The following is a 56,384-nucleotide window of genomic DNA, read 5'->3' as shown; positions in this document are numbered from 1 at the left end:
AACGCGAGCTTCGGCATGACGGATAATGAGTTCAATATGGTGAAGCTGAAGGCGATGCAAACCGAGCTCGCCAACTTGATCAAGACGATCGACGGCGTCGAGGACGCCAAAGTGATGATCAACCTTCCGCAGCCGAGCGTATTCGTTTCCGATGAAAAAGGGGAAGCCTCGGCCTCGATCGTGCTGAAGACGAAGCCGGGCTACCAATTCAGCGACGAGCAAATCCGAGCGCTGTATCATCTCGTCGCCAAAAGTGTTCCGAACCTCTCTACAGATAATATCGTCATTATGAACCAGTTTTTTGAGTATTTCGATTTAAAAAATGACGGCGAAAATTCGACAGGAACGACATTCGCCTCGCAGCAGCAAATTAAAAAGCAGATCGAGCGCGACATTCAACGCCAAGTGCAACAAATGCTCGGCACGATGATGGGGCAAGACAAAGTCGTCGTTTCTGTGACGGCAGACATTGATTTTACGCAAGAAAAGCGGGAAGAAAACTTAGTTGCCCCAGTTGATGATAAAACAAAAGAAGGCATTGCCGTCAGCGTCCAGCGCATTAAAGAGACGTATTCAGGAAGCGGCGTGCCGCCCGGAGGCGCTGCAGGAACGGGCGCGAACGAGGTGCCGGGCTATCAAAGCGCAAACGGTGCAGCAAATGGCAACTATGAGCGGACCGAAGAGACGATCAACAATGAGGTAAACAAAATCAAAAAGCAAATCGTTGAAAGTCCGTATAAAATCCGCGATTTAGGCATTCAGGTGATGGTCGAGCCGCCTAATCCCAATGACCCGAACTCGCTGCCGCCCGAGACGGTCAATGATATTCAAAAAATATTAGGGACAATCATCCGGACGTCGATCGACAAGGGCGAGGCACAAACGCTTACTGATCAGGACATCAACAACCGCATCGTCGTTTCGGTGCAAAAATTCAACGGCAAGCCGGCATTCACCGAATCAACGCCGGATCGGCCGGCGTGGTGGTGGTATGCGGCCGGCGCAGGAGCGCTGTTGCTTGTTGCCTTGCTGTTGTTCCTCTGGCTGCGCCGCCGCCGCGAAGATGAGGAAGAGGAAGAAGAACACTTGTTTACTCCGCCGCTTTCGGCGGAGCCAGATTTGCCGGAGCCGCCGGAGACGGAAGCCGTGCAGCGCCGCCGACAGCTCGAGCGGCTGGCGAAAGAAAAACCGGACGAATTTGCCAAACTATTGCGAACGTGGTTATCGGAGGAGTAGGAGGAACAGCGTATGGCAAAACGCGAACGAAAAGGCGGGCTGTCGGGCAGGCAAAAAGCCGCGATCCTGCTCATCTCTCTCGGCCCCGATGTATCAGCCTCCGTCTACAAACATTTATCCGAGGAAGAAATTGAAAAGTTGACATTGGAAATTTCCAATGTCCGCCAAGTGACGGCTGAGCAAAAGGAAGAAGTGCTCGAGGAGTTTCGCCAGCTCGCTTTGGCGCAAGATTACATCTCCCAAGGCGGCATTGCTTACGCGAAACAAGTGCTTGAAAAAGCGCTCGGTCCTGAGAAGGCGATGAACATTATTAATCGTCTAACATCGGCATTGATGGTGCGGCCGTTTGATTTCGCGCGCAAAGCCGACCCGATGCAGCTATTGAACTTTATTCAAAACGAGCATCCACAGACGATCGCCCTCATTCTTTCGTACTTGGAGCCGGCGCAGGCGGGGCAAATTTTATCGGCGCTGCCGCAGGAAATGCAAGCGGATGTCGCCCGGCGCATTGCGCTCATGGACAGCACGTCGCCGGAGATTATCAACGAAGTTGAGCAAATTTTGGAGCGGCGGCTGTCTGCGACCGTCGTGCAAGATTACACGCAAGCCGGCGGCATTGAAGCAGTCGTTGAAGTGTTGAATCAAGTCGATCGGAGCACGGAGCGGACGATTTTGGATGCCTTGGAAATCCAAGATCCGGAACTGGCCGAGGAAATTAAAAAACGGATGTTTGTCTTTGAAGATATCGTGACGCTCGATCACCGCGCCATTCAGCGCGTCATCCGCGAGTTGGACAACAACGATCTCATGCTGGCGCTGAAAGTAGCGAGCGACGAAGTGAAAAACATTATTTTCCGCAACATGTCGACAAGAATGGCCGAGACGTTCAAAGAAGAAATGGAATATATGGGGCCAGTCCGGCTGCGCGATGTCGAGGAGGCCCAATCGCGCATCGTCGCGGTGATCCGCCGTCTCGAAGAGGCCGGAGAAATCGTCATCGCTCGCGGGGGAGGAGATGATATTATTGTCTAACGTCATTAAAGCGCCGAAATTGGCGGCACGTGCTGGGAAAAAGACGATCGTCGTGCAGCGCCATGTTTCCGATCTCCCATCGTCTGCCGACGATCGGCAGCGAGAGATGGAAACGATCGCCGCCGCCAAGGAAGAAGCAGCCAAGCTTCGCCGCCAGGCAGAGCAATATTACGAATCGGTGCGCGAGCGGCTGGCGCGCGAGCAAGAGGAATGGCAGCGCGAGAAAGAGCGTCTCATGCAGGAAGCGCGCGCCCGCGGGTATGAAGACGGCTATGCGGCTGGGCGCGAGGAGGCGCTTCGTGAGCATCGCCAATGGATCGAACAAGCTCGTCGTTTAGCGGAGCGGGTGAACGACGAATTTTACGCCCGTCTTGAATCGTCAGCCGAGACGATGCTTGATGTGGCGTTAAAAGCGGCGGAACGCATCATCGGCGCTGTGCTTGAGGGCGACCGAAACGCCTTTTTGCCGCTCGTGCACCAAGCATTGCAGGAAGTGCGCCGGCAAACGGAAGTGGCCGTTCACGTGCATCCGCATTGCTACGAAGCGGTGGCGGAGCAAAAAGAGTTGTTGAAATCTTTGTTTCCGCATCGCGTCGATCTATTTATCTATCCGGACGATGCGCTCCCCGAATACGGCTGTGTTGTGGAGACGCCGTTTGGGCGCATCGAGGCGAGCGTCGATGTGCAGCTTGAGCGGTTGCGCGAGGTGCTCTACCGGCGGCTGAAGGAGGGGGCGTTTTCTGAACTGGCAGGCGCTTCTTGATGAAATAGACGCCATCGACTTGTATAAACGGTTTGGCAAAGTGTCACGCGTCGTCGGCTTGATGATGGAATCGAAAGGGCCGGAAAGCTCGATCGGCGATCTTTGCTACATCCATGAACAGAGCGGCCGCCGGAAAATTCCCGCCGAAGTCGTCGGCTTTCATGAACAGCACGTTTTGCTTATGCCGTTGTCCGCCATGTCTCATATTGCTCCCGGTTGCCTCGTCGAAGCGACCAACAGGCCGCTTGAAGTGCACGTCGGCGATGCACTCATCGGCATGGTTCTTGATCCGCTCGGCCAACCGCTTGACGGGAGCCCGCTGCCGCTTGGATTGAAGCCGGTGTCGGTCGAACGCGATCCGCCCAATCCGCTCGTTCGGCCGCCGATTGCCGAACCGCTTGAAGTCGGCATCCGCGTCATCGACAGCCTGCTTGCCGTCGGCAAAGGGCAGCGCGTCGGCATTTTTGCCGGCTCGGGCGTCGGCAAAAGCACGCTCATGGGAATGATCGCCCGCCATACGTCGGCCGATGTGAACGTCATCGCCTTAATCGGCGAGCGCGGCCGCGAAGTGCGCGAATTTTTAGAGCGCGACCTTGGCCCGGAAGGCTTATCCCGTTCGGTCGTCGTCGTCGCTACATCCGACCAGCCGGCGCTGATGCGTGTCAAAGGCGCCTATACGGCGACGGCGATCGCCGAATATTTCCGCGACCAAGGGGCGGATGTCATGCTTATGATGGACTCGGTCACCCGCGTCGCTATGGCGCAGCGGGAGATTGGCCTTGCCGTCGGCGAGCCGCCGACGACGAAAGGCTATACGCCATCGGTTTTCGCCCTCCTGCCAAAGCTGCTTGAGCGGGCTGGAACGAACGCCTCCGGCACAATCACCGCGTTTTATACAGTGCTTGTTGACGGCGACGATATGAACGAGCCGATCGCCGACGCGGTGCGCGGCATTTTGGACGGCCACTTTGTTCTTGAGCGCCAGCTGGCGAACAAAGGGCATTACCCGGCGATCAACGTGCTCAAAAGCGTCAGCCGCGTCATGCCCCACATCGTCAGCGCAGAGCACCGTGAAGCGGCAAACCGATTCCGCCGCCTGCTGTCCACTTATATAGATTCGGAGGATTTGATTCAAATCGGGGCGTACAAACGGGGGTCGTCCCGAGAAATTGATGAGGCGATCGAATTTTATCCGCAAATGATGGCGTTTTGCCGCCAAAACATCGATGAAAAAACGACGCGCGCTGAAAGCATTGATGCGCTGTTTCGCTTGTTGTCGGTTAGGTGAGAAATCGCGCGCCATTTTCAGACGATGAAAGGGTGAATCAATGTGACGCCGACGTTTCGGCTGCAAAAAGTGTTGTCGATGAAAGAAAAAGAAAAAGAGAAGGCGCTTGGCGAATACGAGGAGGCGGTGCGCCGGTTTGAGCAGGCAGCTGAAGCGCTTTACCACCTGCTCAAGGAAAAGGAGGAATGCGTGGCGGCTCGGGATGAACAGCTGAAAGCCGGCCTGTCCGTTGGAGACATTCGCCTTAGGCTGCAATATATGGCGAATTTAGAGCGGACGATCGACCATTATCAGCTCGTCGTCATGCAGGCGCGCGAGCAGATGCAGCGCCGGCAACAGCGTTTGATGGAATTGAATATCGAAGTGAAAAAATACGAAAAAATGCGCGAGCGCATTAAGCGGTGGGCCGAGCAGCTTGAGAGGGAAGCGGAACGCCGCCTGCTTGATGAAATGGCGGTTCAACGCTTTGCAAGGCAAGGAGAGGTATAGATGGCAGATAGCAAAGTTGAACAGGAAATGCAGGCGAGCTGGTGGCAATGGCTGTTGTTCGTCATTGTCATTCCGAGTGCGTTTGCCGTCTCCTTTCTCTTGTTGATTTTAAACGTTGCTGGAGTTGATGTGGCCAAGGCGGCAAAGCAGTGGACAACAAAGGTGCCGTTTGTCTCCGAGTGGATCAACTGGAGCAAGAGGGAGAAAGCTTTGCAAAAAACGATTGAGGCCCAGCAACGGACGATCGAGCAGCAAAAACGAACGATTGCCGACCAACAAAAGCAAATCAAGCGGTTGAAAAACGACGTAGCGGCAAAGGAAAAGGAAATCGCCCAGCTGTCTGCGACGATCAAGGAAACGGACAAACAAGCTGAGTTTGTTGCGAAGCCAGCCTTGACGGAAGAAGATGTCGCCGGCATGTATGACGCCATGTCGGAAAAACAGGCAGCGGCTATTTTGGCGGAACTGCCCGAGAGCGAGGCGCTTCGTGTGCTGAGTCGGATCGACGGCGACAAAGCGGCAGCCATTTTGGAACAAATGCCGGCCCAACAAGCGGCGAAACTGTTGGCATCGTTAAGCAAATGGGCGATGGGGGAGGGGGCGACTGAATGAGAGTAATGATCGCGACCAATCTGCCGCAATCGGCAGGCGCCGCGGCGGCGAAAAAGGAAGCAGGCGCCGGCGGCGCGTTTGCCGTCCTGCTTGCGCACAAGCAACAAGAACGATCGCCGGTAGGGGTAGAGATTGGCTTGTTTAGAGAGAGGCCGAACGAAAACAAAGAGCCGGATTTGCAAAATGGCGGAATGGAAACGGGCGCAGCCGGACAACCGTCTTCAGCGGAAAAGAAGACGGCGCAAATGGAGTCAGTATGGCTTGCTCCTTCCATCTTGGCCGCTTTGGCGATCGCTCCGATTTCGGCGGTTGCCGGCGCGCCGCTTTTGGCGGCGGACGGACAGCGGAATGGCCAAGACGCTGATGGTCTGACATTTCCGTTCGCCGGCGCGATGAATGGAGAAGCGACAATTGCCGCTCAGCCGGCGGCTGGGTCAGGCTTCGGGCATGCGTTCATAAACGAAGGACGAAAAAGCGGCAATAGGGACAAAGAACCTTTTTCTCCTTCCATTGGAAAGACAGAGATGTTCCCACCGCTCCCAAGCGACGGAGACCGGCGCCCATTCAATGAGCAAGGAACCAAAATGCCGATTGCCGCGCCGTTCAATGGAGTTTCTTCCTTCCGTCTGGATGGCGAAAAAGACATTTCGCTGCAAGGAGGGAGTGGCAGGGGGCGTGACGGCGAGGACGCTCCTTCGTTCACACTCCCCTCTACGCTTTTCTCCCCCTCCACTTCGCCTGTTGGGCTGATCGGCGAGACGCAGGCGTCAGCTGGCGGAAGTCTCACTGATCAAGTCGTGCACGCACTAAGGTTGGCGCGGTGGATGAAGTTGCCAAACGGTGCCATGCAATTTGTCATCCGCCTCCATCCGGAACATCTCGGGACGGTGACGGTGAAAATGACAGAGGAAGGCGGGAAGCTCACCGCCAAGTTGCTTGTGGCCAACGACGCGGTGAAAGAGCTGCTCCACGCTCATTTGCCGCAGCTTGCTCAGCAGCTTGATGCGAGTCACATCACGGTCGAAAAATGGACCGTTTGGTCGGACTATGACAGTTCTGACATGCCGCCGTATTCCGGGAACCGCCAAGGAGGACAGCAACATGGCGAATCGCGGCAAAAACAAAAGCAGGAGCAATCGTCTTCCTTCCCGTTTGCGCTAGACGGGATCGAAGCTGATGCATAAGGGGGAAACGATGATGGCAACGAACGCGATCGAGGGCAGCTTATGGTTGGCCAATGCGGTCCAGCAGGAACGGAAAACGGGCAATCAAATTTTAGGAAAAGACGACTTTCTCAAAATTTTGCTCGCTCAGCTGCAAAACCAAGATCCGCTTAATCCAATGGAAGATAAAGACTTCATTGCACAGATGGCGAGCTTTTCCTCGCTTGAGCAAATGATGAATATCGCGAATCTGATGCAACAATGGATGCAAGCGTCAAGCCGCGATGCGCTGCTGCGCTACAGCGAGTGGATCGGCAAAACGGTGCATTGGCAAGATGGAGAGGCCATGATGAGCGCCGTCGTTCGATCGGTCATGCAAAAAGACGGCCAAGTGACTCTTGGGCTTGATAACGGGACAACGATTGCCGCGGATGCGGTCGTGAAAGTCGAACAAAAAGGATAAAAAGGGGAGAGGGAACCGATGCTTCGTTCGATGTATTCCGGAATCGGCGCCATGCGCAACTTCCAAACGAAGTTGGATGTCATCGGCAACAACATCGCCAACGTCAACACGTACGGATTTAAAAAAGGGCGAACGATGTTTAAAGATTTAATGAGCCAGACGATTTCTGGCGCAAGCGGGCCGAACGCCGGCCGCGGCGGTACGAATCCGAAGCAGGTGGGGCTTGGGGCGCAGCTTTCCGCAATCGACACCGTCCATACGCAAGGCAGCTTGCAAACGACCGGGCGAGTGCTGGACTTGGCGATTTCAGGGGATGGGTTTTTTGTCGTCGGCGACGTTTCTGGAAACAATCGCATGTATACGAGAGCCGGGAATTTTTATCTCGATTCTCAAGGCTATATCGTGAATGCCGATGGCCAATATTTGCTTGGCACAGGAAATGTCCGCCTGCAAGTTCCGACCGATGCGAGAAGTATAAGCATTGGAGCCGACGGTGTTGTCACCATTGTGAATGCCGCGGGCAATTTGCAGTCTATAGGAACGATTCAATTAGCTAAGTTTTCCAATAATGACGGATTAGAAAAAGCAGGCAACAACTTGTTCCGCGAAACGGTGAACTCCGGCACGCCGGCTCTGGGAGCGCCGGGAGCAAACGGAACAGGAACGATCGTCTCCGGCACGCTTGAAATGTCCAACGTCGACCTTGCCGAGGAATTCACGGAGATGATCGTCGCCCAGCGCGGCTTTCAGGCCAATACACGCATCATTACGACATCGGACGAAATTTTGCAAGAGCTTGTCAACTTGAAAAAATAGAATAGGAGGTAGGGCGTGAGCGGTTTTCCTCGCCCGCTGGCCGATGATTTCGTTAACGAAGCTCAACGGCAAACGGTTTATGCTCAATGCGCTTTACATCGAACAAATTGAATCGTTTCCCGATACGACCGTAACGCTGACGAACGGAAAAAAGTTTGTTGTCCGCGAAACCGTCGAGCAAGTGGCCGCATTGGCGAGCGAATTTTACCGGCAGCTTGGCGCATTTCGCTTACCGGAAGCAGGAGGATTGAACAGTGAAAGGGAATAAAGCAATTAAAACGATGATCATTGTGCTCGCGGTCATCGCCTTAGCCGGCACGGCGGCGCTTGTTGCGGTGCTGAAGATGGGGAATGCGGAGAAACAGGGGGCGCCAAGCGCCGATGAGCTCGCCGCGAGCTCACTCGACATCCCGGAAATGACAACGAACTTGGCGGACGGACGGTATATTAAAATCTCATTTAAAATCCAGACCGACAGCGACAAAGCGCGGGAAGAGGCGGAAAAACGCGACTTTCAAATTAAAGACGCGATCATCGAGCAACTTTCAGAGATGAAAGCGGCCGACTTTAAAGGAAAAGAAGGGCTGACGGCGCTGAAAGAGCGGCTGAAGCGCGAGATTAACGCGTTGATGCAGGAAGGGAGAGTGGAGAACGTCTACATTACTTCGTTTATCCTCCAGTAGCCCTGCCATCTGAAGGGGGGAAGATGAAATGACAGCCGGGGAAGTATTGTCGCAAAGCGAAATTGACGCGTTGCTCGCCGCGCTTTCTGCAGGAGAAATGAGCGCGGAAGAGCTGAAAAAGGAAGAGGAAGGCCGACGCGTCAAAACATATGATTTTCGGCGGGCGCTTCGGTTTTCCAAAGACCAAATCCGCAGCCTGACGCGCATTCATGAAAATTTCGCCCGCCTGCTGACAACGTTTTTTTCCGCCCAGCTGCGTACGTATGTGCAAATTTCGGTCGCATCGGCCGACCAAATTCCATACGAAGAGTTCGTCCGCTCCATTCCAAAAATGACGATCATCAACGTCTTTGAAGTGCCGCCGCTGGACGGGCATGTACTTTTGGAAGTCAACCCGAACATCGCCTACGCCATGCTCGATCGGGTGATGGGCGGGCGCGGCGTCGGCATGGATAAAGTGGATCATTTGACCGAGATTGAAACGCGCATCATGTCCAATTTGTTTGACAAGGCATTCGCCTATTGGCGCGATGCGTGGGAGTCGGTAGCTGAGTTTGATCCGCTGTTTGTCGATTTTGAAGTCAATCCGCAGTTTTTGCGCATGATTGCGCCAAACGACACTGTCGTCGTCATTTCGCTGAACACGCAAATCGGCGAAGCGCGGGGCATGATGAACGTTTGCATTCCGCATGTCGTCTTGGAGCCGATTATGCCGCGGCTGTCGGTGCATTACTGGATGCAGGCGCAAAAGAAAGAGCGTTCCCCCGAGGAAGCGAAACGGATCGAACAGCGCATCCGCGCGGCAAAATTGCCGATTATCGCCGAACTGGGCACGGCGGTCATCACGGTCAATGAATTTCTTCAGCTCGAAGCCGGCGATGTCATTCAGCTTGAACAGTCGATTCATGAGCCGCTCGTGGTCAAAATCGGCCATATTCCAAAGTTTATCGGCCAGCCGGGGAAGCGGAACAAAAAGCTGGCGGTGCAAATTTTAGCGATGATCGAGGGGGACGAAGACGACCATGATGAATGATGGAATGTTGTCGCAGGATGAAATCGATGCTTTGTTGCGCGGAATGGACAGCGGCGGCCATGTTCCGGCGCTCCATGATATTCTGACTCCGCTCGAGCAGGACGCCCTTGGGGAAATCGGCAATATCTCTTTCGGCAGTTCGGCTACCGCGTTGTCGATGTTATTGAACCAAAAAGTGGAAATTACGACGCCAAGCGTGTCCATTATCGAGCGAACAAGAGTCGCCGATGAATTTCCACAGCCATATGTCGCCATCCAAGTCAACTATACGGAAGGGCTGCTCGGAACAAACTTGCTCGTCATTAAGCAGCAAGACGCGGCGATCATCGCCGATTTGATGCTTGGCGGCGACGGAACGACGGCCGATGAGGCGCTCGGGGAAATTCAGCTGAGCGCGGTTCAAGAAGCGATGAATCAAATGATGGGCTCGGCGGCGACGTCGATGTCGACCGTCTTTGGCAAGCGGGTCGACATTTCCCCACCGACGCTCCATCTGCTTGATTTGGCGGAAGGAAAAGGGATGGAATATTTGCCGGACGAAGATTTTCTCATTAAAGTGTCGTTTCGGCTGAAAATCGGCGAGTTGATCGACTCAAGCATTATGCAACTGTTGCCGATCGATTTCGCGAAAGAATTGGTCGCCCAATTGCTCGGCTCGCCGCTTGAGGAGCCGGGGGCTGCGGAAGTCAACCTCAAGCCGTCGGCGGACGCGCAGCCGTTTAGCGAGCCGCAGCCTGTTCCGACTCACGCCCAGGCGAATGTCGGTGCGGCCGTTTCAGAAGCGGCGGGCCGCTCGACGGATGAGCCGCCGGCTGGGCGCGCGGACAAGGAGAGGGATGGTGCAACCGCGCGGCATATTCAAACCGCCGATTTCGTCGAGTTCGATGCCCAGCCGCTTGCGGCAACAGAGGCGCGCAATTTGGAGCTGCTGTTTGATGTGCCGTTGCAGGTGACGGTTGAACTCGGACGGACGAAGCGATCGGTGCAGGAAATTTTGCAGCTGTCGACTGGATCGATCATTGAGCTCGATAAGCTGGCCGGCGAACCGGTCGACGTGTTTGTCAACAACAAGCTGATCGCCAAAGGCGAGGTCGTCGTCATCGATGAAAATTTCGGCGTGCGCATTACCGATATTGTCAGCCAAAGCGATCGGCTAAAACGGCTAAAATAAACAGGCATTTGGGAGGTTGGGGACATGGCAAGAGTGCTTGTCGTTGATGATGCGGCATTTATGCGCATGATGATTAAAGACATTTTGACGAAAAACGGACATGAAGTCGTCGCCGAAGCGGCGGATGGGCGGCAGGCGATCGAGAAATACAAGGAAACGCGTCCTGACGTGGTGACAATGGACATTACGATGCCGGAGATGGATGGCATTACGGCGCTCAAGGAAATTAAAAAAATCGACAGCAACGCCAAAGTCATTATGTGCTCAGCGATGGGGCAGCAGGCGATGGTGATTGACGCCATTCAAGCTGGGGCAAAAGATTTTGTTGTCAAGCCGTTCCAAGCGGACCGCGTCATCGAAGCGATCAACAAAACGATCGGGTGAGCGATCAGAGGTGGAGATCATGGCAATCTGGCGCTGGGCGGCCGTTTTGCTGGCAGCAGCCATCGCTTTTGGGCCGGTGCCGGCATCGGCCGCCCAAAGCCCGACGGTCGCCGACTGCCTGCAGCATCCTGATTCATGCGGGCCGTCAGCGCCTTCCGGGCAGCAGACAAAACAGACAGCGAATCAAGCCGCCGATGCGGTTTCCGCTTCCGATGTGCTTCGGCTCATCGGCGCGACCGCCTTTGTCCTCATTCTTCTTTATGCAGTATTAAAATGGTTTTCCCGCCGTCAGCCATTCGTTTCCGGCCAAAAAGGCGCCATCGAGCACCTTGGGGGAACAAGCGTCGGGGCGAACCGCTCCGTGCAGCTGATTAAAGTCGGCCGCCGGTTGCTCGTCATCGGTGTCGGCGATTCGATTCAGCTGCTCAGGGAAATTGAGGATGAGGATGAAATCAATGAGCTGTTGGCGCAGCATCGCGAACGGTTGGAACGGATGGCCGAGTTTGGCCGGCTCGGTTCTCTCTTTCGCGGCCGTTGGGCAGCGAAACCAAAGCGGAAAAGCGGTTTGCCGCCATCGTTTTCCGCGCTGTTGGCCGAGGAGATGAAGCAAATGACGGAAAAGCGAAACGAATGGCTCAAGCGGTTGAAAAAGAAAGGAACGGCCGGCGATGAGTGAATTTGTCCATATGTTTGATTCGATGGCTCCCGAGCACGTGTCGACGGCGGTGAAGCTGCTGTTGCTGCTCACCGTTTTGTCGATCGCTCCTGGCATTTTGATTATGACCACGTGTTTTACGCGCATCGTCATCGTTTTGTCGTTTGTGCGCACAGCGCTCGGCACGCAGCAAATGCCGCCGAACCAAGTGCTCGTCGGGCTCGCGCTGTTTTTAACGTTTTTCATTATGGCGCCGACATGGAAAGAAATCAACGACCAGGCGCTGCAGCCGCTGTTTGCCGACAAAATTGACTTGGAGGAGGCGTATGAACGGGCGGCGGTTCCGCTGAAGCAGTTTATGAGCCAATACACGAGGCAGGAAGATTTGGCGCTGTTTTTATCGTACAGCGGCGCCAAACAGCCGAAAACGATCAACGACATCCCGATGACCGTGCTCGTGCCGGCGTTTGCCATCAGTGAGTTGAAAACGGCGTTTCAAATGGGCTTTATGATTTTTCTTCCATTTTTAGTCATAGACATGATCGTTGCCAGCGTCTTAATGTCGATGGGGATGATGATGCTGCCGCCGGTGATGGTTTCGTTGCCGTTTAAAATTTTGCTGTTTGTCCTTGTCGACGGATGGCATTTGGTCGTCCAATCATTGCTGCGAAGTTTTCAATAAAGATAGGTGGCGTTTATGAGTGCCGATTTCATCATCCGCCTTGCTGAACAAGGCGTGTATATCGTGCTTATCGTCTGCGGGCCGCTGCTGCTGTTGTCGCTTGCCGTCGGACTTGTCGTCAGCATTTTTCAGGCTGCGACGCAAATTCAAGAGCAGACGCTCGCTTTTGTGCCGAAAATCGTCGCCGTCTTGCTTGGGCTTGTGTTCTTTGGGCCGTGGATGCTCTCGAAAATGGTGTCGTACGCGCACGATATTTTCAACAATCTTGCTTCGTTTATAGGCTGATCGGCGATGGAACAAGTATGGACTTATTTTCCGGCGTTTTTGCTCGTCTTTGTCCGCACCGCTTCGTTTTTCGCGGCGATGCCGTTGTTTTCCTACCGGACCGTGCCGGCTTCGTATAAAGTCGGACTGGCGTTTTTGTTCAGCTGGCTGTTGTTTTTGGCGATGCCCAAACCGGTGTTGTCGCTTGACGGCGTGTACGTATTGCTTGTCGTAAAAGAGGCGCTTGTCGGGCTGGCGCTTGGGCTGCTGGCGGCGATCCTCATGGCGGCGGTGCAAATCGCCGGCGGCTTGATCGATTTTCAAATCGGGTTTGCCATCGCCAACGTCATCGACCCGCAAACCGGAGCGCAAAGCCCGTTGCTCGGAGAGTATCTTCATTTGTTGGCGCTTTTGCTTTTGCTTATGCTTGACGGGCACCATTTGCTGCTTGATGGCATGTTTTACAGCTATCATTGGCTGCCGCTTGACCGCTTGCCGCACATTGCCGATGGGCCGGCGGTGGAGTACGTCGTGCGGGTGTTCGCTGCCATGTTTGCCGCCGCTGTGCAAATGGCCGCCCCGCTTGTCGGATCGCTCTTTTTAGTCGACGTGGCGCTTGGCATCATCGCTCGCGCCGTGCCGCAAATGAACATTTTCGCGGTCGGTTTTTCCGCCAAAACGGCGGCGGCGTTTTTGCTCCTCTTGGCGGCGGTTGGGGGAATATTGCTCGCGGCGCGCGGCGTATTTCACTTAATGTTTGCATCGTTGCGCGAGTTTATGCGGCTGTTGGGGGGCGGATAAGATGGGCGAGTGGCGGCTCGATTTGCAATTTTTCGCTGGGGAAAAAACGGAAAAGGCGACGCCGCGCAAACGGCAGGAAGTGCGGGAAAAAGGGCAGGTGGCCAAAAGCGGCGATGTCGTCTCCGCTTCAGTGTTGCTTGCTTCGTTTCTTGCTTTGTCCTTGGCCGGGGCGTACGAGCGGGACGGCCTGCTGCGGCTGTTCGCCCGCGCCTTGTCCGATTACGCGTCCGCTTCGTTGACGGTTGACTCACTTCACCGGCTGTTTCTTGACTGGCTTTCCCATGCGGCCTTGCTTTTGGCGCCGCTGTTCGCCGCCGCAGTGCTGGCGGCTGGGTTGGCCAACTTTTTGCAAATCGGCGCCTTGTTTACCGTTGAACCGTTAAAAATGGATTGGAACCGCCTCAATCCAGTGCAAGGAATGAAACGGCTGTTTTCGTTGCGCGCCTTGGTCGAGCTGTTGAAATCAGTGTTGAAAGCTGGAATCATCGGTGCGGTCGTGTTTGCGGCGCTGTTTGCCGAACGAAGCGAGCTTGCGGCGCTCGTTTCCAAGACGCCGGGTGTGGCCTTGACTGTCATCGGCGGCTTGACGGTGAAAATGGGGCTGTACGCCGCGGCGGCGCTCTTGTTTTTAGCGCTGTTTGATTACTTGTATCAGCGGTTTGAATTTGAAAAAAGCATCCGCATGTCCAAGCAGGACATTAAAGATGAGTACAAAAAGACGGAAGGCGATCCGCTCATCAAATCGCGCATCAAGCAAAAACAGCGCGAGATGGCGATGAGGCGGATGATGCAGGAAGTGCCGAACGCGGACGTCGTCATTACGAACCCGACGCATTACGCCGTTGCCCTCAAGTATGAAGACGGCAAGATGGAAGCGCCGGTTGTCGTCGCGAAAGGGGCGGATTATATGGCGTTGAAAATCAAGGAAGTGGCGAAAGCCCACGGCGTCGTTACCGTTGAGAACCGTCCGTTGGCGCAGGCGCTCTACCGCCAGACGGAAGTCGGCGATATGATTCCAGAGGCGTTTTTTAAAGCAGTGGCGGAAATTTTGGCGTACGTCTATCGGCTCAAGCGAAAGGTGTAGCAGCAAGGAGAGAAAACAATGCAAGCGCAAATGAAAGATTTATCCGTACTGTTTCTTGTCGTGCTCATCGTCGCCATGCTCGTCATTCCACTGCCGACGTGGCTGCTGAGTATATTGATTATTATCAATATTTCACTTGCTTTGCTCGTGCTGTTGACGGCGATGAACACGAAAGAGCCGCTTGAATTTTCCATTTTTCCGTCATTGCTTTTAGTGCTGACGCTGTTCCGATTAGGGTTGAACGTGTCGACGACTCGCTCGATTTTGAGCAAAGGAGAGGCGGGCGGCGTCGTCGAGACGTTCGGGACGTTCGTCGTCGGCGGCGATGTGGTTGTCGGGTTTGTCGTGTTTTTGATTTTGGTCATTATCCAGTTTGTTGTCATCACAAAAGGGGCGGAGCGCGTCTCTGAAGTGGCGGCCCGCTTTACGCTCGATGCGATGCCGGGCAAACAGATGAGCATTGACGCCGATTTAAACGCCGGCATGATTTCGGAGCAAGAAGCCCGCAAGCGGCGGGAAAAAATCGCCCAAGAAGCGGACTTTTACGGCGCGATGGATGGGGCGAGCAAGTTCGTTAAAGGCGATGCCATCGCGGGCATCATTATTGTCGTTATCAACATGCTGTTTGGCATGGTGATCGGCGTCGTCGAGCAAGGGATGGATGCAGCCGAGGCGGCGAAGCGTTACACGCTTTTGACGGTCGGCGACGGAATCGTCAGCCAAATTCCGGCGCTGTTGATTTCCACGGCGACCGGCATCATCGTCACCCGAGCGGCGTCAGACAGCAACTTAAGCGGCGATATTATGCGCCAGCTGTTCGCTTTTCCGAAAATGTTGTACGTCACGGCAGGGACGATTTTCCTGCTCGGCTTGTTTACGCCGATCAACGATTTGTTGACAATGCCGATTGCGGGGCTGTTGGCGCTTGGCGGCTACCGATTTATCGAGCGGCAAAAGCAAGAAGAAGCGGCATTGGCCGGCCCGGAAGAGGAGATGGCAGCCGCCGACGAATTGAAAAGCCCGGAAAGCGTCATTCAGCTGTTGCACATCGATCCGATTGAATTTGAGTTCGGCTATGCGCTCATTCCGCTCGCTGACGCCAATCAAGGCGGCGATTTGCTTGACCGGATCGTCATGATCCGTCGTCAGCTCGCGCTCGAGCTCGGCATCGTCATCCCGGTCGTGCGCATCCGCGACAACATTCAGCTGCAGCCGAATGAATACCGGATCAAAGTGAAAGGCGAGGAAGTGGCGCGCGGCGAGTTGCTGCTTGACCATTATTTGGCGATGAGCCCCGGAGTTGACGACGATTCGATTGATGGCATTGACACCATCGAGCCGGCGTTTGGTCTGCCGGCGAAATGGATTTCCGAGGCGGCAAAAGACCGGGCGGAAATGCTCGGCTATACGGTCGTCGACCCGCCATCGGTCGTCTCAACACACTTGACGGAGGTGCTGAAAGCCCATGCCCACGAACTGCTGGGGCGCCAGGAAACGAAGCAGCTGATCGATCATTTAAAAGAATCGTATCCGGTGCTTGTCGACGATGTGACGCCGAATCCGCTGTCTGTCGGCGACGTGCAAAAAGTGCTCGCCAAGCTGTTGAAAGAGAAAGTGTCGATCCGCAATTTGCCGCTCATTTTTGAGGCGCTCGCCGATTTTGCCCGCCTGACCAGCGACACCGACTTGCTGACGGAATACGTCCGCCAAGCGTTGGCGCGGCAAATCACCTCGCAGTACGCCGTGCCGGGCGAGCCGCTTCGCGTCATTACGCTGTCGGGCAGGGCGGAAAAAACGATCGCCGACGCCGTGCAGCAAACAGAGCATGGCCGCTATTTGGCGCTCGATCCGGCGCGGGCGCAGGCGTTTGTGGAAGCGGTCGCCGCGGCGCTTGAACGCTATCCGTTCGCCGGCCAGACGCCGATTTTGCTCTGCTCCCCGGCGGTGCGCATGTACGTCCGCCAGCTGACCGAGCGCCATTTTCCGACTGTTCCGGTGCTTTCGTACAACGAGCTTGAAGCGGATGTCGAAGTTCAAAGCGTGGGGATGGTGGAAATCGAATGAAAGTGAAAAAATTTGTCGCTCCGTCCATGAACGAAGCGATGAAAATGGTTCGCGCCGAGCTCGGCCGCGACGCCGTCATTTTGCACTCGAAAGTCGTGCAGACCGGCGGATTTTTCGGTCTGTTTGCGAAAAAAAAGATCGAAGTGTTGGCCGGCGTCGATCCGGATCCACTGCCGCCGCGCCAGCCAGATGCCGCCGCGTCTTTGACGCGTCAGCCAGGTGCCGCCGCGTCCTTTGCCCCTTTGCCGGCGGCCGAGCGGGAGGAAGACGGCTCGCTTGCCAGTGAACTCGAGGAAGTCAAGGCGCTCATCCGTCAGTTCAACGCCCGCTCGTCTTCGCTGCTTTACCCTCCGCCGCTTGCGGAAGCGGAACGGCGCCTCGTTCGGCAAGGGATGGCGGATGTGTACGTCCGCCAAGTGATGGATCGCCTGCTTGAACGGTGGTATGCCGACAAAGACGGCCGGTCGCCCGCTATGGTCGCCGTCTGGGCGAAAGAAGCGGTGCGCGAACTGTTGTCGGCGCTTCCGTTTGTCAAAACGGCGGAGCAAAAAAAGTATATGATTTTGCTCGGTCCGACCGGAGTTGGAAAAACGACGACGCTCGCCAAAATGGCGGGGCGCGCCGTGCTTGAGAAAGGGAAAAAAGTTGGATTCATCACGACGGACACGTACCGGATTGCCGCCATCGACCAGTTGAAGACGTACGCCGACATTTTGTCCGCCCCGTTGGAAGTATGCTACAATGCCGACGATTTTCGGACGGCGAAGCGGAAGTTGGCCGGCTGCGATCTCGTGTTTGTCGACACGGCGGGCCGCAACTTCCGCAACCCGCAATACGTTGATGAACTGCAACAAACGCTCGAGTTCGACGGCGAGACGGAAACGTTTCTTGTGTTCGCTGCCACCGGAAAGTATGACGATATGAAAACGATTTACAACCACTTTTCCCGCCTGCCGATCGATCGGCTGATCGTGACGAAGCTTGATGAGACCGACTCGTTCGGAGCGATCGTCAATGTGTTGCTTGACAGCCGCCTTGCCGCCGCCTATTTCACGAACGGGCAAAACGTGCCGGACGACATGGTGGAAGCGTCCGTTGACCGGCTCGTTCATTTGCTGTTTGGGGTGGAGCAATGGTGAGCGATCAGGCGGAGCGGCTGCGCTATGAGCTGGGCCGCCGGCGCCAGCCGGCGGCGGGGCCGCGGACCATCGCGGTGACGAGCGGGAAAGGCGGAGTCGGCAAGTCAAACCTTTCACTCAATTTTTCGTTGTCGCTCTCAAAGCTTGGGTTTCGCGTCTTGCTGCTTGATATGGACATCGGCATGGGCAACATCGACATTTTGCTCGGCCAGTCGTCGCCATTGACGTTGGCGGATTGGTTTTCTGCGCGGCTGCCGCTCGCAGAGCTGGTAAAAAGCGGACCGGAGCATCTATCGTATATCGCTGGAGGGACGGGCGTGGCGCAATGGCTGACGGTCGACCGAGCTGCTGTCGACTATTTGTTGGCCGAGCTGCAGACGTTGGCGTCGCGATATGATTATCTCATTTTCGATATGGGGGCGGGCGCCTCAGAAGAACGATTGTATTTTTTAAAGTCCGTCGACGATGTGTTTATCGTCACGACGCCGGAGCCGACCGCGATGACGGATGCGTACGCCATGATGAAATATATGCACACCGCCGGCAGCGAGGCGCCATTTTCCGTCATCGTCAACCGCGCCGGCAACGAGCGGGAAGGATATGGCGTCTTTTCGCGCCTGCAACATGCCGCCAGCCGGTTTTTCCATAAAGACATCGCCTTGCTTGGCGTCGTTCCCGAAGACCGGACTGTCGCACGCTGTGTTGTTCGGCAAACGCCGTTTGTTCTCTTTGATCCGGCGGCGAAGGCGAGCCAAGCCGTGCGCCAAATGGCATGCCGCTACGCGTTGGGAGGAGAAAAAGAGCTGAAGCGGGCTTCCCGCTTTTTTGCGAAGCTGCGTCAACTTTTGCTAGAAAGGTAGAGACGGAATCATGAAGACGATCAAGGTGCTTGTCGTCGATGACTCGGCGTTTATGCGCAAATGGATCAGCGACCTTCTGTCCGAACATCCGCGCCTCAAAGTCATCGGAACGGCCCGCAACGGCCGGGAGGCGCTCGATAACATCGCCGCCCTAAGGCCGGATGTCGTGACGCTTGATGTGGAAATGCCGGTTATGAACGGGCTCGAAACGCTGCAACGCATCATGCGGGACCATCCCGTGCCGGTTGTCATGGTGTCAAGCACGACGACTGAAGGGGCGGAAAACACGATCGCCGCTATGCAGTACGGAGCGGTCGACTTTGTTGCCAAGCCGTCCGGACCGATTTCGCTTGATTTGTACAAAGTGAAGGACGAGCTGATTCACAAAGTGCTGCACGCGAGCGAAGCGAACGTGGCCGCCTTGACTGCCCCGCGCCGCCAACGTCCGCCTTGGCGCCCACCGTTTAAAACAGCCGCGCGGCCGCAACAGGTGATCGTCGCGATCGGCACTTCCACCGGTGGCCCGCGCGCGCTCGAGACGGTGCTGACGCAGCTTCCGCCCGATCTAGCCGCTCCCGTCGTTGCTGTCCAACATATGCCAAAAGGATTTACGGCATCGCTCGCCAATCGGCTTGATGCGCTCGCCGCGATCACGGTCAAGGAGGCGGAAGACGGGGAAGTGCTGCGGAATGGCACCGCCTATATCGCGCCAGGCGGCGTCCATCTCATCGTTCGCGAAGAAGGCGGCGCGCTGACAGCCCGTTTCGACGAATCGCCGCCGCGTGCTGGCCATCGTCCAGCTGTTGACGTGTTGTTCGAGTCGCTCGCTGCCATTCGCGGATGTCGGAAAATCGCGGTGATCATGACCGGAATGGGAAGCGACGGAACAGCAGGGGTGAAAAAACTGAAGGAAAGCGGGAACACAAAAGCGATCGCGGAAGCGCGCGAGACAGCCGTTGTCTTTGGGATGCCAAGAGCGGCGATCGAGGCTGGCGTCGTTGATGTCATCGCGCCGCTTGACAGCATCGCCGCTGCCATCGTTCAATCGATCGGGGAGTAAGGGGGAAACGGCATGGACATGAGACAATATTTGGATTTGTTTATTGACGAAAGCAAAGAACATTTGCAGGCGATCAACGAGCGGCTGTTGGAACTTGAAAAAACTCCGGAGGACATGTCTTTGGTGAACGATATTTTCCGTTCGGCCCATACGTTGAAAGGCATGTCCGCCACGATGGGGTTTGAAGATTTAGCCAATTTGACGCACCAAATGGAAAACGTGCTCGATGGCATCCGCAATCGGCGGCTTTCTGTCACTCCGGAATTGCTTGACGTCATTTTTGAAGCCGTCGACCATTTGGAGGCGATGATCAGTTCCATCGCTGCAGGCGGTGACGGAACGCGCGATGTAAGGGGAACAATCGAGCTGTTGAAACGAATCGAGCAAGGGGAGATGCCGAACAAGCAGGCAGCAAAGGAACAACCGCCCCTTGAACATGCGTATGGAGAATTTGAATACCACGTGCTCGAGCAGGCGAAGGAGCAGGGATTTTCCGTCTACGAAATCCGCGTTCGGCTTCGCGATGACTGCTTGTTGAAAGCGGCGCGCGTCTATATGGTGTTTGAACAGCTGAATGAAGCCGGGGAAATTGTGAAGGCAACGCCGCCGGTCGAGATGCTGGAGGAAGAACAGTTTGATCGGGAGTTTCTCGTTACGGTCGTGTCCAAGGAGTCGGCTGATGTGCTGCAAAAGCGGCTGATGGGCATTTCCGAAATTGATGAGGTCGAGGTGTCGATGCTATCGATCGATGAATCGTCGGCGGAAAGCGAGAAAACGGCTGCGCCCCAACAACCGGCCGCTATGGAGCAGGCAGCGACCGTGCAGAGTGAAGCGGAGGCGCCGGAAAAACAAACCGTGAAACAGGCGGCGAAAATGATCCGCGTCAACATTGAACGGCTCGATCGGTTGATGAACTTATTTGAAGAATTGGTCATCGACCGCGGTCGGCTTGAGCAAATTTCCCGCGAACTCAACCATGCCGAATTGACGGAAACGGTTGAGCGGATGTCTCGCATCTCGAGCGATTTGCAGACGATCATTTTAAATATGCGCATGGTGCCGGTTGAAACGGTGTTCAACCGCTTCCCGCGCATGGTGCGCCAGCTCGCCCGCGAGCTCGGCAAAAGGGTGCGCCTTGACATCATCGGAGCGGATACGGAGCTTGACCGGACGGTTATTGATGAAATCGGCGACCCGCTTGTCCATTTGATCCGCAATGCGCTCGACCACGGCATCGAAGCACCGGACGTCCGGGCGGCGCGCGGAAAGCCGGAAGAAGGGACTGTTCAATTGCGAGCGTACCATAGCGGCAACCATGTCTTTATTGAAATCGAGGATGACGGCGCCGGCATTTCCCGGGAGAAGGTGCTGAAAAAGGCGATCAGCCGCGGCATTGTCTCGCCGCAGGCGGCGGAGCATTTGAACGATCAGCAAATTTACGAGTTGATTTTCGCTCCCGGCTTTTCGACAGCTGAGCAAGTTTCTGACATTTCCGGCCGCGGCGTCGGTTTGGATGTCGTCAAAAGCACGATCGAGTCGCTCGGCGGCACCGTTTCGGTCGATTCGCAGCCTGGAAAAGGGTCGCTCTTTTCGATTCAGCTGCCGCTCACATTGTCGATCATTTCCGTGTTGCTCGTCCAAATTGCCGAGGAAACGTACGCGATTCCGCTGTCATCGATCATTGAGACGGCGCTGGTGAAAAAGGAAGAAATTTTCTCCGCCCACAATCAGCCGGTCATCGATTTTCGCGGCAAAATCGTGTCGCTCGTCCGCCTGAAAGACGTCTTCGCTGTCCCTGGAGCAACGGATGACGGCGATGCGGTGGCGGCTGTGATCGTCCGGAAAGGGGAAAAACTGGCGGCTCTGGCGGTCGACTCGTTTATCGGGCAGCAGGAAGTCGTGTTAAAGTCGCTAGGAAACTATTTATCTTCTGTTTTTGCCATTTCGGGGGCGACGATTTTAGGAGATGGCCGAGTGGCGCTGATTATCGACTGCAACGCGCTCGTGAAGTAGGAGATGGCACGTCGGTGCGGCGGCGCCTATGGCGTTGATCTGCCGTTTTCAGTGGCATGTCGAAAAAAAAAGGGGGAGGATTGGATGATGGCCAGTGTGCAAGCAGACTGGAAAGTGATTGCGTTTCGCCTGAAAGAAGAAGAATATGCTCTGCCGGTGCAGTATGTCCGTTCAATCGAGAAAATGCAGCCGATCACGCGTGTGCCGGGAACGGCCCATTATGTAAAAGGAGTCATCAACTTGCGCGGTGTTGTGACGCCGATCATCGATTTGCGCGAGCGGTTCGGGTTTGCCTCCGAACCATATGGGGAGCAGACGCGGATTATTATCGCCGCTTTTGAGGATATTGAAGTCGGGCTTATCGTCGATGCCGCGAATGATGTCCTTGATCTGCCGGCGGAAAGCATCGAACCGCCGCCAGAGGCAATTGGCTCCGTTGAGGCAAGTTACATTGACGGCGTGGCGAAAGTGGAGAATCGGCTCCTCATTTTGCTCGATTTGGCGAAAGTGCTCGACCGATAACCCGTGGAGGGGAGCGTTGACATTGGACGATATTCGCAACTTGACGGGGATGCATATTGACATTTTGCGCGAAATCGGCAACATCGGCGCCGGCAACGCGGCGACGGCTTTGTCGATGTTGCTGAACAAAAAAATTGAAATGGCGGTGCCGCGCGTTCAAATTGCGACGTTTGCCGAAATGATGGAATTGATCGGCGGACCGGAACAAGTGGTGGCGTGCGTCTATTTGCGCATTGAAGGAGAAGCGCCGGGAAACATGTTTTTCGTGTTGCCGCCGGAGCAGGCTGAGCGGTTCGTCCGCCGGATGATTGGCGATGACTCGTTTTCGTTTCAAGGAGAAGCCCATGAGCTTGGCTGCTCGGCGCTTCAGGAGCTCGGCAACATTTTAGCCGGCTCGTATTTGTCGGCATTGGCTGACTTTACGCGGCTCAACTTGCATCCGTCCGTGCCGGCATTGGCCATCGACATGATTGGAGCTGTGCTGTCGTTCGGATTGCTTGAGCTGTCGCGCGCCGGCGATTACGCCATTTTGATTGACACGGCCATTTACGATGAACGGCGCCCAGATGAAAGCATCAATGGCCATTTCTTTCTTCTTCCTGATCCGGATTCGTTTTCCATCATCTTTCGAGCGCTAGGTGTGGATGGCCTATGAGCACAGCGCAGGCTGTCAAAATCGGCATTGCGGAAATGGAGGTCGTCATAGCGCCGAACGTCATCCGTACATGTGGGCTCGGGTCGTGCGTTGGTGTCGTCATTTACGACGCAGGCAAGGCGGTTGCCGGCATGGCGCATGTCATGCTTCCGCACTCCTCGATGGCGCGCGGCGGGGTCATCAATGCGGCCAAATACGCCGATACGGCGGTCGAGGCGCTCGCTCAGCTCGTCATGGCCGCCGGTGGGCGGAAAGGGATGCTGAAAGCGAAGCTGGCCGGCGGGGCACAAATGTTTTCATTTTCGACAGCTGGCGATATGATGCGCATTGGCGCGCGCAATGTGGAGGAAGTGAAAAAGCAGCTTGAGCGACTTCATATTCCGGTCGTCGCTGAAGATGTCGGGGGCCATAGCGGCCGCACGATCGAATTTAATCCGCAGACGGGCGTGCTCTCCATCCGCACCGCCGCTCAAGAAATAAAGGAAATATGACCGAGATGCGCCGTTTCCGCAAGGCAAGGGGGAGAATGATGGGAAGCGCGCTAAAAGGAGAAGAACGGAAATACTGGGATGAATGGATCAACGGCCGTGACCGCCGCGCGGCCGAGGAGCTGGTGCAGCGCTATATGCCGCTTGTTTTCTACCACGTGCAGCGGCTTTCGGCGACGCTGCCGAGCTCCGTGCCGAAGGACGAGCTCGTCAGCCTTGGACTCGTCGGCTTATACGATGCGTTGGAAAAATTTGATCCATCGCGTGATTTGAAGTTCGACACGTACGCCTCGTTCCGCATCCGCGGCGCCATCTTAGACGGCTTGCGCAAAGAAGACTGGCTGCCGCGCAGCATGCGCGATAAGGCAAAAAAAATTGAGGAAGCCATCGAGCGGCTCGAACAGCGGCATATGCGATCGGTGACGGCGAAAGAGATCGCCGCTGAGCTCGGGATGACGGAAGAGGAAGTGCAGGCGGCGGCGAGCGAAACGTTTTTTTCCCATTGGCTGCCGCTCGGGCAGACGACTGTGGACGAAGACGAAGGACTGTTGGCGGTTCGCGACGACCGCGCTCCGCTTCCCGAGGAGCAAATTGTCAAGCAGGAAATGATCGAAAAGCTGGCTGAAGCCATTGCACAGCTGAATGAAAAAGAACAGCTCGTCATCAGTTTGTTTTACAAAGAGGAGCTGACGTTTACAGAAATCGGGAGTCTCTTGCATCTGTCGACATCAAGAATTTCGCAAATTCACGCGAAAGCGCTTTGGAAACTGCGCCGCTTTTTTGCGGAAGAGCAATAAGGGGAGAGGAAGAAAAACGATGGACATCCAGCTGCCAGCGTTGCAAAGCGTTATGCCGAAAGCGCCCGATGCGGAAAGGGTTCAGGCCTTGACGCAACAACACTCGTATGCGGTGCAGGCGCAAATGGCAACTGCCGGCGAAAAGCGGGCGGAGCGTGCGCGCCGTCGGGTGACGGAGAAACGAACGAGTGCCCGCCTCGAGCGGGAGGCGTCCCGTTTTGGGGGACACCCTTATAAAGGAAAAACGATCGACCTTCAAGGATAGTGAACATCATGACGGCATTTTGGTTAACGATTAGTTTGTTGCTGCACGCCTTGTCGTTTTGGCTGATCATTCTGCTTTTCCTCCGCCTATCGAGGCTTGGCGAGGCGGAGCGGCGGGCCGAGGAGCTCGAGGAAGCAATGACCGCTTATCTCGCCGCCTGGAAGGAAGAAAACGAGCGCTTTTTGGCTGAACTTGACAGCCGGACCGTTTCGCCGCCGTCTGCATCGGAAACAGGTGGCGCGCAACTGAACGCAGCGGCTGGCGCGTCGGGTTTGCACCGGGAGCGGAGCAGAGAAAAAACGGCGCCTATGCCGGATGCAGGAAGCGGCAAACATGCTGCCGGGTTTGAAAAGCGGGCGGCGGAGCGCACGCCGGAAGACGAAGCTGGCGAAGGAGGCTCGACAAGGCAGGAGCGGCAGAAGAAAATCGAGGAAAGCTATAGCGGCGAAGCGGCCGGTGCGGCGTCGGATTATGTGACGGACATCGGAGTGGTTGAGGATGTGCTTGAACTTTCATTCACCCAGCCAGCTGGCGCGAGTGAGCTCGTCCGCCGCCTATATGCGGAAGGGGCGACGGTCGAAGAGATTGCCAAACAGCTCGGCAAAGGGAAAACGGAAGTCGAGCTGTTGCTCAAATTTGCGCCAAAAACGGACCGATAGGCAAATAACAGCTTGATTTGCCGCTGACAGTTGTGATATATTTTTTCATGGTGTGAATACACACGCCTGCTGATTTCAGCAACGGTGCTGGCTCAGCCAGTCTTGCTGAAAGATGAAACAGGCGGAGGATCAAAAACCACTAAGAAACAGGAGGAGCATACATGTCGGTTATTTCGATGAAACAACTGCTTGAAGCTGGCGTCCATTTCGGACATCAGACGCGCCGTTGGAATCCGAAAATGAAAAAATACATTTTCACGGAGCGCAATGGCATCTATATCATCGATTTGCAAAAAACGGTGAAAAAGGTCGAGGAAGCATACAACTTCGTCCGCGAATTGGCGGCGAACGGCGGCAAAATTTTGTTCGTCGGCACGAAAAAACAAGCGCAAGAGTCGGTGAAAGAAGAAGCGGAACGCTGCGGCATGTATTACGTCAACCAACGCTGGCTTGGCGGCACGCTGACGAACTTCGCCACGATCCAAAAACGAATCAAACGGTTGCGTGAAATTGAAAAAATGGAAGAAGACGGCGTATTTGACGTTCTGCCGAAAAAAGAAGTCATCGGCTTGAAAAAAGAAAAAGAGCGGCTCGAGAAGTTTTTGGGCGGCATTAAAGACATGAAAGAGCTGCCGGATGCGCTGTTTGTCATTGACCCGCGCAAAGAGCGGATTGCAGTGGCGGAAGCGCGCAAGTTGAACATCCCGATCATCGGCATCGTCGACACGAACTGCGATCCAGATGAAATCGACTACGTCATCCCGGCCAACGACGACGCCATCCGCGCTGTCAAGTTGTTGACTTCGAAAATCGCCGATGCGGTGCTTGAGGCGAAACAAGGCGAAGAAGCAGCCGTCGCGGCAGAGTAACGATGCTCAAGAAAGGTGATAAGAGGGGAAAAGCCTTTTATCACCTTTTTTTGAGACAGAAATCAGCAACTTTTGGCTATACTAACGAATAAGGGCGAAACGGGAAGCCGCTGCCGGCACTGATACATATATGCGACAATGAGAAGGAGGACTTTTTTATGGCGATTACAGCACAAATGGTGAAAGAACTGCGCGAAAAAACAGGCGCAGGCATGATGGACTGCAAAAAGGCGCTCACCGAAACGAACGGTGACATGGAAAAGGCGATCGACTGGCTGCGCGAAAAAGGGATCGCCAAAGCGGCGAAAAAAGCGGACCGCATCGCGGCCGAAGGAATGGCGTACATCGCTGTGGAAGGCAATACCGCTGTCATTTTGGAAGTGAACTCGGAAACGGACTTCGTTGCGAAAAACGAATCGTTCCAAACGTTGGTGAAAGAGCTGGCCGCCCACTTGCTGAAACAAAAACCGGCGTCGCTTGACGAAGCGCTCGGTCAAACGATGGACAACGGCTCGACCGTCCAAGATTACATTAACGCCGCCATCGCGAAAATCGGCGAAAAAATCACGCTTCGCCGCTTTGCCGTCGTCAACAAAGCGGATGGCGAAACGTTCGGCGCGTACTTGCACATGGGCGGGCGCATCGGCGTATTAACGTTATTAGCCGGCAATGCGAGTGAAGATGTCGCCAAAGATGTCGCCATGCACATTGCGGCGCTTCATCCGAAATACGTCTCGCGCGACGACGTGCCGCAGGAAGAAATTGCGCATGAGCGCGAAGTGTTGAAGCAGCAAGCGTTAAACGAAGGCAAGCCGGAAAAAATCGTTGAAAAAATGGTCGAAGGCCGGCTGAACAAGTTTTACGAAGACGTCTGCCTGCTCGAGCAAGCGTTCGTGAAAAACCCGGATGTGACGGTGCGCCAATACGTCGAAGCGAACGGAGCAACAGTCAAGCAGTTCATCCGTTACGAAGTTGGCGAAGGGCTCGAAAAGCGCCAAGACAATTTTGCTGAAGAAGTCATGAGCCAAGTCAGAAAACAATGACGGACCGCAACAGGGAACACGCGCGTGTTCCCTGTTTTTCAAAGTGATTCGCATTCGCATCATGGAGGTTTGACATGGAACAACCAAAATACAAACGCGTCGTGTTAAAGTTGAGCGGAGAAGCGCTTGCCGGGAAGCAAGGATTTGGCATTCATCCGGCGGTCATCCAGTCGATCGCCAAACAAGTGAAGGAAGTCGCTGAACTGGGCGTCGAGGTCGCCATCGTCGTCGGCGGCGGCAACATTTGGCGCGGAAAAACGGGAAGCGAAATGGGCATGGACCGGGCGACGGCCGATTACATGGGCATGTTGGCGACGGTGATGAACGCCCTCGCCTTGCAGGACAGCCTTGAGCAGCTTGGCGTGGAAACGCGGGTGCAGACGTCGATTGAAATGCGGCAGGTGGCCGAGCCGTACATTCGCCGCCGGGCGATTCGCCATCTTGAGAAAAAGCGGGTTGTCATTTTCGCCGCCGGCACAGGCAACCCGTACTTCTCCACCGACACGACCGCGGCGCTTAGGGCGGCGGAAATTGAGGCGGACGTCATTTTAATGGCAAAAAACAATGTCGACGGCGTCTACAGCGCTGATCCAAACGTTGATGCCAACGCGGTCAAATACGATGAGCTGTCGTATTTGGATGTCATCAAGCAAGGGCTCGGCGTCATGGACTCGACCGCTTCCTCGCTTTGCATGGACAACGACATTCCGCTCATTGTCTTCTCGATTATGGAAGAAGGGAACATTAAACGCGCAGTGTTAGGCGAAAACATCGGAACGATCGTAAGGGGGAAATAACGATGGCAAAGCAAGTGATCCAACAGGCGAAAGAAAAAATGGACAAAGCAGTGCAAGCGTTCACCCGCGAGCTGGCAAGCATTCGCGCCGGCCGGGCGAACGCAGGGCTGCTTGAAAAAGTGACCGTTGATTATTACGGCGTGCCGACGCCGATCAACCAGCTGGCTTCCATCAGTGTGCCGGAAGCGCGCCTGCTCGTCATTCAGCCGTATGACAAATCGGCCATCAAAGAAATGGAAAAAGCCATTTTAGCATCGGATTTAGGGCTGACGCCGTCGAATGATGGATCGGTCATCCGCCTTGTCATCCCGCCGCTCACAGAGGAACGACGCCGCGAGCTGGCGAAGCTTGTTAAAAAGTATTCAGAAGACGCGAAAGTCGCCGTGCGCAACATTCGCCGCGATGCAAACGATGAATTGAAAAAGCTCGAGAAAAACGGCGAGATTACCGAAGACGAACTCCGCAGCTACACGGATGAAGTGCAAAAGCTGACCGATGACCATATCGCCAAAATCGATGCCATCACAAAAGAGAAAGAAAAAGAAGTCATGGAAGTATAGGCAAAACGATGCAAACCCTCTATGTTGATGGAGGGTTTTTTTGCTATAATGGAAAGGCAAAACACGTTCGCGGAGGACTCGTATGTTCAATAAAATGCGAAAAACGAAAGAGATAGACGTCCCGGTGACGAAGGAAGAGGTGCTCAGGCATCCGATCCCAAGCCATGTCGCCATCATTATGGATGGGAACGGAAGGTGGGCGAAAAAGCGGGCGTTGCCGAGGGCGGCCGGCCATTACGAAGGCATGCAGGTTGTGCGCAAAATCACTCGTTTTGCGAACGAGCTGGGAATTCGAATTTTGTCGCTTTACGCGTTTTCCACGGAAAATTGGAAGCGGCCGAAAAGCGAAGTCGATTATTTAATGAAGCTGCCGGAGCAGTTTTTGACGACGTTTCTTCCCGAGCTCATTGCTGAAAATGTCAAAGTGCAAGTGATCGGCCATACGGAGGCGTTGCCTGATTATACGCGCCGGGCGGTTGAGAAAGCCGTCGAGGAAACAAGCGACAACACTGGGCTCGTTTTGAATTTTGCCCTCAATTATGGCAGCCGGTCGGAAATCACCGCCGCCGTCCAGCAAATCGCCAAAGACGTCGAACGCGGGGCGCTGGCGCCGGAAGACATCACCGAACCGCTCATTTCGTCGTACTTGATGACGAGCGGGCTCGCCGACCCCGATTTGCTCATTCGCACGAGCGGGGAGATTCGCTTAAGCAATTTCATGCTTTGGCAGTTGGCGTATACGGAGCTTTGGTTTACGGATGTGTTATGGCCGGATTTTACTGAGCAACATTTCTTAGAGGCGATTGCCGCTTACCAGCGGCGCGACCGCCGATTTGGAGGAGTGTCAGCGCGATGAAGCAGCGAATCATCACCGGAGTCATAGCGGCGGCGCTCTTTTTGCCGATTGTTATTTTTGGCGGATTTCCGTTTATAATAGTAACATATATATTGGCCACGGTCGGGCTGTTTGAACTGTTGCGGATGAAAGGGATGAGCCTGTTGTCGTTTGCCGGGGCGGCTGGATTGATCGCCCTTTGGCTGCTGCTCGTTCCCGCCCGTTACGGCAGCGAGTGGTTGGCGTCCGGGGCCGTCAAGTTTGGCGTGATCGCCGCTTTGGCTTTTTTGTTGCTTGTCGGCACGGTCGTGACGAAAAATGCACTGACGTTCGATGAGGCAGCGTTTGTCGTTTTGGCGGTTGTCTATGTCGGCGTGGGGTTTTTCTGTTTTGGCGCGGTTCGTTTGGTCGGCTTGGCGTATTTCGTTTATGCCTTGTTTGTTATTTGGGCGACCGACATCGGGGCGTATTTCTTCGGCCGCGCCTTTGGCCGGCGCAAGCTATGGCCGGAGATCAGCCCGAAAAAAACGATGGAAGGCGCCATCGGCGGCATCGTTTCCGCCGTTGTTGTCGCCGCGATTTACGAGTGGGCGGCGGCGCCGTTTGCCAGTTTGGCGGCCGCACTTGGCGTCGCGTTGCTGCTGTCGGCGTTCGGCCAGCTCGGCGATTTAATCGAATCGGCATTTAAGCGCCATTACGGCGTGAAAGATTCCGGGGCGATTTTGCCGGGGCATGGCGGCATTTTAGACCGGTTTGACAGCTTGTTGTTCGTGCTGCCGCTGTTGTACATACTGCTTGACATTGCAAGATAAGCGGGTGAGGAGTGAAACGATTGAAATATATTAGTATATTAGGGGCGAGCGGATCGATCGGCACGCAGGCGCTTGATGTCATCCGCGCCCATCCGGACGAGTTCCGCTTGGCCGCCGCATCGGTCGGGAAAAATATCGACGCGGCGAGGCGGCTGATCGCTGAATTTTCACCCCGTCTCGTCGCTGTCGCCGACCGCGATGCGTATGAAGTGCTCTATCGCGAGTACCGCGGGCGGACGGCGATCGTGTACGGGGAAGAAGGATTGATTGAAGCGGCGGTTTGCCCACAAGCCGATGTTGTCGTCACCGCCGTTGTCGGCAGCGTCGGCCTTGTGCCGACGCTGAAGGCGATTGAGGCGGGAAAGGCAATCGCTCTCGCCAACAAAGAGACGCTCGTTGTTGCCGGACATCTTGTCATGGCGGAGGCCAAGCGGCGCGGCGTGCCGCTGTTGCCGGTTGACAGCGAACATTCCGCTATTTTTCAATGCCTGCAAGGGGAAAAGATTGAACAAGTTGACAAACTCATTCTGACCGCTTCCGGCGGCAGCTTCCGCGACAAGACGCGCGCAGAGCTTGCACATGTGACGGTCGAGGAGGCGCTTCGCCATCCAAACTGGTCGATGGGGGCCAAAATTACGATTGATTCGGCGACCATGATGAACAAAGGGTTTGAGGTCATTGAGGCTCATTGGCTGTTCGGGCTGCCATATGAGCGGATCGAGGTTGTTTTGCACCGCGAAAGCATCATCCATTCGCTCGTTGCGTTTCGCGACACAAGTGTGTTGGCGCAGCTCGGCACGCCGGATATGCGCGTTCCAATCCAATATGCTTTGGCGTATCCAAAGCGTCTGCCGCTTCCATCCGCCAAGCCGCTTGATTTGGCCTCGCTTGGGGCGCTCCATTTCGCTCCGGTTGATTTTGACCGTTATCGCTGTTTGCGGCTTGCCTATGAGGCCGGCAAGCGAGGCGGCTCGCTGCCGACGGTGTTGAATGCGGCCAATGAAGAGGCGGTGGCGGCGTTTTTAGCCGGACGGATTCCGTTTTTGGCCATCGAGGAGTGGATTGAACGCGCCCTCGAACGCCATCGGCCGGTAGATGATCCGCAGCTTGAGGACATTCGCGAAATCGATGCGGACGCGCGCGCCTACGTTCGCTCACTACTATCATAAAGGTGGTTGAAACGTTGGAATCGATCATTTCGTTTATCGTCGTCTTTGGTGCCCTCGTCTTTTTTCACGAGCTCGGCCACTTGCTGCTAGCAAAACGGGCGGGCATTCTTTGCCGAGAATTTGCCATCGGCTTCGGGCCGAAGGTGTTTTCATTCAAGAAAAATGAAACGGTGTACACGATCCGCCTTCTCCCGCTTGGCGGCTTCGTCCGCATGGCCGGCGAAGACCCGGAGACGATTGAATTGAAGCGGGGGCAAGTCGTCGGCTTGTTGCTTGATGGCAGCGGCCAAGTGGAAAAAATCGTTCTCAACCATAAGGACGATTATCCGAACGCCCGCGTCGTGGAAATAGAGGATGCCGATTTGGAGCACGGCATGTATGTGACCGGCTATACGGACGGCGAGCGGTTCGAGCGGTTTGCGGTCAAAGAACCGTCGTTTTTCGTCGTCGATCGCCAAGAAATTCAAATCGCCCCATACCATCGTCAATTTGTGGCAAAAACGCTCGGACAGCGGACGATGACGATTTTGGCCGGACCGCTCGCCAACTTTCTCTTGGCGCTCGTCATTTTTATTATCATCGGCCTTTTGCAAGGCTACCCAGTCGACAAGCCGATCATCGGCGAGCTGACGCCGGAAGGGGCGGCGCGCGCCGCCGGCTTGAAGCAAGGGGATGAGGTGATCGCCATTAACGGCGAACGGATGGAAACGTGGACGGAAATCGTCAACACGATTCGCGCCCATCCGGGAGAGCCGCTTCAGTTTCAAATTGAGCGGAATGGGAAAGAACTAAGTGTGACGGTCACCCCTGAAGCGAAAACGGTGCAAGGGGAGACGATCGGCTTGATCGGCGTCTATCAGCCGATGGAAAAATCGGTGTTTGGCTCGATCAAGCAAGGGCTGGTTGAGACGTACTACTGGACGCGGGAAATTGTAACGGGGCTCGGCCAATTGATCACCGGCCAGTTTCAGCTTGACATGCTGTCCGGCCCGGTCGGCATCGCCGTATCGACCGGTAAAGTCGCTGAATCCGGGATCTACTATTTGATGAAATGGGGCGCAATTTTAAGCATCAACCTTGGGATTGTCAACTTGTTGCCATTGCCGGCGTTAGACGGCGGGCGGCTCCTCTTTTTCGCCATTGAAGCGGTGCGCGGCAAGCCAGTCGACCGGCAAAAAGAAGGAATGGTCCATTTTATCGGCTTCGCCTTGCTGATGCTGCTCATGCTCGTTGTGACATGGAACGACATTCAAAAATTTTTCCTATAGAGAGAAAACGAGGTGGCTAATGGATGAGACAAAGTCAAGCGTTTATTCCGACGTTGCGTGAAGTGCCGGCGGACGCGGAAGTGAAAAGCCATCAGCTTCTGCTGCGGGCCGGCTTCATTCGCCAAAGCGCAAGCGGCGTCTACACGTTTTTGCCGCTTGGGCAGCGTGTTTTACAAAAAGTGGAATCTATCATCCGCGAGGAAATGAATCGCATTGGAGCAATGGAGCTCCTCATGCCGGCCTTGCAGCCGGCTGAGCTTTGGCAACAGTCCGGCCGTTGGTACTCGTACGGGCCGGAGCTGATGCGCCTCAAAGATCGGCATGAGCGCGATTTCGCCCTTGGGCCGACGCATGAAGAAATGATCACGGCGATCGTTCGCGATGAGGTGAAAACGTACAAGCGGCTGCCGCTGATCTTGTATCAAATCCAAACGAAATTCCGCGATGAAAAGCGCCCGCGTTTTGGGCTGTTGCGCGGCCGCGAGTTCATTATGAAAGACGCCTACTCGTTCCATACGTCAAAAGAAAGTTTGGATGAAACGTACAACCACATGTATGAGGCGTATGCGAACATTTTCCGCCGCTGCGGATTGAATTTCCGCGCTGTCATCGCCGATTCGGGGGCGATCGGCGGCAAAGATACGCATGAGTTTATGGTGCTTTCTGAGATCGGCGAAGATACGATCGCTTACTCCGATGCGTCCGACTACGCTGCCAACATCGAGATGGCGCCGGTCGTGGCCACGTATGAAAAAAGCGATGAGCCATTGGCTGAGTTGAAAAAAGTGGCAACGCCGGGACAAAAAACGATCTCCGAAGTCACGGCGTATTTGCAAGTATCGCCGGAGCGTTGCATCAAGTCGCTCTTGTTCCGCGTTGATGGCCGCTATGTGCTCGTTCTCGTCCGCGGCGATCACGAAGCCAATGATGTGAAGGTGAAAAACGTTCTCGATGCCACGGTCGTCGAATTGGCGACGCCGGAAGAAACAGAGCAGGTGATGAGCGCTCCAATCGGCTCGCTCGGCCCGATCGGCGTCAGCGGCGAAGTCACGATCATTGCCGACCATGCTGTTGCTGCGGTCGTCAATGGCGTCTGCGGCGCGAATGAGGAAGGATACCATTACACTGGAGTCAATCCGGGCCGCGATTTTGCCGTCAGCCAATACGCTGATTTGCGCTTCGTAAAAGAAGGCGATCCGTCTCCGGACGGCAAAGGGACGATCCGCTTCGCCCGCGGCATTGAAGTCGGGCATGTGTTTAAGCTTGGCACGAAGTATAGCGAAGCGATGAACGCCGCTTATTTGGATGAAAACGGCCAAACGAAGACGATGATCATGGGCTGCTACGGCATTGGCGTGTCAAGATTGGTGGCGGCGATCGCCGAGCAGTTTGCCGACGAACACGGACTCGTATGGCCGGCGTCGGTCGCGCCGTTTCACGTCCATTTGCTGACAGCGAACGCAAGAAGCGACGAACAGCGCGCGTTGGCGGAAGAGTGGTATGAAAAGCTCGGACAGGCTGGGTTTGAAGTGTTGTATGATGACCGTCCGGAGCGGGCCGGGGTGAAGTTTGCTGACAGCGATTTGATCGGCATTCCGATCCGCGTCACCGTCGGCAAGCGGGCCGGCGAAGGCGTTGTGGAAGTGAAAGTGCGGAAAACAGGTGAGACGTTGGACGTTGCGGTTGGCGAACTTGCCGATACGGTGCGCCGCCTCTTGCAACTACAGTGATAAGCGAACGGCGCTGGCGAAAAGAGAAGTCTGTCTTTTTTCGCCGGCGCTTTTATATGGTATGATGATAGAGAAAGAGTAAGATGTTGAGAGGGGAACAATCGGATGTCATGGTGACGAAAGAACAAAAAGAGCGGTTTCTCATCTTGCTTGAACAACTGAAGATGACGTCGGACGAGTGGATGCCGCATTTTCGTGAAGCGGCCATTCGCAAAGTCGTGATTGATAGAGAGGAAAAAAGCTGGCATTTTTATTTTCAGTTCGCCAACGCGTTGCCGGCTCATGTATACAAAACGTTTGCCGACCGGCTGCAGGCAGCGTTCCGCCATATCGCCGCCGTCCGCCATACGATTGAGGTCGAAGCGCCGCGCGTGACAGAGGCGGATGTGCAAAGCTACTGGCCGCTTTGCCTTGAACAGCTGCAAGAAGGCGTGTCGCCGCTTGTCGATTGGCTCAGCCGGCAGACGCCGACGCTGAAAGGGAACAAGCTGATCGTCGCCGCCCGCCATGAAGCGGAAGCGTTGGCGGTCAAACGGCGGTTCGCCAAAAAAATCGCTGATGTGTACGCTTCATTTGGATTTCCGCCCCTTCAGCTTGACGTCAGCATCGAGCCGGCCAAGCAGGAAATGGAGCAGTTTTTGGCGCAAAAACAGCAAGAGGACAAAGAGCGGGCGTTGGCCTTATTGACGGATCTGGCGAAAGAAGAAGAAAAATCGGCGGCCGCATCTCCGTCCGGACCCCTTGTCATCGGCTACCCGATCCGCGACGAGGAGCCGGTGCGGCGGCTGGAGACGATCGTCGAAGAAGAGCGGCGCGTCGTTGTAGAAGGGTATGTATTTGACGCCGAAGTGAGCGAATTAAAAAGCGGCCGCACGCTGCTGACGCTGAAAATCACCGACTATACGAACTCGATTTTAGTGAAAATGTTCTCGCGCGACAAAGAGGACGCCGAACTCATGAACGGCGTCAAAAAAGGCATGTGGGTGAAAGTGCGCGGCAGCGTGCAAAATGATACGTTCGTCCGCGATTTGGTCATCATCGCCAACGATTTGAACGAAATAGCCGCAAAGGAACGGCAAGATACAGCGCCGGAAGGGGAAAAACGGGTCGAGCTCCATTTGCATACCCCAATGAGCCAAATGGACGCGGTCACCTCGGTGGTGAAACTCATTGAGCAAGCCAAAAAATGGGGGCATCCGGCGATCGCTGTCACCGACCATGCCGTTGTTCAGTCATTTCCGGAGGCCTACAGCGCGGCGAAAAAATACGGGATGAAAGTCATTTATGGCCTTGAGGCGAACATCGTCGACGATGGCGTGCCGATCGCTTACAATGAGACGCACCGCCGGCTTTCGGAGGAGACATATGTCGTTTTTGACGTTGAGACGACGGGTCTGTCGGCTGTGTACAACACGATCATTGAGCTGGCGGCGGTGAAAGTAAAAGATGGCGAGATCATCGACCGGTTCATGTCATTTGCCAACCCCGGGCATCCGCTGTCAGTGACGACGATGGAGCTGACCGGCATCACCGATGAGATGCTAAAAGACGCACCGAAGCCGGAAGAAGTGCTCGCCCGCTTTGTCGACTGGGCTGGCGACGCGACGCTCGCCGCCCATAACGCCAGCTTTGACATCGGGTTTTTAAACGCCGGCCTCGCCCGCATGGGGCGCGGCAAAATCACGAACCCGGTTATCGATACACTGGAGCTCGCCCGCTTTTTATACCCGGATTTGAAAAACCACCGGCTCAATACATTGTGCAAAAAATTTGACATTGAACTGACGCAGCACCACCGGGCCATCTACGATGCGGAGGCGACCGGGCATTTGCTCATGCGGCTGTTGAAAGAAGCGGAAGAGCGCGGCATACTGTATCATGACGAACTGAACAGCCGCACACACAGCGAGGCGTCCTATCGGCTTGCGCGCCCATTTCACGTGACGCTGCTGGCGCAAAACGAGACCGGGCTGAAAAATTTGTTCAAGCTCGTGTCATTGTCGCACATTCAATATTTCCACCGCGTGCCGCGCATTCCTCGCTCCGTGCTCGTCAAGCACCGCGACGGCTTGCTTGTCGGTTCGGGCTGCGACAAAGGGGAGCTGTTTGACAACTTAATCCAAAAGGCGCCGGAAGAAGTCGAAGACATCGCTCGTTTTTACGATTTTCTTGAAGTGCATCCGCCGGACGTGTACAAGCCGCTCATCGAGATGGATTATGTGAAAGACGAAGAGATGATCAAAAACATCATCCGCAGCATCGTCGCCCTTGGCGAGAAGCTCAACATTCCGGTCGTCGCCACCGGCAACGTCCATTATTTGAATCCAGAGGATAAAATTTACCGGAAAATTTTAATCCACTCGCAAGGCGGGGCGAACCCGCTCAATCGCCATGAGCTGCCCGATGTGTATTTCCGCACGACGAATGAAATGCTTGAGTGCTTCTCGTTTTTAGGGCCGGAAAAAGCGAAGGAAATCGTCGTCGACAACACGCAAAAAATCGCTTCGTTAATCGGCGATGTGAAGCCGATCAAAGATGAGCTGTATACGCCGCGCATCGAAGGGGCAGATGAGGAAATCCGGGAAATGAGCTATCGGCGGGCGAAGGAAATTTACGGCGATCCGCTGCCGAAACTTGTTGAAGAGCGGCTTGAGAAAGAGTTGAAAAGCATCATCGGCCACGGCTTTGCCGTCATTTACTTAATTTCGCACAAGCTTGTGAAAAAATCACTCGATGACGGCTATCTTGTCGGGTCGCGCGGATCGGTCGGTTCGTCGTTTGTCGCGACGATGACAGAAATCACCGAGGTCAATCCGCTGCCGCCGCATTACGTTTGTCCGAACTGCAAGCATTCGGAGTTTTTCAACGACGGTTCGGTCGGTTCAGGGTTTGATTTGCCGGACAAAAACTGCCCGCAGTGCGGGACGAAATACAAAAAAGACGGGCATGACATCCCGTTTGAGACGTTCCTCGGCTTTAAAGGCGACAAAGTGCCGGATATCGATTTGAACTTCTCCGGCGAATACCAGCCGCGCGCCCACAATTATACGAAAGTGCTGTTTGGCGAAGACAACGTCTACCGCGCCGGGACGATCGGCACGGTCGCCGACAAGACGGCGTACGGGTTTGTCAAAGCGTATGCGAGCGATCATAATTTGCAGCTGCGCGGCGCGGAAATCGACCGGCTCGCGGCCGGCTGCACCGGGGTGAAGCGGACGACCGGGCAGCATCCGGGCGGCATCATCGTCGTTCCCGATTATATGGAAATTTACGATTTTACGCCGATTCAATATCCGGCCGATGACACGTCCTCCGAATGGCGGACGACCCATTTCGACTTCCATTCGATCCACGACAACTTGTTAAAGCTTGACATTCTCGGACACGACGATCCGACGGTTATCCGCATGCTGCAAGATTTAAGCGGCATCGACCCGAAAACGATCCCGACCGACGACCCGGATGTGATGGGCATTTTCAGCAGCACCGAGCCGCTTGGCGTCACGCCGGAGCAAATCATGTGCAATGTCGGCACGATCGGCATTCCGGAGTTTGGCACGCGCTTCGTCCGGCAAATGTTGGAAGAGACAAGGCCAAAAACGTTTTCTGAGCTCGTGCAAATTTCCGGGTTGTCGCACGGCACCGATGTGTGGCTCGGCAATGCGCAAGAGCTCATCCAAAACGGCACGTGCACGCTGTCAGAAGTGATTGGCTGCCGCGACGACATTATGGTGTATCTCATTTACCGTGGGCTTGAGCCGTCGCTCGCTTTTAAAATCATGGAATCGGTGCGCAAAGGAAAAGGCTTGACGCCGGAATTCGAGGCGGAAATGCGCAAGCACAACGTGCCGGAGTGGTATATTGATTCGTGCAAAAAAATCAAATACATGTTCCCGAAAGCGCACGCCGCTGCTTACGTGTTAATGGCGGTGCGCATCGCCTACTTTAAAGTGCACCATCCGCTTTTGTATTATGCGTCGTACTTTACGGTGCGGGCCGAGGATTTTGACCTTGACGCCATGATCAAAGGTTCGGCGGCCATCCGCAAGCGGATTGAAGAAATAAACGCCAAAGGGATTCAGGCGACGGCGAAAGAAAAAAGCTTGCTCACCGTTCTTGAAGTGGCGTTAGAGATGTGTGAGCGCGGCTTTTCCTTTAAAAATATCGATTTGTACCGCTCGCAGGCGACGGAATTTGTCATTGACGGCAATTCCCTCATCCCGCCGTTCAACGCCATTCCGGGACTCGGGACGAACGTGGCGCAAAACATCGTGCGCGCCCGCGAGGAAGGCGAGTTTTTGTCGAAAGAGGATTTGCAGCAACGCGGCAAAGTATCAAAAACGTTGCTTGAGTACTTAGAAAGCCGCGGCTGCCTTGACTCGCTCCCGGACCATAACCAGCTGTCGCTGTTTTAGCGGGGATGCCATCGCTTCCAACGGCGGTTTTCCGTTGCAATATATTTCCCAATGTGTTATAGTTTTAGTGGAATTGGCAAAGATAATGGCAAGCAAAGAGTGGGGAAACCCACTCTTTCTTCTTGAATTGGCGCCCGTCTTTCGTTCATTCCCCGCCCTGTGCAGGGGATTTTCTCGTTGTGCCACGCATGCATGTTTGCTCGATAAGGAGGAACACAATGAGCAAAAAAGTGACAGAAACGGTCGAACAACTTGTCACGCCGATTTTAGACGAAATGGGGCTCGAACTCGTCGATATTGAATATGTGAAGGAAGGAAAAAATTGGTTTTTGCGCGTCTTCATTGACTCTGACGATGGCGTCGACATTGAACAATGCGGCGCTGTCAGCGAAAAGCTGAGCGAAAAGCTTGATGAAGTCGACCCGATCCCGCATAACTATTTTTTGGAGATATCATCGCCAGGGGCGGAACGACCGTTGAAACAGGAGAAAGATTTTTTGAAAGCCATTGGAAAAAATGTATATATCAAAACGTACGAGCCGATTGAAGGGGCAAAGCAATTTGAAGGCGAGTTAACCGCTTTTGACGGAACGACCGTCACGCTTTTGGTCAACGACCGCGGGCGGAAAAAAACAGTCGCCATTCCGTATGAAAAAGTAGCGAGCGCCCGACTAGCCGTCATTTTCTTCTAATCGCAAAAGGGGGATTTTCGTTTCATGAACACGCAATTGCTTGAGGCGTTAGCCGATCTGATGCGGGAAAAAGGCATCAGCAAAGAAGTCGTCATGGAAGCGATCGAAGCGGCGATCATTTCGGCGTATAAACGCAACTTCGGCCAGGCGCAAAACGTGCGCGTCGATCTCAATATGGACACGGGAACGATCCGCGTGCTCGCCCGCAAGGATGTCGTCGAAGAGGTGACCGACCCGCGCCTTGAGATTTCGCTCGAGGACGCGCAACGGATCAATCCGAACTATCAAATCGGCGACGTCGTCGAGCTCGAAGTGACGCCGCGCGATTTCGGGCGCATCGCCGCGCAGACGGCAAAGCAAGTCGTCACCCAGCGCGTGCGCGAGGCGGAGCGGAGCATCATCTACGCCGAGTTTGTCGATCGCGAAGAGGACATTATGACCGGCATCGTTCAGCGCGTCGACCCTCGCTTTGTCTACGTCAGCCTCGGCAAAGCGGAGGCGCTCCTGCCGGCGAATGAGCAAATGCCGAATGAAACATACAAACCGCACGATCGGTTGAAAGTGTACATTACGAAAGTCGAAAAAACGACGAAAGGGCCGCAAATTTTCGTCTCCCGCACCCACCCGGGGCTATTGAAGCGGTTGTTTGAGCTCGAAGTGCCGGAAATTTACGACGGAACGGTCGAGATTAAATCGATCGCTCGTGAAGCCGGCGACCGTTCGAAAATTTCCGTCCACTCCGACAACCCGGAAGTCGATCCGGTCGGCGCGTGCGTCGGGCCGAGAGGGCAGCGCGTGCAAGCGATCGTCGATGAGCTGAACGGGGAAAAGATCGATGTCGTCCGTTGGTCGGCCGATCCGGTTGAGTTTGTCGCCAACGCGTTAAGTCCGGCGAAAGTGCTGCGCGTCATTGTCAACGAAGAGCAAAAGGCGACAACCGTCATCGTTCCGGACTATCAGTTGTCGCTCGCCATCGGAAAACGTGGGCAAAATGCGCGGCTGGCGGCGAAATTGACCGGCTGGAAAATCGATATTAAAAGCGAGTCCGAGGCGCTGGAGATGGGCATTGATCCGCATGCGCCATCCACTTCGCTTGATTTCAGCGATGCAGCGTTCGATAATGAAAATAGCGAGAAAGACGGCCCATCATTCGATCAATCGGCGGAAGTCGAGTGAGGGGGGATGAACATGGCAGCGCAAAAGAAAATTCCGTTGCGCAAATGCGTCGTCACCGGAGAGATGAAGCCGAAACGGGAAATGGTGCGCGTCGTCCGTTCGAAAGAAGGGGAAGTATCGATTGATCCGACCGGCAAAAAGGCGGGGCGCGGCGCGTATATTACCCTTGATCCGGAATGCATTTTGCAGGCGAAAAAGAAAAACATTTTAGCCCGCCATTTAAAAGCGGACGTCGCCGATGCGATTTATGACGAGCTGCTCGCTTTGGCGGAAAAGGAGAAGCAGGCCAGGCATGAAGCATAACCGCTGGGCGTCGCTGCTTGGGCTGGCGCAGCGGGCGGGAAAAATCGTCTCCGGCGAGGAACTCGTCGTCAAAGAAGTGCAGCGGGGTCGGGCGCGGCTCGTCCTGCTTTCCGAAGATGCATCAGCCAATACGGAAAAAAAAGTGACCGACAAATGCACGTTTTACGGCGTCCCGCTTTGCAAAGTGCCGGATCGGTACACTCTTGGCGGCGCAATCGGCAAGGACGCCCGCGTCGTTGTTGCCGTCACCGACGAAGGGTTCGCACGTCAGTTGCAAACGATGCTCGACCGATCTTAATGGGGGTGAATGTATGTCAAAAATGCGTGTGTACGAATACGCGAAAAAACAGAACGTGCCAAGCAAGGACGTTATTCATAAATTGAAAGAAATGAACATTGAAGTGAACAACCATATGGCGATGCTCGAGGCGGACGTCGTCGAAAAGCTTGATCATCAATATCGCCCGAACGCCGAGAAAAAAGAAGAGAAAAAGGCGGAAAAGAAAGCGGAAAAGCCGAAACGGCCGACGCCGGCGAAGGCGGCTGATTTCGCCGATGAGGAAATGTTTGACGACACGAAAGAAGCGGCGAAAATGAAGCCGGCGAAGAAAAAAGGAGCACCAAAAGGGAAGGAAACGAAAAAAACCGAGGCGCAGCAGCAAGAAAAGAAACTGCTCCAAGCGGCGAAAAAGAAAGGGAAAGGGCTGGTGAAAGGAAAGAAACAGGCGGCGCCAGCCGCAAAACAAGCGCCGCAGCCGGCGAAAAAAGAAAAAGAATTGCCGAAAAAAATTACGTTCGAAGGTTCTCTTACCGTCGCCGAACTGGCGAAAAAGCTTGGCCGCGAGCCGTCGGAAATTATTAAGAAGCTGTTTATGCTCGGCGTGATGGCGACGATCAACCAAGATTTAGACAAAGACGCCATCGAGCTCATCTGTTCGGATTACGGGGTTGAAGTCGAAGAAAAAGTGACGATTGATGAGACGAACTTTGAAGCGATCGAAATTGTCGATGCGCCGGAAGACTTGGTTGAACGGCCCCCGGTCGTGACGATCATGGGGCACGTCGACCACGGAAAAACGACGCTTCTTGATGCGATCCGCCATTCCAAAGTGACGGAGCAGGAAGCCGGCGGCATTACGCAACACATCGGTGCGTATCAAGTGACGGTCAACGACAAAAAAATTACGTTCCTCGATACGCCGGGGCATGAGGCGTTTACGACGATGCGGGCGCGCGGCGCGCAAGTGACTGATATCGTCGTCCTCGTTGTTGCGGCGGATGACGGGGTGATGCCGCAGACGGTCGAAGCGATCAACCACGCCAAGGCGGCAAACGTGCCGATTATCGTCGCCATCAACAAAATCGATAAGCCGGAAGCGAACCCGGACCGCGTCATGCAAGAGTTGATGGAATACAACCTCGTTCCGGAAGAATGGGGCGGCGATACGATTTTCTGCAAGCTGTCGGCGAAAACGAAAGAAGGTCTTGATCATCTTTTGGAAATGATTTTGCTTGTCAGTGAGATGGAAGAATTAAAAGCGAACCCGGACCGGCGCGAGGTCGGTACGGTGATCGAAGCGAAGCTCGATAAAGGCCGCGGACCGGTGGCAACGCTTTTGATTCAAGCGGGAACGCTGCATGTCGGCGATCCGATCGTCGTCGGAACGACCTACGGGCGCGTGCGCGCGATGGTGAACGACAGCGGCCGGCGCGTCAAAGAGGCCACTCCGTCGATGCCGGTCGAAATTACCGGGCTGCATGAAGTGCCGCAAGCCGGCGACCGCTTCATGGTGTTTGAGGATGAGAAAAAGGCGCGGCAAATCGCGGAGGCGCGTGCGCAGCGGCAGCTGCAGGAGCAACGGAGCGTGAAAACGCGCGTCAGCTTGGATGACTTGTTTGAACAAATTAAGCAAGGCGAAATGAAAGAGCTGAACTTGATCGTCAAAGCCGACGTTCAAGGATCGGTTGAGGCGCTTGTCGCCGCCTTGCAAAAAATCGATGTGGAAGGCGTGCGCGTGAAAATCATTCACGCCGCCGTCGGCGCCATCACCGAATCGGACATTTCGCTGGCGACGGCATCGAACGCCATCGTCATCGGCTTTAACGTCCGTCCGGACGCCAACGCGAAGCGCGCCGCCGAGTCGGAAAAAGTCGACATCCGCCTCCATCGCATCATTTACAACGTCATTGAAGAAATTGAAGCGGCGATGAAAGGGATGCTCGATCCGGAGTACGAAGAAAAAGTCATTGGCCAAGCCGAAGTGCGGCAGACGTTCAAAGTGTCGAAAGTCGGCACGATCGCCGGCTGCTATGTCACCGACGGCAAAATCACCCGCGACAGCAAAGTGCGCCTCATCCGCCAAGGCATCGTCGTCTACGAAGGGGAAGTCGATTCGCTCAAGCGGTATAAAGACGATGTGCGCGAAGTGGCGCAAGGATATGAATGCGGGCTGACGATCAAAAACTTCAACGATATTAAAGAAGGTGACATCATCGAAGCATATGTCATGGAGGAAGTGGCCCGGGCATGATCGGCTTCGCCGCATGCGAATGCATCATCTACAACGCCCGCTCGCTCAAGGACAAACGGGCCGTCCTGCAGCGGGTGATGACAAGAATCCGGCAAAAATACAACGTCTCTGTGGCCGAAATCGATCATCAAGACGCATGGCAGCGGGCGACCATCGGCCTTGTCGCTATTACGTCAAGCCGCCAGGCGACCGAACGGGAGCTCGAGCGGGCGCTCGCTTTGCTCGACTCGTTCCCTGAGCTGGAGCGGGCGGCCACATCATTCGAGTGGTTGTAACCGAGGTGATGGGTGATGAATATACGAGCAACTCGCGTTGGCGAGCAAATGAAAAAAGAGTTGAGCGACATCATCAGCCGCAGGCTGAAAGATCCGCGCATCGGCTTTGTCACTGTGACCGATGTGCGCGTCACCGGCGATTTGCAGCAGGCGAAAGTGTACATCAGCGTCCTCGGCGATGACAAACAGCGGGAAAATACATTGAAGGCGCTCGAGAAAGCGAAAGGGTTTATCCGTTCGGAAATCGGCCAGCGCATCCGCCTGCGCAAGACGCCGGAAATTTTCTTTGAAATCGATGAAACGATTGAATACGGCAGCCGCATCGAACAGCTGATCCGGCAAATTTCAAGCAACGATCGCCCTGCGAAAGAGGCGGATGAGGAGCCAAACAATGGATAGGCGAACTGTCTATCCATTTCCATTCATGATTATGGAAACGGAAAGGGTGCGCCGATGGACGGGGTATTGCTGCTCAATAAGCCGAAAGGGATGACGTCGCACGACTGTGTGGCGAAAGTGCGCCGCCTGCTCGGTGTAAAAAAAGCGGGGCACACCGGCACGCTTGACCCGAACGTGTCCGGTGTGCTGCCGATTTGCCTCGGCAAAGCGACGCGCATCGCCGAGTTTTTGACCGGGGTGACGAAAACGTACGAAGGAGAAGTGACGATTGGCGCGGCGACGACAACGGAAGATGCGGACGGCGACATCATCGCCGTCCGCCCGGTTGACCGGCCGATTGCGCGTGCGGAGATCGAAGCAGTATTTCATAGCCTTACTGGGGACATCGAACAAACGCCGCCGATGTACTCTGCGGTGAAAGTGGGCGGAAAAAAACTGTATGAATATGCGCGCGCCGGCATCGAAGTCGAGCGCCCGACGCGGCGCGTGACCATTTATGAGCTTGAGTTGCTTGATGAACGCGAACAATTCGCTGGTGAAACGGTGTCATTTCGCTTTCGCGTCACGTGCAGCAAAGGCACATATGTCCGCACGCTGGCGGTGATGATCGGTGAGCAGCTCGGCTATCCGGCGTATATGTCTGACCTCACCCGTACAGCGTCCGGGCCGTTTCGTCTTGAAGATTGTGTGACGTTCGAAGACGTCGAGCGCCGGGCGGCCGACGGGACGGCAGCTTCTTTGCTCATCCCTATCGAGAGGGCTCTTTTTCATTTGCCGAAATATGAAATCAATGATAAAGTAGCAGAGAAGGTAAAAAACGGGGCGTTGCTCCGGCTTCCCGCTTTTTTGCAGAAGCTTGACGGGCCGGTTGTGCTTGTTTCGCCCGAGCGGGAAGCGCTGGCCCTGTATGTGAAGCATCCGGTGCGCCCCGGCTTGATGAAGCCGCTCAAAGTGTTTCATTGATGCCGCGGGTATAGCGCGGAAAAAAGAAGGTGGGTCATGGACATGGAAACGCTGTTTCTTTCGCATCCGCACCGTCTCGAACGCCAGGCGCTCCCTCCGACGGTGATGGCGCTGGGCTATTTCGACGGCATCCACCTCGGCCATCAAAAAGTGATCCGCACCGCGGTCGAGATCGCCAACGAGCGCGGGTACGAAAGCGCGGTGATGACGTTTCACCCTCATCCGTCCGTCGTGCTTGGCAAACAGTCCGAGCTGCGCTTGATCACTCCGCTTAGCAAAAAAGAGCAACTGGTCGCATCGCTTGGCGTCAACCGGCTGTACATCGTGGAATTTACGCCGACGTTTGCCGCGCTGTCTCCAGAAATGTTCGTCGACCAATATTTGGACGGATTGCACGTGAAGCATGTCGTCGCCGGCTTCGATTTCACTTATGGGCGGTTCGGAAAAGGAACGATGGAGACGATGCTGATTCATGCGCGCGGCCGCTTTGGACAGACGATCATTCCGAAGCTCGCGGTCGACGGGGAAAAAGTGAGCTCAACCCGGGTGCGAAAGCTGCTTGAAGACGGAGCGGTCGAACAGCTTCCCCGCTTGCTCGGCCGCTTTTACGAGCTCGAGGGAACAGTGGTCGCTGGGGAGCGGCGCGGGCGGACGATCGGCTTTCCGACGGCGAACATCGCGCTAAACGGCGATTATGCCTTGCCGGCGGTCGGCGTCTATGCGGTCAAGGCGACGGTCGGCGGACAGACGTATGCAGGGGTGGCGAACGTTGGCTACAAACCGACGTTCCATGAAACGCGCGAGGGATTGCCGAATATTGAGGTGCACTTGCTCGAGTTTTCCGGCGACATTTACGGAAAAACGATGACGATTGAGTGGCACCGCCGTCTGCGGAGCGAGCGGAAGTTTGCCAGCATCGACGCGCTGACGGCGCAAATTGCCCGCGACAAGAAAGAGGCGGAGCAGTATTTCCGCTCTTTCTGCGAAAACACTTGCATTTTGCCGGAAAAAGAGGTATTCTAATCAATGTATGCGAACCATTGCTTGGCTAGGCGAGTCACCGACGCCCGCTCGGCAATCGGGGATGTAAGACTAGGGAGGTGAACAAGGATGGCATTGACGCAGGAGCGCAAACGCGAAATCATCGAGCAATTTAAAATCCATGAGAACGACACCGGTTCTCCGGAAGTGCAAGTTGCTATCCTGACGGAACAAATCAACAACTTGAACGAGCATTTGCGCATTCATAAAAAAGATCATCATTCACGGCGCGGCTTGCTGAAAATGGTCGGGAAGCGCCGCAACTTATTGGCCTACTTGCGCAAGAAAGATGTGGCGCGCTACCGTGAATTGATTGAGAAACTTGGATTACGTCGATAAAAAAGCGGGAGCATTCCCGCTTTTTTGCTAGTTTATAGGCGCGATTTATGCGGCGATGATAACAACGGCGCCAATTCGTCTATACTAATCATCAGCGGATCCATATTTTCATTTGTACATAGAGAGGAGTACTCGTCTGTATGGAACAAGAGAAACGTGTGTTTTCCATCGATGTGGCCGGGCGGCCGCTCATCGTTGAAACTGGCGAACTGGCGAAACAGGCGAACGGGGCGGCGCTGGTCCGCTACGGCGATACGGTCGTGTTGAGCACGGCCACTGCGTCGCGGGAGGCGAAAAACGTCGACTTTTTCCCGCTCACCGTCAACTACGAGGAGCGGCTGTACGCCGTCGGGAAGATTCCGGGCGGGTTTATTAAGCGCGAAGGCCGCCCGAGCGAGAAAGCCATTTTGGTGAGCCGCCTCATCGACCGACCGATCCGTCCGTTGTTTGCTGAAGGGTTTCGCAACGAAGTGCAAGTCGTCTCGATGGTCATGAGCGTCGATCAAGACTGCGCGCCGGAAGTAGCGGCCTTAATCGGTTCGTCGGTGGCGCTGACGATTTCCGACATTCCGTTTGAAGGGCCGATCGCCGGTGTCATCGTTGGCCGCGTCGACGGCCAGTTTGTCATCAACCCAACGGTCGAGCAAATGGAAAAAAGCGATCTGCATCTTGTCGTCGCCGGCACAAAAGATGCGATCAACATGGTGGAAGCCGGGGCGGATGAGGTGCCGGAAGAAGTGATTCTTGAAGCGATCATGTTCGGCCATGAGGAAGTGAAGCGGCTCATCGCCTTCCAAGAGGAAATCGCCGCTCAAGTCGGCAAAGAAAAAATGGAAGTCGTCCTTTACGAGCCGGATCCGGCGCTGGAAGCGGAAATCCGCCAGCTTGCGGAAGCGGACATTAAGCGAGCGGTGCAAGTGCCGGAGAAACTGGCGCGCGACGCCGCCATTGAAGATGTGAAAGCCGGTGTCATCGCCAAATATGAGGCGGAAGAAGCAGATGAAGAAAAGCTGAAGCAAGTGCAAGAAATTTTGCATAAGCTCGTGAAAGAAGAAGTGCGCCGCTTAATCACGGTCGAAAAAATCCGTCCGGATGGGCGCAAAGTCGATGAAATCCGTCCGCTTTCATCGGCGGTCGGCGTCCTGCCGCGCACGCACGGCTCGGGGTTGTTTACGCGCGGGCAGACGCAAGTGTTGAGCGTTTGCACGCTCGGGGCGCTTGGCGATGTGCAAATTTTGGACGGGCTTGACCTGGAAGAATCGAAGCGTTTTATGCACCATTACAACTTCCCGCCGTTTTCCGTCGGCGAAACCGGACCGATGCGCGGGCCGGGGCGGCGTGAAATCGGACACGGGGCGCTTGGCGAACGGGCGCTTGAGCCGGTCGTGCCGTCGGAGCGCGAATTCCCGTATACGATCCGCCTCGTTTCCGAAGTGCTTGAGTCGAACGGCTCGACATCGCAGGCAAGCATTTGCGCCAGCACGTTGGCGATGATGGACGCCGGGGTGCCGATCAAAGCGCCGGTCGCCGGCATTGCCATGGGGCTTGTGAAAAACGACGATCATTATACGATTTTGACCGACATTCAAGGCATCGAGGACCATCTCGGCGATATGGACTTTAAAGTCGCCGGCACGAGAAAAGGCGTCACCGCGCTGCAAATGGACATTAAAATCAAAGGGTTGACGCGTGAGATTTTGGAAGAGGCGCTCATGCAAGCGCGCAAAGGGCGGCTTGAGATTTTGGACCATATGATGCAGACGCTCAGCGAACCGCGCAAAGAGCTGTCCAAATATGCGCCGAAAATTTTGATCATGCACATCAATCCGGATAAAATCCGGGAGGTGATCGGACCAAGCGGCAAGCAGATCAACAAAATCATCGACGAAACCGGCGTCAAAATCGACATCGAACAAGACGGCACGATTTTCATCTCGTCTGTGGATGAAGCGGCCAACCAAAAAGCGAAGCAAATCATCGAAGACATCGTCCGCGAAGTCGAAGTCGGCCAAGTGTACTTAGGCAAAGTGAAACGGATTGAAAAATTCGGCGCCTTCGTTGAGTTGTTCAACGGCAAAGACGGGCTTGTCCACATTTCCGAGCTCGCTGAAGGGCGGGTCGGCAAAGTCGAAGACGTCGTTTCGATCGGCGATGAGATTTTGGTGAAAGTGACGGAAATCGATAAGCAAGGGCGCGTCAATTTGTCGCGCAAAGCGGTGTTGCGCGATGCCCGCAACATTGGAGGGGAACTGCCGCGGGAATCTAGGGAAAAACGAGGAAGACGGCCGGAGCGCCATCGCATGAAGCCTTAGGAATTTGTTTCTTAAGGCTCTTTTGTTATGTTCTATCCTGTCCCCCTAAGACATATGTTGTAGTAGTAAAAAAGGAGGGGGACAAGGGTGAACAACGGAAGCGCCCGCTATATGGCGCTAGCGGTCATGTTTCTTGCCGCCTGGGCGGCGGTTCATTGGCCGCCGGTTGGCGATTACATCGCGAGCTGGCGCCCGATGGAAACGACCGCGATGAAAGAGCGCGACAAGCTGTACGACACGATCGTCAAACAAGCGAAGCAATATGAAATTCCCGCCCAAGATGCGGTCATCGATAAAGTGTGGAAGGCGACGCCTGGCTACAACGGGCTCGCCGTCGACATTGACGCCTCCTATCAAAACATGAAAAAAACGGGAATGTTTGATGAGCGAAAACTCGTGTTCCGGCAAGTGCCCCCGCGCATCCATTTGGACGATTTGCCGCCGGCGCCGATCTACCGAGGTCATCCTGACAAGCCGATGGTGGCGTTTGTGGTCAATGTCGCCTGGGGGGAAGAATACCTTCCTGATATGCTTGAGACGTTGAAAAAGCACGGTGTGAAGGCGACGTTCTTTTTGGAAGGACGATGGGTAAAAAAACACCCGGAGATGGCAAAAATGATAGCAGACGCCGGCCATGAAATCGGCAACCATTCCTACAGCCATCCTGATATGAAAACGCTCGCTGTCGACAACATCCGCCGCGAGCTCGAGAAAACAAACGAAGTGATTGAGGCGGCGACATCGGTTAAATGCAAATGGTTTGCCCCGCCAAGCGGCAGCTACCGCGACGAGGTCGTCGAGGTCGCCGCGGAACTCGGCATGAAAACGATTCTATGGAGCGTCGATACAATTGATTGGCAAAAACCGTCGCCATCTGTTATAGTGAAACGGGTGACATCAAACGTTCATCCCGGTGCCATCATTTTAATGCATCCGACGATGCCGACGGCGGCCGCGCTTGACGAGCTGATCGCCTCGATCAAGCGCCAAGGCTACGCCTTAGGCAGCTTGACGGCCTTATTCGATGAGAAAAGACTGGCAAACAAACAGGAGGAACATGGAGTTGATTAACAAATATACGTGCAAAAACGGTGTACGAATCGTGCTCGAGCCAATCCCGACCGTGCGCTCGGTGGCCATCGGCATATGGATCGGCACCGGCTCTCGCAATGAAACGGAGCAAAACAACGGCATCTCCCACTTTTTAGAGCATATGTTTTTCAAAGGGACGACGACGCGCACGGCCCGGGATATTGCGGAAGCGTTCGACAGCATCGGTGGGCAGGTGAACGCCTTTACGTCGAAAGAATATACGTGCTATTACGCCAAAGTGTTGGATGAACACGCGCCGTTGGCGCTTGAAATGCTCGCTGATATGTTTTTCCACTCGACGTTCGTTGAGGATGAGCTGCAAAAAGAGCGCAACGTCGTGCTCGAGGAAATCAAAATGTATGAAGATACACCGGATGACATCGTCCACGATTTGCTCGGCAAAGCGTGCTATGCGGGCCATCCGCTCGGCTATCCGATTTTGGGCACGGAAGAGACGCTGCGCACGTTCACTGGCGACACGTTGCGCCAATATATGGCGGACTACTATACACCGGATCGCGTCGTCGTTTCGGTCGCCGGCAACGTCGACGAACGGTTTATTGACGAGGTCGAGCGTTATTTCGGCTCGTTCACCGCAGAGAGCAAGCCACCTTCTTCAGGGACGCCGTCGTTTGTGCCGCAAAAGATCGCGCGCAAAAAAGACACCGAGCAGGCGCACGTATGCATCGGATTCAACGGGTTGCCGATCGGCCATCCGGACGCGTACCCGCTCCTCATCTTGAACAATATTTTAGGGGGCAGCATGAGCAGCCGGCTGTTTCAGGAAGTGCGCGAACAGCGCGGATTGGCATATTCGGTGTTCTCATACCATTCCGCCTACCAAGACAGCGGCCTGCTCGCCATTTACGCCGGCACCGGAAGCAGCCAGCTTGATGTGCTGTTTGAAACGATCCAACAGACCATTCGCCAGCTGAAAGAGGACGGAGTCACCGAAAAAGAGCTGCGTAACAGCAAAGAGCAGATGAAAGGAAGCCTGATGCTTGGGCTCGAGAGCACGAACAGCCGAATGAGCCGCAACGGCAAAAATGAACTCCTTCTCGGCCGCCACCGCTCGCTCGATGAAATCATTGAAGAGATTGAAAGCGTCACGGTGGAAAAAGTAAACGAACTGGCGCGCACGGTTTTCACGGACGATTACGCGCTCGCCTTAATCAGTCCGGACGGCGTGCTGCCGCGCCCGTTTCGTTCATAGTTCGAGCATCAAAAAAGCTAACGACCTTTCGCTAGGTTGTTAGCTTTTTCGTTTGACGCCCCTTTCACCCTTCGTCGGGGACGTCGATCATCATCATATCGGCGCCGATTTTGCGAATATATTTCCACGGCACGCGAATTTCCTGCCCGTCTTTGCGAAATCCGAACCATTTCCCCGTTGGGATGAGCAGCGCCTCGATCTGCCCGGTTTGCTCGTTGATTTCCAAATCGGTCTGCCCGAGCACCCCGAGCCGCTCTGCCCGCCTCACATCGACAATTTCCTTTCCGCTTAACTCGCTCAGCCTCATGCCGATCCCCCTTTTTGGCTTCTTTATTTCTATTGTAAGGAACAAAACAAGAAAAAATGACTGCATCTTGTCTGCTGTCAGCGCATATCGCCCATTTTTTCCCGCAAGGATATTCACCTATATTTTCCTTCCGACATAAGATGGGAAAAGAAACGGAGCAGTTTGCCAATAAAGAAGGTGAGCGTATAACATGATGCTGACAGGAATGCATATCGCCATCATCGGCGGCGATGCTAGACAGCTTGAAGTCATTCGCAAACTCGTTGAACTCGATGCGAAGTTGTCGCTTGTCGGCTTTGACCAACTTGCCCACCATTTCACTGGGGCGATGAAGCTGCCGATCAGCGAAGTCGATTTTGCTGATTTGGATGCGATCATTTTGCCGGTTCACGGCACGACGCTGGACGGGAACGTCAACAGCGTGTTCGCCCATGAACCGATTCCGTTTACGGAAAAGATGGTGCAAAAAACGGCGCGGCGGTGCACGATTTACTCCGGCATCAGCAACGCGTATTTGGACGAATTGGTGAAAAAAACGGGGCGCAAGCATGTGCAGTTGTTTGAGCGCGACGATGTCGCCATTTACAACTCGATTCCGACCGCGGAAGGCACGGTGATGATGGTCATTCAGCATACCGATTTTACGATCCACGGCTCGCGCGTCGCCGTCTTGGGGCTTGGACGCGTCGGCATGACCGTCGCCCGGACGTTCGCTGCGTTGGGGGCGAAAGTGAAAGTCGGGGCGCGCCGATCGGAACATCTCGCTCGCATTACGGAAATGGGGCTTGTGCCGTTTCACTTAAACGATTTGGAAAAAGAAGTGCGTGACATTGACGTCTGCATCAACACCGTGCCTCATCTCATCGTGACGGCGAGCGTCATCGCCAAAATGCCGCCCCATACGCTGATTATCGATTTGGCATCCAAACCCGGCGGTACCGATTTTCGCTACGCCGAAAAACGCGGAGTGAAAGCCATTTTGGCGCCCGGGCTGCCTGGGGTCGTCGCGCCGAAAACGGCCGGGCAAATCATCGCCAACGTCTTGGCGCAGCTATTATATGAAGATTTACAAAAACGGGAGGAGAATCGACAATGAGCGGGAACAGCTTGAAAGGAAAACGAATCGGCTTTGGTCTCACCGGGTCGCATTGCACATATGATGCGGTGTTCCCGGAGATCGAGAAGCTTGTCAACGAAGGAGCGGAGGTGCTGCCGATCGTCACCTATACGGTGAAAACGACGAACACCCGCTTTGGCGAAGGGGAAGAATGGGTGAAAAAACTGGAGCAACTGACTGGAAACGAGGTGATCGATACGATCGTCAAAGCAGAACCTCTCGGACCGAAAATCCCGCTCGACTGCATGGTGATCGCCCCGCTCACTGGCAACTCGATGAGTAAGCTGGCCAACGCCATGACCGATTCCCCAGTGTTGATGGCGGCGAAAGCGACGATGCGCAACCACCGCCCGGTCGTGCTTGGCATCTCCACCAACGATGCGCTCGGCCTAAACGGCGTCAATCTTATGCGGCTTATGGCAGCAAAAAACATTTATTTCATCCCGTTCGGCCAAGATGCTCCGCAGGCGAAGCCGAACTCCATGGTCGCCTACATGCCGCTTTTGCGCGATACGATTCTTGCCGCGCTTGAAGGGAAGCAGCTGCAGCCGGTCATTATCGAGCGGTTCCGCTACAACTGAATCAAAAATCAACGTTGCGCATAAAAATGTTCTCTCGTCCGCAACGGAATGTGATAAAATAAAGACTATGAATTCACCTCTTAGAGTGACGATGTGGAAGGAGAATGGTTGATGGCTCAAAAACAATATCATGTCGCTGTCGTCGGAGCAACGGGGGCAGTTGGGCAGCAAATGGTGCGGACGTTGGAAGACCGGAATTTTCCTGTCGGAAAATTGACCTTGTTGTCATCGGAGCGGTCAGCCGGCAAAAAAATGCGCTTTCGCAGCGAGGAGATCGAAGTGCAGGCGGCATCTCCCGAGCGCTTTGATGGGGTCGACATCGCCTTGTTCAGCGCCGGCGGCGCCGTATCGAAAGCGCTGGCGCCGGAAGCGGTGCGGCGCGGGGCGATCGTCATCGACAACACGAGCGCGTTTCGGATGGAGGAAAACGTGCCGCTTGTCGTTCCGGAAGTGAATGAAAGCGACTTAAAGTGGCATAACGGCATCATTGCCAATCCGAACTGCTCGACGATTCAAATGGTCGTGGCGTTGGAGCCGATTCGGAAGGCGTTTGGCTTAGAGCGCGTCATCGTCTCGACGTACCAGGCCGTCTCCGGAGCGGGAGCGCAGGCGATTGAAGAGCTCAACGAGCAGACGAAAGCGGTGCTCGAAGGCAAACCGGTTGAGGCGAACATTTTGCCAGTGAAATCGGACCGGAAGCATTACCAAATTGCGTTCAACGCCATTCCGCAAATCGATAAGTTCCAAGACAATGGATTTACGTTTGAAGAGATGAAAATGATCAATGAAACAAAAAAAATTATGCATATGCCTGAGCTGAAAGTGGCGGCGACATGCGTGCGCATTCCGGTGGCGAGCGGCCATTCGGAATCGGTGTACATCGAAATCGAACAAGACGGCGTCACCGTTGCCGACTTGCAGGCGGTGCTCCGCGAAGCGCCGGGCGTCGTGCTTCAAGATGATCCGAGCGAACAGCTGTACCCGATGCCGGTGGATTGCGTCGGTAAGTACGACGTGTTTGTCGGCCGCATTCGCCGCGATTTGGACAACCGCCGCGGCTTCCATCTATGGATTGTCGCTGACAACTTGTTAAAAGGCGCAGCCTCGAACTCGGTGCAAATCGCAGAAAGCTTGCTGAAGCTCGGGCTCATTTGAAAAAGCATCGGGGTGTTAGCATGAAACTCATTGTTCAAAAGTTCGGCGGCACGTCCGTCCGCGACGAGCGCGGGCGGAACTTGGCGCGCCGTCATATTGAACGAGCGCTTGAAGACGGCTACAAAGTCGTCGCTGTTGTATCGGCCATGGGCCGTTACGGCGACCCATATGCGACGGATACGTTGCTTAGTTTGATCGGCGGCGCTCGCCACCACGTAACGAAGCGCGAGCAAGATATGCTCATGGCGTGCGGAGAAATCATCTCAAGCGTCGTGTTCAGCAACTTGTTGAACGAACACGGCGTCAAGGCCACGGCATTTACCGGCGCCCAGGCCGGGTTCTGCACGAACAGCGATCATACGAACGCGAAAATTCTCGAAATGCGCTGCGATCGCCTCCTAGAGGCGCTTGAGCAATACGACGTCGTCGTTGTCGCGGGCTTTCAAGGCATGGCGGAAAACGGCGACATCACAACGCTCGGCCGCGGCGGGAGCGATACGTCGGCGGCGGCGCTCGGCGCGGCGTTAAACGCGGAGTGGGTTGATATTTTCACCGATGTTGACGGCGTGATGACGGCCGACCCGCGCATCGTTGAGAACGCCCGGCCGCTTGAGGTTGTCACCTATACGGAAATTTGCAACATGGCGTACCAAGGGGCGAAAGTGATCCATCCGCGCGCGGTGGAAATCGCCATGCAGGCGAAAGTGCCGCTGCGCATTCGCTCGACATATTCCGATGCTCCGGGGACGCTCGTCACGTCATCGGTCCGCGGCCGAAAAGGAAGCGATGTGAAAGAGCGGCTTGTCACCGGCATTACGTACGTCGCGGACGTCACACAAATCAAAGTGCTGGCGAAAGAAGGCCATTATGAGCTGCAATCCGATGTGTTTCAAGCCATGGCCCACGAGGGCATCAGCGTCGACTTCATCAACATTTCGCCGTACGGCGTTGTGTACACTGTAAGCGGCGACATGACGGAAAAGGCGGTGGCCGCTTTGCGCCGCATCGGTTACGAACCGGCCGTGACGCCCCGCTGCGCCAAAGTGTCGGTCGTCGGCGCCGGCATTGCCGGCGTGCCGGGGGTGACGGCAAAAATTGTCACCGCCTTGTCAGAGCAAGGCATCCAAATTTTGCAGTCGGCCGACAGCCATACGACGATTTGGGTGTTAGTGAAGCAGGACGATATGGAAAAAGCCGTCAACGCTCTGCATGACGCCTTTTGCCTATCCGAGGCGGATGCGGGCGGGCATGAAGCGATTTGGAGCGAGGAGTGAAAACCGTGGTTCAATTCGGGAACATCGTAACGGCGATGGTTACGCCATTTGACCGAAAAGGGAATCTCGACTTGGCAAAAACAACGGAGCTTGTCAACTATTTGCTTGACAACGGCACAGACGCGCTTGTGGTCGCCGGTACGACCGGGGAGTCGCCGACGTTGACGACCGAGGAAAAAATCGCGCTTTTTCGCCATGTCGTCTCCGTCGTCAACGGCCGGGCGCCGGTCATTGCTGGAACGGGCACGAACGATACGCGCGCGTCGATCGAGCTGACGAAAAAGGCGGAAGAGGCGGGCGTCGATGCTGTCATGCTTGTGGCGCCGTATTACAACAAGCCGAACCAAGAAGGGCTGTATCAGCATTTCAAAGCGATTGCGGAAAGCACATCGCTGCCGGTGATGCTGTATAACGTTCCAGGGCGCACGTCGGTGAATCTCGCCCCGGAGACGGTCATCCGGCTGTCCGAAGTTCCGAACATTGTCGCCGTCAAGGAAGCGGGCGGCAATTTGGACGCAATGGCGGAAATCATTGAATGCACACCGGACGACTTTTTGCTCTACAGCGGCGACGACAGCTTGACGCTTCCGGTTTTAGCGATCGGCGGTGCCGGGGTCGTTTCCGTCGCCTCGCATATCATCGGCAATGAAATGCAGGAGATGATTCGCGCCTTTGCAGCGGGCGATCATCAGAAGGCGGCAGCGCTGCATCGAAAATGGCTGCCCCTCATGAAAGGGCTGTTTGCCGCTCCGAGTCCGGTGCCGGTCAAAACCGCGCTGCAGCTGCGCGGGCTGGACGTCGGTTCGGTGCGCCTTCCGCTTGTGCCGCTCACCGAACAAGAGCGGAAGGAGCTAAGCCGCCTGCTCGATGATTTGTCGTAACCATCGGCCTTTCGGCAGAACGATTCCCCAACGCCTTGCTTGTGCGTTGGGGCTTTTTTTGCCTCCGCCCGGAAATCCATTGGCTGGTTGATGG

59 protein-coding genes (1 of these 59 running past the window's edge) are annotated in these 56,384 nt (G+C 55.1%); 58 read left to right on the top strand and 1 reads right to left on the bottom strand.

What is annotated here, in order from left to right; translation table 11 throughout:
* The 53 genes from fliF to GJ1_RS06295 form a co-directional block, all read left to right on the top strand.
* Window positions 1-1,236, top strand: the 3' portion of a protein-coding gene (fliF, locus tag GJ1_RS06555; RefSeq protein ID WP_066230128.1) for a flagellar basal-body MS-ring/collar protein FliF. Its footprint begins 351 nt before the window's first position; 1,236 of the gene's 1,587 nt are visible here — the last part of the coding sequence; its start codon lies off the left edge, out of view; it ends in the stop codon at window positions 1,234-1,236.
* Between the two features lie 12 nt (window positions 1,237-1,248).
* Entirely contained in the window at window positions 1,249-2,268 is a 1,020-nt protein-coding gene (fliG, locus tag GJ1_RS06550; protein WP_066230124.1) for a flagellar motor switch protein FliG, read from the top strand.
* Window positions 2,252-3,031 carry a flagellar assembly protein FliH gene (gene fliH / locus GJ1_RS06545; protein ID WP_066230118.1) on the top strand — a complete coding sequence of 260 codons (780 nt, stop codon included), beginning with the start codon at window positions 2,252-2,254 and terminating at the stop codon, window positions 3,029-3,031. Before fliG ends, fliH begins: the two co-directional genes overlap by 17 nt.
* On the top strand, window positions 3,009-4,319 hold the full coding sequence (gene fliI / locus GJ1_RS06540; RefSeq protein ID WP_083509964.1) for a flagellar protein export ATPase FliI: 1,311 nt from the start codon (window positions 3,009-3,011) through the stop codon (window positions 4,317-4,319). The genes fliH and fliI overlap by 23 nt, the downstream gene beginning before the upstream one ends.
* 42 nt (window positions 4,320-4,361) lie before the next feature.
* On the top strand, window positions 4,362-4,808 hold the full coding sequence (gene fliJ, locus GJ1_RS06535) for a flagellar export protein FliJ (protein WP_066230110.1): 447 nt from the start codon (window positions 4,362-4,364) through the stop codon (window positions 4,806-4,808).
* Window positions 4,809-5,420, top strand: coding sequence for a MotE family protein (locus GJ1_RS06530; RefSeq protein WP_066230107.1), 612 nt, complete (start codon window positions 4,809-4,811; stop codon window positions 5,418-5,420).
* Entirely contained in the window at window positions 5,417-6,604 is a 1,188-nt protein-coding gene (locus GJ1_RS06525) for a flagellar hook-length control protein FliK (RefSeq protein WP_066230105.1), read from the top strand. Before GJ1_RS06530 ends, GJ1_RS06525 begins: the two co-directional genes overlap by 4 nt.
* A 13-nt stretch (window positions 6,605-6,617) precedes the next feature.
* Window positions 6,618-7,046 carry a flagellar hook assembly protein FlgD gene (flgD, locus tag GJ1_RS06520; RefSeq protein ID WP_066230102.1) on the top strand — a complete coding sequence of 143 codons (429 nt, stop codon included), beginning with the start codon at window positions 6,618-6,620 and terminating at the stop codon, window positions 7,044-7,046.
* Between the two features lie 18 nt (window positions 7,047-7,064).
* Complete coding sequence (flgG, locus tag GJ1_RS06515; RefSeq protein WP_066230098.1) at window positions 7,065-7,862, top strand: flagellar basal body rod protein FlgG; 798 nt, start codon at window positions 7,065-7,067, stop codon at window positions 7,860-7,862.
* A gap of 43 nt (window positions 7,863-7,905) precedes the next feature.
* Entirely contained in the window at window positions 7,906-8,130 is a 225-nt protein-coding gene (locus GJ1_RS06510) for a flagellar FlbD family protein (RefSeq protein WP_066230095.1), read from the top strand.
* The gene (gene fliL / locus GJ1_RS06505) at window positions 8,117-8,545 is read left to right on the top strand and encodes a flagellar basal body-associated protein FliL (protein WP_066230092.1); all 429 of its coding nucleotides are present in this window, start codon (window positions 8,117-8,119) and stop codon (window positions 8,543-8,545) included. The genes GJ1_RS06510 and fliL overlap by 14 nt, the downstream gene beginning before the upstream one ends.
* 28 nt (window positions 8,546-8,573) lie before the next feature.
* Window positions 8,574-9,578 carry a flagellar motor switch protein FliM gene (gene fliM, locus GJ1_RS06500; protein ID WP_066230085.1) on the top strand — a complete coding sequence of 335 codons (1,005 nt, stop codon included), beginning with the start codon at window positions 8,574-8,576 and terminating at the stop codon, window positions 9,576-9,578.
* On the top strand, window positions 9,568-10,749 hold the full coding sequence (gene fliY / locus GJ1_RS06495) for a flagellar motor switch phosphatase FliY (RefSeq protein ID WP_066230082.1): 1,182 nt from the start codon (window positions 9,568-9,570) through the stop codon (window positions 10,747-10,749). Before fliM ends, fliY begins: the two co-directional genes overlap by 11 nt.
* Window positions 10,750-10,773: 24 nt before the next feature.
* Window positions 10,774-11,133: a response regulator gene (locus GJ1_RS06490; protein WP_033025091.1), complete on the top strand. Its 360-nt coding sequence runs from the start codon at window positions 10,774-10,776 to the stop codon at window positions 11,131-11,133.
* Between the two features lie 19 nt (window positions 11,134-11,152).
* Window positions 11,153-11,809, top strand: coding sequence for a flagella biosynthesis regulatory protein FliZ (gene fliZ / locus GJ1_RS06485; protein WP_066230080.1), 657 nt, complete (start codon window positions 11,153-11,155; stop codon window positions 11,807-11,809).
* Window positions 11,802-12,470: a flagellar type III secretion system pore protein FliP gene (gene fliP, locus GJ1_RS06480; protein WP_066230076.1), complete on the top strand. Its 669-nt coding sequence runs from the start codon at window positions 11,802-11,804 to the stop codon at window positions 12,468-12,470. The genes fliZ and fliP overlap by 8 nt, the downstream gene beginning before the upstream one ends.
* A gap of 15 nt (window positions 12,471-12,485) precedes the next feature.
* Window positions 12,486-12,755 carry a flagellar biosynthesis protein FliQ gene (fliQ, locus tag GJ1_RS06475; RefSeq protein ID WP_066230073.1) on the top strand — a complete coding sequence of 90 codons (270 nt, stop codon included), beginning with the start codon at window positions 12,486-12,488 and terminating at the stop codon, window positions 12,753-12,755.
* Window positions 12,756-12,761: 6 nt separating this feature from the next.
* The gene (gene fliR / locus GJ1_RS06470; protein WP_066230072.1) at window positions 12,762-13,535 is read left to right on the top strand and encodes a flagellar biosynthetic protein FliR; all 774 of its coding nucleotides are present in this window, start codon (window positions 12,762-12,764) and stop codon (window positions 13,533-13,535) included.
* Window position 13,536: 1 nt separating this feature from the next.
* On the top strand, window positions 13,537-14,619 hold the full coding sequence (gene flhB, locus GJ1_RS06465; RefSeq protein WP_066230070.1) for a flagellar biosynthesis protein FlhB: 1,083 nt from the start codon (window positions 13,537-13,539) through the stop codon (window positions 14,617-14,619).
* Window positions 14,620-14,637: 18 nt separating this feature from the next.
* Entirely contained in the window at window positions 14,638-16,683 is a 2,046-nt protein-coding gene (gene flhA, locus GJ1_RS06460; RefSeq protein WP_066230068.1) for a flagellar biosynthesis protein FlhA, read from the top strand.
* Window positions 16,680-17,822 (top strand): flagellar biosynthesis GTPase FlhF, encoded by a 1,143-nt coding sequence (gene flhF, locus GJ1_RS06455; protein ID WP_066230065.1) that lies wholly within the window; start codon window positions 16,680-16,682, stop codon window positions 17,820-17,822. Before flhA ends, flhF begins: the two co-directional genes overlap by 4 nt.
* Entirely contained in the window at window positions 17,816-18,682 is an 867-nt protein-coding gene (locus GJ1_RS06450) for a MinD/ParA family protein (protein ID WP_066230063.1), read from the top strand. Before flhF ends, GJ1_RS06450 begins: the two co-directional genes overlap by 7 nt.
* A gap of 10 nt (window positions 18,683-18,692) precedes the next feature.
* On the top strand, window positions 18,693-19,742 hold the full coding sequence (locus GJ1_RS06445) for a protein-glutamate methylesterase/protein-glutamine glutaminase (RefSeq protein ID WP_066230060.1): 1,050 nt from the start codon (window positions 18,693-18,695) through the stop codon (window positions 19,740-19,742).
* Between the two features lie 12 nt (window positions 19,743-19,754).
* Window positions 19,755-21,755 (top strand): chemotaxis protein CheA, encoded by a 2,001-nt coding sequence (locus GJ1_RS06440; RefSeq protein ID WP_066230057.1) that lies wholly within the window; start codon window positions 19,755-19,757, stop codon window positions 21,753-21,755.
* Between the two features lie 84 nt (window positions 21,756-21,839).
* Window positions 21,840-22,277, top strand: a complete 438-nt coding sequence (locus GJ1_RS06435) for a chemotaxis protein CheW (RefSeq protein WP_066230055.1) — start codon at window positions 21,840-21,842, stop codon at window positions 22,275-22,277.
* Window positions 22,278-22,299: 22 nt separating this feature from the next.
* Complete coding sequence (locus GJ1_RS06430) at window positions 22,300-22,932, top strand: chemotaxis protein CheC (RefSeq protein WP_066230052.1); 633 nt, start codon at window positions 22,300-22,302, stop codon at window positions 22,930-22,932.
* Entirely contained in the window at window positions 22,929-23,423 is a 495-nt protein-coding gene (locus GJ1_RS06425) for a chemotaxis protein CheD (protein ID WP_066230049.1), read from the top strand. The genes GJ1_RS06430 and GJ1_RS06425 overlap by 4 nt, the downstream gene beginning before the upstream one ends.
* A gap of 38 nt (window positions 23,424-23,461) precedes the next feature.
* On the top strand, window positions 23,462-24,217 hold the full coding sequence (locus GJ1_RS06420) for a FliA/WhiG family RNA polymerase sigma factor (protein ID WP_066230046.1): 756 nt from the start codon (window positions 23,462-23,464) through the stop codon (window positions 24,215-24,217).
* 19 nt (window positions 24,218-24,236) lie between these two features.
* Window positions 24,237-24,482 carry a hypothetical protein gene (locus GJ1_RS06415; protein WP_066230043.1) on the top strand — a complete coding sequence of 82 codons (246 nt, stop codon included), beginning with the start codon at window positions 24,237-24,239 and terminating at the stop codon, window positions 24,480-24,482.
* 8 nt (window positions 24,483-24,490) lie between these two features.
* Window positions 24,491-25,141, top strand: coding sequence for a hypothetical protein (locus GJ1_RS06410; RefSeq protein WP_066230149.1), 651 nt, complete (start codon window positions 24,491-24,493; stop codon window positions 25,139-25,141).
* 161 nt (window positions 25,142-25,302) lie between these two features.
* The gene (rpsB, locus tag GJ1_RS06405; protein ID WP_066230040.1) at window positions 25,303-26,010 is read left to right on the top strand and encodes a 30S ribosomal protein S2; all 708 of its coding nucleotides are present in this window, start codon (window positions 25,303-25,305) and stop codon (window positions 26,008-26,010) included.
* 158 nt (window positions 26,011-26,168) lie between these two features.
* Window positions 26,169-27,053, top strand: a complete 885-nt coding sequence (gene tsf, locus GJ1_RS06400; protein ID WP_066230038.1) for a translation elongation factor Ts — start codon at window positions 26,169-26,171, stop codon at window positions 27,051-27,053.
* A 74-nt stretch (window positions 27,054-27,127) separates the two neighbouring features.
* Complete coding sequence (gene pyrH, locus GJ1_RS06395) at window positions 27,128-27,850, top strand: UMP kinase (protein WP_066230035.1); 723 nt, start codon at window positions 27,128-27,130, stop codon at window positions 27,848-27,850.
* A 2-nt stretch (window positions 27,851-27,852) separates the two neighbouring features.
* Window positions 27,853-28,410, top strand: coding sequence for a ribosome recycling factor (gene frr, locus GJ1_RS06390; RefSeq protein WP_011230752.1), 558 nt, complete (start codon window positions 27,853-27,855; stop codon window positions 28,408-28,410).
* Between the two features lie 82 nt (window positions 28,411-28,492).
* Window positions 28,493-29,266: an undecaprenyl pyrophosphate synthase gene (uppS, locus tag GJ1_RS06385; protein WP_066230033.1), complete on the top strand. Its 774-nt coding sequence runs from the start codon at window positions 28,493-28,495 to the stop codon at window positions 29,264-29,266.
* Window positions 29,263-30,057: a phosphatidate cytidylyltransferase gene (locus GJ1_RS06380; RefSeq protein ID WP_066230030.1), complete on the top strand. Its 795-nt coding sequence runs from the start codon at window positions 29,263-29,265 to the stop codon at window positions 30,055-30,057. Before uppS ends, GJ1_RS06380 begins: the two co-directional genes overlap by 4 nt.
* Before the next feature lie 20 nt (window positions 30,058-30,077).
* A complete protein-coding gene (gene dxr / locus GJ1_RS06375) occupies window positions 30,078-31,226 on the top strand; it encodes a 1-deoxy-D-xylulose-5-phosphate reductoisomerase (RefSeq protein ID WP_066230028.1) in 1,149 nt (382 codons plus the stop codon).
* Window positions 31,227-31,228: 2 nt separating this feature from the next.
* A complete protein-coding gene (rseP, locus tag GJ1_RS06370; protein WP_174520101.1) occupies window positions 31,229-32,494 on the top strand; it encodes an RIP metalloprotease RseP in 1,266 nt (421 codons plus the stop codon).
* A gap of 23 nt (window positions 32,495-32,517) precedes the next feature.
* A complete protein-coding gene (locus GJ1_RS06365; protein WP_066230023.1) occupies window positions 32,518-34,224 on the top strand; it encodes a proline--tRNA ligase in 1,707 nt (568 codons plus the stop codon).
* Window positions 34,225-34,334: 110 nt separating this feature from the next.
* Window positions 34,335-38,639 (top strand): PolC-type DNA polymerase III, encoded by a 4,305-nt coding sequence (locus GJ1_RS06360; protein ID WP_066230019.1) that lies wholly within the window; start codon window positions 34,335-34,337, stop codon window positions 38,637-38,639.
* A 218-nt stretch (window positions 38,640-38,857) separates the two neighbouring features.
* Window positions 38,858-39,331, top strand: coding sequence for a ribosome maturation factor RimP (gene rimP / locus GJ1_RS06355; protein ID WP_066230017.1), 474 nt, complete (start codon window positions 38,858-38,860; stop codon window positions 39,329-39,331).
* Between the two features lie 24 nt (window positions 39,332-39,355).
* On the top strand, window positions 39,356-40,507 hold the full coding sequence (nusA, locus tag GJ1_RS06350) for a transcription termination factor NusA (protein WP_066230013.1): 1,152 nt from the start codon (window positions 39,356-39,358) through the stop codon (window positions 40,505-40,507).
* Between the two features lie 12 nt (window positions 40,508-40,519).
* Window positions 40,520-40,810 carry an RNase P modulator RnpM gene (rnpM, locus tag GJ1_RS06345; protein ID WP_066230009.1) on the top strand — a complete coding sequence of 97 codons (291 nt, stop codon included), beginning with the start codon at window positions 40,520-40,522 and terminating at the stop codon, window positions 40,808-40,810.
* Window positions 40,800-41,108, top strand: a complete 309-nt coding sequence (locus GJ1_RS06340; RefSeq protein WP_066230007.1) for a YlxQ family RNA-binding protein — start codon at window positions 40,800-40,802, stop codon at window positions 41,106-41,108. The genes rnpM and GJ1_RS06340 overlap by 11 nt, the downstream gene beginning before the upstream one ends.
* A gap of 13 nt (window positions 41,109-41,121) precedes the next feature.
* Window positions 41,122-43,341 (top strand): translation initiation factor IF-2, encoded by a 2,220-nt coding sequence (gene infB / locus GJ1_RS06335; protein ID WP_066230004.1) that lies wholly within the window; start codon window positions 41,122-41,124, stop codon window positions 43,339-43,341.
* Window positions 43,338-43,616, top strand: coding sequence for a DUF503 domain-containing protein (locus GJ1_RS06330; protein ID WP_066230001.1), 279 nt, complete (start codon window positions 43,338-43,340; stop codon window positions 43,614-43,616). The genes infB and GJ1_RS06330 overlap by 4 nt, the downstream gene beginning before the upstream one ends.
* 15 nt (window positions 43,617-43,631) lie before the next feature.
* A complete protein-coding gene (gene rbfA, locus GJ1_RS06325; RefSeq protein WP_066229998.1) occupies window positions 43,632-44,015 on the top strand; it encodes a 30S ribosome-binding factor RbfA in 384 nt (127 codons plus the stop codon).
* 54 nt (window positions 44,016-44,069) lie between these two features.
* On the top strand, window positions 44,070-44,978 hold the full coding sequence (gene truB / locus GJ1_RS06320; RefSeq protein ID WP_066229995.1) for a tRNA pseudouridine(55) synthase TruB: 909 nt from the start codon (window positions 44,070-44,072) through the stop codon (window positions 44,976-44,978).
* A gap of 42 nt (window positions 44,979-45,020) precedes the next feature.
* Window positions 45,021-46,001 (top strand): bifunctional riboflavin kinase/FAD synthetase, encoded by a 981-nt coding sequence (gene ribF, locus GJ1_RS06315; protein ID WP_066229987.1) that lies wholly within the window; start codon window positions 45,021-45,023, stop codon window positions 45,999-46,001.
* 87 nt (window positions 46,002-46,088) lie between these two features.
* Window positions 46,089-46,358, top strand: coding sequence for a 30S ribosomal protein S15 (rpsO, locus tag GJ1_RS06310; protein WP_011230768.1), 270 nt, complete (start codon window positions 46,089-46,091; stop codon window positions 46,356-46,358).
* Between the two features lie 140 nt (window positions 46,359-46,498).
* On the top strand, window positions 46,499-48,670 hold the full coding sequence (gene pnp, locus GJ1_RS06305; protein ID WP_013523420.1) for a polyribonucleotide nucleotidyltransferase: 2,172 nt from the start codon (window positions 46,499-46,501) through the stop codon (window positions 48,668-48,670).
* A gap of 87 nt (window positions 48,671-48,757) precedes the next feature.
* The gene (locus GJ1_RS06300) at window positions 48,758-49,741 is read left to right on the top strand and encodes a polysaccharide deacetylase family protein (protein ID WP_066229984.1); all 984 of its coding nucleotides are present in this window, start codon (window positions 48,758-48,760) and stop codon (window positions 49,739-49,741) included.
* Window positions 49,728-50,975 (top strand): M16 family metallopeptidase, encoded by a 1,248-nt coding sequence (locus GJ1_RS06295; protein ID WP_066229981.1) that lies wholly within the window; start codon window positions 49,728-49,730, stop codon window positions 50,973-50,975. Before GJ1_RS06300 ends, GJ1_RS06295 begins: the two co-directional genes overlap by 14 nt.
* 64 nt (window positions 50,976-51,039) lie before the next feature.
* Here the strand turns inward: GJ1_RS06295 and GJ1_RS06290 are convergent, their stop codons facing one another.
* The gene (locus GJ1_RS06290) at window positions 51,040-51,282 is read right to left on the bottom strand and encodes a YlmC/YmxH family sporulation protein (protein ID WP_066229978.1); all 243 of its coding nucleotides are present in this window, start codon (window positions 51,280-51,282) and stop codon (window positions 51,040-51,042) included.
* A 190-nt stretch (window positions 51,283-51,472) separates the two neighbouring features.
* On the opposite strand from GJ1_RS06290, the gene dpaA reads away from it, so the two are divergent.
* From dpaA to dapA, 5 genes are all read left to right on the top strand, one after another.
* Window positions 51,473-52,378, top strand: coding sequence for a dipicolinic acid synthetase subunit A (dpaA, locus tag GJ1_RS06285; protein WP_066229975.1), 906 nt, complete (start codon window positions 51,473-51,475; stop codon window positions 52,376-52,378).
* Entirely contained in the window at window positions 52,375-52,980 is a 606-nt protein-coding gene (locus tag GJ1_RS06280; RefSeq protein ID WP_013145721.1) for a dipicolinate synthase subunit B, read from the top strand. The genes dpaA and GJ1_RS06280 overlap by 4 nt, the downstream gene beginning before the upstream one ends.
* 111 nt (window positions 52,981-53,091) lie before the next feature.
* Window positions 53,092-54,135 carry an aspartate-semialdehyde dehydrogenase gene (gene asd / locus GJ1_RS06275; protein WP_066229969.1) on the top strand — a complete coding sequence of 348 codons (1,044 nt, stop codon included), beginning with the start codon at window positions 53,092-53,094 and terminating at the stop codon, window positions 54,133-54,135.
* Between the two features lie 20 nt (window positions 54,136-54,155).
* Complete coding sequence (gene dapG, locus GJ1_RS06270) at window positions 54,156-55,409, top strand: aspartate kinase (RefSeq protein ID WP_066229966.1); 1,254 nt, start codon at window positions 54,156-54,158, stop codon at window positions 55,407-55,409.
* Window positions 55,410-55,414: 5 nt separating this feature from the next.
* Window positions 55,415-56,290 (top strand): 4-hydroxy-tetrahydrodipicolinate synthase, encoded by an 876-nt coding sequence (gene dapA / locus GJ1_RS06265; RefSeq protein WP_066229963.1) that lies wholly within the window; start codon window positions 55,415-55,417, stop codon window positions 56,288-56,290.
* The last annotated feature ends 94 nt before the right edge of the window (window positions 56,291-56,384 follow it).

The organism is Geobacillus jurassicus NBRC 107829, assembly GCF_001544315.1.
In the GTDB taxonomy this organism is placed as follows: Bacteria; Bacillota; Bacilli; order Bacillales; family Anoxybacillaceae; genus Geobacillus; species Geobacillus jurassicus.
Note: the sequence above shows the minus strand (reverse complement) of the source record. Positions and strands in the feature narration are given on the sequence as shown.

What these genes read in the sequence shown, in the direction of transcription:
- fliG (WP_066230124.1), top strand. Translation starts at nt 1,249, where the DNA reads ATGGCAAAACGCGAACGAAAAGGCGGGCTGTCGGGCAGGCAAAAAGCC.
- fliH (WP_066230118.1), top strand. Translation starts at nt 2,252, where the DNA reads ATGATATTATTGTCTAACGTCATTAAAGCGCCGAAATTGGCGGCACGT.
- GJ1_RS06530 (WP_066230107.1), top strand. Translation starts at nt 4,809, where the DNA reads ATGGCAGATAGCAAAGTTGAACAGGAAATGCAGGCGAGCTGGTGGCAA.
- GJ1_RS06525 (WP_066230105.1), top strand. Translation starts at nt 5,417, where the DNA reads ATGAGAGTAATGATCGCGACCAATCTGCCGCAATCGGCAGGCGCCGCG.
- flgD (WP_066230102.1), top strand. Translation starts at nt 6,618, where the DNA reads ATGGCAACGAACGCGATCGAGGGCAGCTTATGGTTGGCCAATGCGGTC.
- flgG (WP_066230098.1), top strand. Translation starts at nt 7,065, where the DNA reads ATGCTTCGTTCGATGTATTCCGGAATCGGCGCCATGCGCAACTTCCAA.
- GJ1_RS06510 (WP_066230095.1), top strand. Translation starts at nt 7,906, where the DNA reads ATGATTTCGTTAACGAAGCTCAACGGCAAACGGTTTATGCTCAATGCG.
- fliM (WP_066230085.1), top strand. Translation starts at nt 8,574, where the DNA reads ATGACAGCCGGGGAAGTATTGTCGCAAAGCGAAATTGACGCGTTGCTC.
- fliY (WP_066230082.1), top strand. Translation starts at nt 9,568, where the DNA reads ATGATGAATGATGGAATGTTGTCGCAGGATGAAATCGATGCTTTGTTG.
- GJ1_RS06490 (WP_033025091.1), top strand. Translation starts at nt 10,774, where the DNA reads ATGGCAAGAGTGCTTGTCGTTGATGATGCGGCATTTATGCGCATGATG.
- fliZ (WP_066230080.1), top strand. Translation starts at nt 11,153, where the DNA reads ATGGCAATCTGGCGCTGGGCGGCCGTTTTGCTGGCAGCAGCCATCGCT.
- fliP (WP_066230076.1), top strand. Translation starts at nt 11,802, where the DNA reads ATGAGTGAATTTGTCCATATGTTTGATTCGATGGCTCCCGAGCACGTG.
- fliQ (WP_066230073.1), top strand. Translation starts at nt 12,486, where the DNA reads ATGAGTGCCGATTTCATCATCCGCCTTGCTGAACAAGGCGTGTATATC.
- fliR (WP_066230072.1), top strand. Translation starts at nt 12,762, where the DNA reads ATGGAACAAGTATGGACTTATTTTCCGGCGTTTTTGCTCGTCTTTGTC.
- flhB (WP_066230070.1), top strand. Translation starts at nt 13,537, where the DNA reads ATGGGCGAGTGGCGGCTCGATTTGCAATTTTTCGCTGGGGAAAAAACG.
- flhA (WP_066230068.1), top strand. Translation starts at nt 14,638, where the DNA reads ATGCAAGCGCAAATGAAAGATTTATCCGTACTGTTTCTTGTCGTGCTC.
- flhF (WP_066230065.1), top strand. Translation starts at nt 16,680, where the DNA reads ATGAAAGTGAAAAAATTTGTCGCTCCGTCCATGAACGAAGCGATGAAA.
- GJ1_RS06450 (WP_066230063.1), top strand. Translation starts at nt 17,816, where the DNA reads ATGGTGAGCGATCAGGCGGAGCGGCTGCGCTATGAGCTGGGCCGCCGG.
- GJ1_RS06445 (WP_066230060.1), top strand. Translation starts at nt 18,693, where the DNA reads ATGAAGACGATCAAGGTGCTTGTCGTCGATGACTCGGCGTTTATGCGC.
- GJ1_RS06440 (WP_066230057.1), top strand. Translation starts at nt 19,755, where the DNA reads ATGGACATGAGACAATATTTGGATTTGTTTATTGACGAAAGCAAAGAA.
- GJ1_RS06435 (WP_066230055.1), top strand. Translation starts at nt 21,840, where the DNA reads ATGATGGCCAGTGTGCAAGCAGACTGGAAAGTGATTGCGTTTCGCCTG.
- GJ1_RS06425 (WP_066230049.1), top strand. Translation starts at nt 22,929, where the DNA reads ATGAGCACAGCGCAGGCTGTCAAAATCGGCATTGCGGAAATGGAGGTC.
- GJ1_RS06420 (WP_066230046.1), top strand. Translation starts at nt 23,462, where the DNA reads ATGGGAAGCGCGCTAAAAGGAGAAGAACGGAAATACTGGGATGAATGG.
- GJ1_RS06415 (WP_066230043.1), top strand. Translation starts at nt 24,237, where the DNA reads ATGGACATCCAGCTGCCAGCGTTGCAAAGCGTTATGCCGAAAGCGCCC.
- GJ1_RS06410 (WP_066230149.1), top strand. Translation starts at nt 24,491, where the DNA reads ATGACGGCATTTTGGTTAACGATTAGTTTGTTGCTGCACGCCTTGTCG.
- rpsB (WP_066230040.1), top strand. Translation starts at nt 25,303, where the DNA reads ATGTCGGTTATTTCGATGAAACAACTGCTTGAAGCTGGCGTCCATTTC.
- tsf (WP_066230038.1), top strand. Translation starts at nt 26,169, where the DNA reads ATGGCGATTACAGCACAAATGGTGAAAGAACTGCGCGAAAAAACAGGC.
- pyrH (WP_066230035.1), top strand. Translation starts at nt 27,128, where the DNA reads ATGGAACAACCAAAATACAAACGCGTCGTGTTAAAGTTGAGCGGAGAA.
- frr (WP_011230752.1), top strand. Translation starts at nt 27,853, where the DNA reads ATGGCAAAGCAAGTGATCCAACAGGCGAAAGAAAAAATGGACAAAGCA.
- uppS (WP_066230033.1), top strand. Translation starts at nt 28,493, where the DNA reads ATGTTCAATAAAATGCGAAAAACGAAAGAGATAGACGTCCCGGTGACG.
- GJ1_RS06380 (WP_066230030.1), top strand. Translation starts at nt 29,263, where the DNA reads ATGAAGCAGCGAATCATCACCGGAGTCATAGCGGCGGCGCTCTTTTTG.
- GJ1_RS06365 (WP_066230023.1), top strand. Translation starts at nt 32,518, where the DNA reads ATGAGACAAAGTCAAGCGTTTATTCCGACGTTGCGTGAAGTGCCGGCG.
- GJ1_RS06360 (WP_066230019.1), top strand. Translation starts at nt 34,335, where the DNA reads ATGGTGACGAAAGAACAAAAAGAGCGGTTTCTCATCTTGCTTGAACAA.
- rimP (WP_066230017.1), top strand. Translation starts at nt 38,858, where the DNA reads ATGAGCAAAAAAGTGACAGAAACGGTCGAACAACTTGTCACGCCGATT.
- nusA (WP_066230013.1), top strand. Translation starts at nt 39,356, where the DNA reads ATGAACACGCAATTGCTTGAGGCGTTAGCCGATCTGATGCGGGAAAAA.
- rnpM (WP_066230009.1), top strand. Translation starts at nt 40,520, where the DNA reads ATGGCAGCGCAAAAGAAAATTCCGTTGCGCAAATGCGTCGTCACCGGA.
- GJ1_RS06340 (WP_066230007.1), top strand. Translation starts at nt 40,800, where the DNA reads ATGAAGCATAACCGCTGGGCGTCGCTGCTTGGGCTGGCGCAGCGGGCG.
- infB (WP_066230004.1), top strand. Translation starts at nt 41,122, where the DNA reads ATGTCAAAAATGCGTGTGTACGAATACGCGAAAAAACAGAACGTGCCA.
- GJ1_RS06330 (WP_066230001.1), top strand. Translation starts at nt 43,338, where the DNA reads ATGATCGGCTTCGCCGCATGCGAATGCATCATCTACAACGCCCGCTCG.
- rbfA (WP_066229998.1), top strand. Translation starts at nt 43,632, where the DNA reads ATGAATATACGAGCAACTCGCGTTGGCGAGCAAATGAAAAAAGAGTTG.
- truB (WP_066229995.1), top strand. Translation starts at nt 44,070, where the DNA reads ATGGACGGGGTATTGCTGCTCAATAAGCCGAAAGGGATGACGTCGCAC.
- ribF (WP_066229987.1), top strand. Translation starts at nt 45,021, where the DNA reads ATGGAAACGCTGTTTCTTTCGCATCCGCACCGTCTCGAACGCCAGGCG.
- rpsO (WP_011230768.1), top strand. Translation starts at nt 46,089, where the DNA reads ATGGCATTGACGCAGGAGCGCAAACGCGAAATCATCGAGCAATTTAAA.
- pnp (WP_013523420.1), top strand. Translation starts at nt 46,499, where the DNA reads ATGGAACAAGAGAAACGTGTGTTTTCCATCGATGTGGCCGGGCGGCCG.
- GJ1_RS06295 (WP_066229981.1), top strand. Translation starts at nt 49,728, where the DNA reads ATGGAGTTGATTAACAAATATACGTGCAAAAACGGTGTACGAATCGTG.
- GJ1_RS06290 (WP_066229978.1), bottom strand. Translation starts at nt 51,282, where the DNA reads ATGAGGCTGAGCGAGTTAAGCGGAAAGGAAATTGTCGATGTGAGGCGG.
- dpaA (WP_066229975.1), top strand. Translation starts at nt 51,473, where the DNA reads ATGATGCTGACAGGAATGCATATCGCCATCATCGGCGGCGATGCTAGA.
- GJ1_RS06280 (WP_013145721.1), top strand. Translation starts at nt 52,375, where the DNA reads ATGAGCGGGAACAGCTTGAAAGGAAAACGAATCGGCTTTGGTCTCACC.
- asd (WP_066229969.1), top strand. Translation starts at nt 53,092, where the DNA reads ATGGCTCAAAAACAATATCATGTCGCTGTCGTCGGAGCAACGGGGGCA.
- dapG (WP_066229966.1), top strand. Translation starts at nt 54,156, where the DNA reads ATGAAACTCATTGTTCAAAAGTTCGGCGGCACGTCCGTCCGCGACGAG.